Source organism: Lentzea sp. NPDC036949 (assembly GCF_055608075.1).
Window position 1 is genome coordinate 1 of sequence record NZ_JBVJRA010000011.1, and the last position, 56170, is coordinate 56170.

Here is a 56170-nt window from a genome sequence, read left to right on the forward strand (position 1 = left end):
ACGATCGCCTGGTACCACGGCATGAAACGCCTGCGCATCCGCCGGGAACGCCGCGACGACATCCACGAAGCCTTCCTCGGCCTCGCTACCTGCATTATCTGCTACCGCCACGTCCAACGATTCTGTTAGGACCTCTAAGTCGGCCCAGACCTGACGACGTCCGCGAAGACGCGCGCTTGACCGGACGTGCTCGAACTTGACACCAACGGATTCCGCTACCCGGTATGCCATCAGTGGCAGCTGCCGACTCGCTGACGCGACCGCCGATTCCGGCAACTAAGTCTGGACAACGCACTGCCCGACCGTCCGCACCTACTTGGCGAGCCGCACCTCTGAGGCCTGATCCACTGTCAAGTTCAAGCGGACAGGACAGAACTGTCCTGTCCGGGCGAAGACGGCGGTGTTCGGACCTGGTCAGCGGAGGTGGTGGCGGAGTTGGGAAGTACATGGCGGGTGCGTTCGAGGGGGGTGCTCGCCCGTCCGGGTGGTGCCGTCCCGGTATCCCAGACCGGACGGGATGATCGTCCAATGGCGTCGTGGGTCTTCCAGGTGGTGGTGCCGGGGTGGGGCATGACGGTCCGGGACCAACACGAAGACGACATCGGCGAGGCAGGCCCGCCGGGTGAGCAGCCACCCGTCGTCGAGGTGCGGAACACGGTGGTCGCGACCTCGGTTTCGAGCGCAGGGCAGGCCCACACGGTTACCGGCGGCGTCCACCACCTCACCCTGCTGTTCCGGGGCAGCCGATGCCGCGGCAGTTGCCCGCCGTTCCCTCGGGGTTCGTCGGACGCGCCGCCGAGCTTGACCAACTGACCGCGGCCCTGGCCCCCTCGGCAGAGGTGTTGGTGGTGTCGGCGATCGGCGGGGCCGGGGGCATCGGCAAGACCTGGCTCGCGCTGGCGTGGGCATATCGGCACCTGGAGCGGTTTCCCGACGGGCAGCTGTTCGTCGACCTGCACGGCTTCAGCCCCGCCGGCGAGCCGATGCAGCCGGCGGTGGCGGTGCGCGGGTTCCTCGACGCCCTGGACGTCGACCCGAACCGCATCCCCACCGACCTCCACGCCCAAGCCGCGCTCTACCGCAGTCTGGTGGCCAGGCGGCGGATGCTCACCGTGCTGGGCAACGCCGCCACCAGAGACCAGGTCACCCCCTGTTGCCCGGCTCGCCGACCTGCACCGTGCTGGTCACCGGCCGCCAGAAGCTGGCCTCGCTGATCGACCGGCACGGTGCCCGCCACCTGCCCCTCGGTGCCCTGACCCACGAGGAGGCCCGCGGCCTGCTGGCCGCCCGCCCGGGCGCCGACCGCGTCGTCGCCGAACCCGAGGCGGTGGACGAGCTGATCGGGCTGTGCGGGGCCACCCGCTGGCGTTGTCGATCACCGCGCGCACCGCCGGGCCCACCGTGCTGTCCTGGTCCCTGCGCTGGCTCACCGAACGGGCTGGAGAACGCCTCGCTGCTGCAACGGCGGCCGGGCGGCCGCTACGCCATGCACGACCTGATCCGCCGCTACGCCAGGGACACCGCCCACACCACCCTGCCCGAGCACGTGCGGGAAGCGGCTCCAGAAGCCGCGTGGAGCCCGGATCCGGGTGGGCCGGTGGAACACGGCGTGATCCGACGGGTGGGCGTTGATCGATTCAACGCCCACCCGCCGCCTCGGCAACGAAGTGGTCGCTCCACGGCGAGCGCGCTTGCCACCGGCGGAGGTCGGGGGTGCACTGTCACGCATGAGCGAACCGCACGGTCCGCAGTCGAAATCCACCTTCGGTCAGACGCTCCTGCGCCACCGGACGGCAGCCGGACTGTCGCAAGCGGCGCTGGCCCTGGCTTCGGGCATGAGCGTTCGGGCACTGAGGGACCTGGAGCACGGAAGGGCGGCCGCCGCGCAGGAGCGTTCGACCGAACTGCTGGCGGACGCCCTCGGACTGACCGGTGACGAGCGGGTGTCCTTCGTGGTGCTGGCGACGCAGAAGCGCCGTCGCTCCGCGCACGGGGAGAACAGGGCGATGCTGTACGCGTTGCCCGTCACGCCGAACGTGGTGGGCAGAGAGGACGAGCTCCGCAGCCTGTCCACGATGGCCGATGCGGGCGGCGTCGTGGTGATCGCCGGCCCGCCGGGCGTGGGCAAGACCACGTTGGCGGTCGCGGCCGCGGACTACCTGATGTCCCGGTTCTCGGACGGCACCCTTGCCCTGGACCTGCGTGGCGTCGGCAACCAGCCGATGAGCTCCAGCGTCGCTCTTGAACGCGTGCTGACGTCGCTGGGGGTGCCGCCGGGCCGCATACCCCCGACGCAAGGCGAACGCAGCTCGCTCTTCCACACCTTGTTGCGGGATCGAAGCGTGCTGCTGATCCTGGACAACGCGATGGACGAAGCTCAGGTCAAGCCGTTGCTGGCCAGCGGCGAGCACAGTTTGACCATCGTGACCTGCCGTCGTGCCCTGGCGGGCCTGGAGTCGGCGCACCGGCTGCCGATCGACATGCTGACCACGGCGAACGCGGTGGACCTGCTCGCGTCGATCGTGGGCGATGACGTGGTCCGATCCGAACCGGAGGCAGCGGATGAGCTCGTCTCCCTCTGCGGGAACCTGCCGCTGGCCGTGCGGATCGTGGGCAACCGACTGGCCACCCGGCGGTTCTCGTCGATCGCCTACCTGGTCGGACAGATGCGGGACCAGCGGAAGAGGCTGAACTCGTTGTCGGTGGGCGATCTGCACGTGCGGGCGGCTTTCGCGACGTCGCTCCAGTGGCTGGGAGAAGGTGAGCGCTCCGCTTTCCGGCGTCTCGCCATCATTCCCGGCGCTCACTTCGACGACGACCTCGCCGCGGTCGCGACCGGCACACCGGCGGACGAGATCGGCGCGGTGCTGGACTCGCTGGTCGAGATGTCGCTGATCAACGTCATCGGCGATCCCGTTCGACTTCAGTTCCACGACCTGGTCCGGCTGTTCGCGTACGAGTGCTGGCTCGACGAGGAACCGGAGGAGGAGCGAGACCGGCTCCGCGACGAGCTGTACGCCCATGTCCTCAGCCTGGGCACCGCCGCCGGCCGGCTCTTCCTCCCGACCGTGCGGGAGATCTCGGAAGACTGTCCGTTCCGGTCGCAGCGGGAGGCGGAGGACTGGCTGGAGGAGAACGTCACGACGTGGTCCGAAGTGTGCAGGGAAGCCGTGCAGCTGGGCTGGCACGAACAGGTGTACGACTTCGTCTGGTCGTTGCACACCTACATGCCCGGCCGGGAGTACGGGTACGGCTGGAACAAGATCTTCGAGTGCGGACTCCAGGCGGCGCAAGCGCTCCGGGACCGCGTCAAAGAAGCCGAGATGCTCGCACTGATGGGCTGGACGCTGCACGCGTCCGCCGGTGAAAGCGACCGCGCGCTCAACGTGCTCCACGAAGCACTGGCTCTCTCCCGGGAGATCGACCACCGGAGGATGGTCCTGGCGTCGCATTCAGCACTGGGGCTCACCTCGGCAGCGCTGGGGCGGCCGGCCGAAGCCGTCGAACACAGCAGACAGGCCTACCTGGTGTCGAAGGACCTCGGTTTCTTCGAGGAGCGCCTGTGGGCGACGCTGTCGTTCGGCACGTCGCTTCTGGCGGCGGGTGAGTTCCAGGAGGCTCTGGAGCTGCACAGCGCGTTGCTCGTCGAAACGAGGGATCGCAGTGATCAGACGAACCACGGCCTCGTGTCGAAGATGGAAGCGCACCTGCTCGCGCTGACGGGTGACTCCTTCGCCGGGCTGAACCGCTGGGAAGAGGCGGCGGAGTCCTACCGCGCGGCGCGGTCACAGCCGGGCATCGACCAGGCCCGCTACCGGAGTGAGGCAGAACTGGCGCTCAGCGAGGGCGTCGCGTGGCGCAACGTGGGCGACGTCGACCGCGCACGCAGGTGCTTGACGTTTGCCCACGCCCGGTTGGACGGACCGGTCAACCAGTCGATGCGAGAACGCGTCGAAGCGGAGTTGGCGCTCCTGCCCGAGTGACCTCGACGCGCGGCTCACACCGCGGCGCGGCGGAGGCCGCCGATCGGTTCGTCACCTGGCGCGCACATCCTGGTCCCTCGAAACGGAGTCCCTGGGAAGACGGGTGCCGGGGCCCGTCCTCAAGGCTGGTTGCTCTGACGTGCTTTGACCTTGTGTCGTGGCGTGATCTGCCGGAGCGGTACGGGCCGTGGAAGACGGTGTGCAACCGGTTCTGGCGGTGCTTGCGCAACGGCATCCTGACGATGCCGGTGTCGAAGGTGCGGGTGATCGCGGAGGCGGTCGACGAGCTGGACCGGGAGGTCTCGGTCGGCTCCAGCATCGTGCGCGCCCATCAGCACACGGCCGGTGCCCGCCGCCGCACGCCTGCGCGCACAGGGGGCGAGCGGGTCGTGTGGCGGGCAGACCGAACCAGATGATCATGCTATCGGCCGGTCACGCGGCGGCCCGTCGACCAAGATCCACCACGCCCTCACCCTGCGCCGCCGCCTCGGCGACGCCTGCGAGGTCGCGAACACCCTCGACCACGTGGGCCAGCCCCACACCGTCCTCGGCCGGTAGGGGCAGGCCCGCACGGTGTGGCGGGAGGCACTGGAGCTGTACCGGGACCAAGGCCGTCACGCCGACGCCGACCGCGTCCGACAACAGCTCGACGACCTCGACACCCACGATGCCGCTCCGCCGTCCCAGAGCGCCGAAACCGCCAACCAGGTCCGGACAACGGCAGGGATGGATGTCCAGGTCCACCTGGCGGGCTGCAGGTCGGCGAGCTGATGCTCCGCCAGGTTCGTGCGGATCGGCCGGCGAACCCGGCCGAGACCCCGGCCCGTGTCCTGTTCGACGCCGGTTCTGGACAGTTTCCCGGGAACCCGCAGGTCGCCCTCCAGTGCCGCACCGGTTCCGGCCGCGCCGGTGTGAGACTGCCCGCGAACGTGACGAGGTGAAGGAGTTCGGCGTGTCCGCTGACGTCCCGGAAGGACCGGTTCCCGACCCCGGCGAGCGGGGCAACCCGGTGCTCGGCCTGCTCGACAAGGCCATCGGCCTGCAGGCACCGCTGGTGCGCAAGAACATCGCCAGGGCCCGCCAGCGAAACCCGGAGGCCACCCCGGCGGAGGTGGTCCGCACCCTGGAACGGATGTACGTCAGCGCCCTCGCCGGAACCGGTGCCGCGGTCGGGGGTGCCGCCGCCGCTCCCGCCGTGGGGACCGGGGTCGCGATCGCGCTGTCGGCGGGGGAGGCGTTCTCGTCGCTGGAGCTGAGCGCCCTGTTCGTGCTCTCCGTCGCGGAGGTGCACGGGGTGCGCGTCGAGGAGGTCGAACGGCGCCGGACGCTCGTGCTGGGGGTCCTGCTCGGCGAGTCCGGGTCGAAGACGATCGGCAAGGTCGCCGAGCGCACCGGTCAGCACTGGGCGCGCCAGCTCGTCGGCAAGGTGCCGGCGGCGACGCTGCTGCGGATCAACAAGGTGCTGGGCAAGAACTTCGTCACCAAGTACGGCACGAAGCAGGGGATCATCGTGCTCGGCCGGGCGGCGCCGTTCGGCATCGGCGCGGTGATCGGCGGCGGTGCCAACGCCGCCGTCGCCGCACTGGCCGTGCGAGCCGCGCGGCGGGCCTTCGGGCCGGCGCCCGAGGCGTGGCCGGAGGGGGAGGACGGAACGGAGGTCCTGGAGGGCACCGTGGTCGAACCGGACGCGGAGACCGGGTGAGCGCCGTCCGGGGACGGCTCAGGCGGAGGTGACCTCTTCCGCGGGCTCCTCCGCGGCACGGGCCAGGCGGCGCTTGATCACGACGGTGCCCACCACGCCGGCCACCACGGCAATGGCCAGGCCCGCGTACGAGAAGCCCTTCAGCCACTTCTCGGCCACCACGCCGAGGTAGTACACGGCCGCCGTGGTGCCGCCGGCCCAGACGACGCCGCCGAGGGCGTTGGCGACGAGGAACTTCCCGTAGGGCATGTGCATGGAACCGGCCAGCGGGCCGGCGAGAATGCGCAGCAGTGCCACGAAACGACCGAAGAACACCGCCCAGGCACCGCGTTTGTGGAACACGCGGCGGGCGTGGGTGAGCTGTGCCTCGCCGAAGTGCTTGGGGAACTTGCGGCCCATCCACGCGAACAGGCGCGGACCGCCGCGACGGCCGATGAGGTAGCCGAAGTTGTCGCCGATGATGGCGCCCGCGCTCGCCCACACGCCGATCCACAGGGGGCTCAGCTCGTCGTGCTGCGAGGCCAGCAGGGACGCGGTGACCAGCACGATCTCGCCGGGGAGCGGGATGCCGAGCGACTCGAAGCCGATCACGAGGCCCACGATGGCGTACACGAGCAGAGGAGGGATGGCTTCGAGCCACTGTTCGACCGGCACCTCGCAACTCTATCCCCGGTGCCGGAACGGGGCTGCCTCCGCGACATCGCCGCAATCGGCATCTGAGCTGTTCGTCCGTTTCAACATTCGCCGCTTTCCGTGCGGCCTGCCGCTGAACCGCAGGAGGTGCGAGGCCGTAGGCCCAGGCAGGAGGTGAGGACCGTGCGCGTCCTTGGGGTCCTGCTCGCGGTGCTGGTGCTCGCGGGCTGCGCGCAGCCGCCGCCCGCGCCGGAGAAGTTCCAGTTCACGGCCACGACGCTGGAGGGCGCCGAGTTCCGCGGCGACAAGCTCGTCGGGAACCCCGCGGTGCTGTGGTTCTGGACGCCGTGGTGCCCGTCCTGCAACGCCGAGGCGCCGACCGTCGCGAAGGTCGCGGGCAAGCACCACGAGGTGCAGTTCGTCGGTGTCGCGGCCGAGGACCGGCTCGACGCGATGAAGGAGTTCGTGTCCGGCCACCGGCTCGACGGGTTCCCGCACCTCGCCGACCTCGACGGGGCGGTGTGGAAGCGGTTCGGGGTGACCGCGCAGCCCACCTTCGCGTTCGTCCGCGGTGACGGGTCCGTCGAGCTCCTCATCGGCGCGCCCACCGAGGAGCAGCTCGACGAGCGCGTCGCGGCCCTCACGCCGTGACCACCCCGTCCGGGGCGTCGAGCGGGGATCATGGGCTCACCCTGTCGAATCGGGCCGCCCGCGTTCGTGTGGAGGGCGAGAGGAGTCCACCATGACGCAGCAGTACCTGCTCAGCATCTACCAGCCCGACGGTGAGGTCCCGCCCCCCGAGGTGCTTCAGCCGATCATGCGGGACCTCGGCGCGCTCAACGAGGAGATGAAGGCGCGCGGGGCGTGGGTGTTCGCCGCCGGCCTGCACCCGCCGACGACCGCGACCGTGCTGCGGGCGAAGGACGGTGACGTGCTGCTGACCGACGGGCCGTTCGCCGAGGGCAGGGAGCACATCGGCGGGTTCACCGTCATCAGGGCCGCCGACCTGGACGAGGCGCTGGAGTGGGGGCGCCGGCTCGCCACCGTGCTGAGCCCGCTGGCGGTCGAGGTGCGGCCCGTCGCGTCCGGATGATCGAGGAGGTCTTCCGCGCGGAGTACGGCCGCGCCGTGTCCGTCCTGACCCGGTTCCTCGGCGACCTCGACCTCGCTGAGGAGGCGGTGCAGGACGCCTTCGCGACGGCCGCCGCGCGCTGGCCGGTCGACGGCGTGCCGCCCGCACCGGCCGGCTGGATCATCACCACGGCCCGCAACCGCGCCGTCGACCGGCTGCGCCGCGAGGCCAAGGGCCGGGAGAAGCAGTCGGCGCTGGTGCCGCGCGAACCGGAGGTGGAGGACGTGGGTGCCGTGCCCGACGACCGGTTGCGGCTGATCTTCACCTGCTGCCACCCGTCGCTCGCCCTGCCGGCGCGGGTGGCGCTGACGCTGAAGCTGCTCGGCGGGTTGTCGACCGGTGAGATCGCCAGGGCGTTCCTGGTGCCGGAAACCACGATGGCGCAGCGGATCGTGCGCGCGAAGGGCAAGATCCGCGCCGCCCGCATCCCCTACCGGGTGCCGCGCGACGCCGACCTGCCCGAACGGCTCGCGGCCGTGCTCGCCGTCCTCTACCTCGTCTTCACCGAGGGGTACCTCGGCGAAGGAGCGCTGGCCGACGAGGCGGTCCGGCTCTGCCGGGTGCTGGCTTCGCTGATGCCGGACGAGCCGGAGGCGCAGGGCCTGCTCGCGTTGATGCTGCTGGTCCGGTCACGGCGCGCGGCCAGGCTGGCGGACGGCAGGCTGGTGCTGCTGGCCGACCAGGACCGGTCCCGCTGGGACGCGGACATGGTCAACGAGGGGCAGGACCTCGTGCGCCGGTGCCTGCGCCGGAACCGGCCGGGCCCGTACCAGGTCCAGGCCGCCATCAACGCCGTGCACAGCGACCCGCCGACCGACTGGACCCAGGTCGTGGCCCTCTACGACCAGCTGATGGCACTCGCACCGAGCCCGGTGGTGGCGCTGAACCGCGCGGTGGCGGTCGCCGAGGTCGCCGGCCCGGCGGAAGGGCTGCGGCTGGTCGACGAGCTGGGGCTGGAGCGGTACCACCTGTTCCACGCGGTGCGCGCGGACCTGCTCGGCCGCCTGGGCGCCGACCCGCGTCCCGCGCTGGAGGCCGCGCTCGACCTGGCCGTGCACCCGGCCGAACGCGACCTCCTGCGCTCACGCCTGCTTGCGGCGGCGGACCAGCAGGAGCGCGCCGACCACCACGACCAGCCCGAGCACGACCCACACCCAGGCGGGCAGCCCGTCTGAGCCCTGCTCGGCCGAGGCCGCCGGGGGAGCGGTCGACGCCGCCGCGGCCGACGTGGTGGTCGTGACCGGTGCCGAGGTCGTGACCGCGACGACGTTCAACGTGAACGCGACCGTGCCCCGGACGACGTCGCCGTCGTCGGCCTGCGCCGCCCACGTGAGGGTGTGCGCCCCGGACTTCGCCGCGGCCGGGTCGACCGTCGCGGTGATGGTGCTGCCGACCGCGGCCGCCCGCGTGACCGGCCACGTTGCGCCGTCCGGTCCGGTGATGACGACCGCGTCGCCCTCCGGCAGGCTCACGGTGTCGCTGAAGACGAGCTCCACCTGCTTGGGCGCGGCGTCGAGCGTGGCGCCCGCCGCCGGGGTGCTGCTCTTGAGTTCGGCGTGGGCCGACGCGGGTCCGGCGGTGCCCGTCGCGGCGAGCAGGACCAGCACGAACGCGATGAGGTAACGGATCACGTGCGCAGAGTAGTGGTGGGAACGGTCCCGGCGGCACCCTCGAAGATCGGGTGCAAGTCACTGGTTTGGTCGCCGATGCACTTGGGTAACCCGCGCAGAACTGATCAACGTGACCCTTGGGGAGCGGTTTGGCGCACGACCAGGCAGCACGAGCGGACGACGTGTCGCACCTGCCGCTGGGCAGGCAGCGGCCCTCGCTCGCGACCGTTCGGCGCTGGGTGCGGCTGGAGCTCATGGGCGAGGACCAGAACTGCGTCGGTGACGTGCTGCTGGTCGTGAACGAGCTGGTGAGCAACGCCTACCGGTACACCTCCGAGCCGTCGTTCCTGCGGGTCGTCCTCTCACCGGGCAAGATCCGGGTCGAGATCACCCACGACGCGCAGGCCCGGCCGCCGTTGCGGAAGGTCAGCCGGCCGCAGCGGGGCTACGGCCTGGTGCTGGTGGCCCGGTTGTCCGACCGGTGGGGTGTGGACAGGGCGCACGGCGGCACCGTCGTGTGGGCCGACCTCCCGAGGGAAGAGAAGTGAGTTCGGTTCGGTGGGTTTCGATCGTCGCGCCTTTGGGTACGGATCCCGCTGCCTTGAAGCAACAGGGCGCGGGGAGAGGCTGATGGGTGTCATCGGACGGTCCAGCGAGCACGTGGACCTCGTCCTGCCGGAGGGGATGATGCCGCTCGCCGACGTGCGCGCGCAGGTCCGTCGCCTCCTTCTGGGGATGCATGAGAACGTGGTGGTCGACGTGATGGTCGTGGCCACCGAGCTCGTCAGCAACGCCTACCACCACGCAGCGCCACCGCGCCGGGTCCGGGTCATGTCCCTGCCCGAGCGCGAGGTCGTGCGGGTGGAGGTCGAGGACGGCACGCCCGGCCGCTTCCCGCAGCTGGGGCGGATGGGGTTCCTCGGGCGGCGGCAACGCGGTTTGTTGCTGGTCAACGGGCTGGCGCAGGTGTGGGGGCACAACCGGTTCCCCGAGTTCAAGACGGTGTGGGCGGACATCACGACCGTGCGCTGACGAGGGTCACGCCGTCGACCTGCGCACCACGTGGTCGGTGCGCGGCAGGTGCATCGTCAGGTGCGCCCGGTCGCTGCGCAGCACCACCCAGGACCGTTCGACGGCGCGGCCGTGGACGTCGTGCGCCATCCACGCGACCGACAGCAGCGGTGTCGCCGGCCGCACGCCGAGCAGACCGGCGACGCGCGGGGTCGCGAGAGCGGTCGTGCACCACGGGTGCAGGTCGCCGAACCGGACGCGGTAGTGGTCGGCGAGGAACCGCCGCAGCGGCACCTCGTGGTCGTAGCGCTCGGCGAGACCGGGGTACTGGGAGGCGCGCAGGAACGTCGACCGCACCCCGATCGGCTCGTCCCCGCGCACCAGCACCGCCTCGACGTTGACCACGTCCTGCGCGCCGATCGTGCGCACCGCCACCGACTCGCGCGCCGCCAGGTCGTTGACCAGCGCGTCGAGGCTCACCCGGTGCAACGGCCTGCGCGGCGCCACCTCCGTGCCCTGCCGGCCGGCCCTGCGGATGAGCCGGCCCTCCAGCACCAGTTCGTCCAGCGCCTTGCGGATCGTGGTGCGCGACATGCCGTAGAGCTCCGCCAGCTCGCGCTCCGGCGGGAACGGTGTGCCGTCCGGCAGCTCGGCGAGCAGGTCGACCAACTGGGTCTTGGCCTGGTAGTAGCGCGGCGTGAAGGGCACACCCGGACGCTATTTCCGTGCGATAACCAGCGGCTCATCGCAGTTCGCGGACGTCGGGCACCGAGCCGATCCGCTCGTACTCGCGCACCGCCGCGGCCCGGTCGCCGCGCAGGAACGCCTCCGCCGCGTCCCGCCACCGCGACCACGAGACCCCGGCGAGGCTTTCCGGCCCGTGCCCGGTGGCGGCCAGCACGAGCGGCAGACCGGCGCCGATGGGCCCGGTGATCTGGTGGCCGGGCAGCACGGTGAGCAGCTCGTCCACCCACTCGCCGGCGGGCCGGCCGTCGAGCAGCGCGAGCCGTGCGGCCAGCACGAGCGGGTGCTGCAGCTCGCCGGGGTGGTTCTTGCGGCGGGCCAGGTCGAGCGCGTGGGCGGCGTCGGCGCGGGCACCGGGCAGGTCGCCGGTCAGCAACCGGATTCGCGCGCGGATCGCGTGGTAGAACGGCTCAGTCGGCCCGGCCGCGATCGACTCGCCGAGGTTCGCGAGCGCCGCCTCGTGGTCGCCGTCCCAGAACAGCTCGACGTACCGCGACGACTCCAGCCAGGCCAGGGTGTGCCGGTCGCCGTGGCGCAACGCCGCCGCCCGTGCCTCCGCGCGCACGGCACGTCGTGCGCGCGCATCGCCGAGCATCGCGTACGCGGTGCCCATGGTGAACAGGCACAGGCTCGCGGAGACACCGGCCGCCTGCCGTTCGGCCACGGCCTGGCGCATGTCGTCGATCCCCGCCGCGTCCCCCTTCTTCACCCGCGACAACCCCAGCGTCTCCCACGCGATGGCGCGCTCGGTGCCGGTGGCCCCGGTCAACGCCGCCCGTGCCGCGGTGATCGCCTCGTCGGTGCGGCCCACCAGCGTGAGCGCGTGCGCGGCCTGGGCCAGCACGGCGCACACCCGTTCACCGGGCTCAGCCGCGGCCAGGAGCTCCAGCGCCCGGTCCAGGTGCCGCACGGCCTCGCGGTGCTCGCCGCGGTTCCAGCACGCCTGCCACGCCGCCCTGGACGCGTCCGCGGCACCGGCGAGGTCGCCGGCGGCCACGTGCAGCTCGACCGCCTCGGCGAGCTCCGCCGTGCCGGCGCCGTCCCCGGACAGGCTGGTTCCCAGCAACGTCAGCAGTTCCGCGCGGTCGCCGTGGCCCGGCGGGCAGACGGCGAGCGCGGCCTCGAAGCACCGCGTCGCCGTGGCGCGGGCCGCGAGCGCCGCCGCCTTGCGACCGGTCTCGGTCAACGCCTCCCGCGCGTGCCGGCCGAGGATGTCGCACGGCCGCCCGGAGGCCTCGGCCAGCCACACCGCCTCCTGGAAGTGGTGCGCCAGCAGCGGAACGTGCTCCAGCGGCAGTGCGCGCACCCACTCCGCGGCGCGGTAGTGCTTCATCGCCTTGGACCCGCGCGGCACCCGGTCGTAGGCGACGTCGCGCACCAGCACGTGGCTGAACGCGTACTCGGCCTCGCCCACGACGTTGCTGACCGGCAGCCGGTGCAGGAAATCCCGCTGCCGCAACACCTCCAGCGACCGCGTGACCTCCTCTGCAGCGCGTTCGGCGACCGCGGCGACAGCGCCCGGCCACACCGTCGCACCGAGCACCGCCGCGTCCTGCAGCACGACCTTCTCCAACGGCGGCAACGAGTCCAGCCGCGCGCCGATCACCGTCTGCACCGTGTCCGGCAACGCGTCCCCGGCGCCGTCGCGCAGCATCCGCACGTACTCCCCGGCGAACAGCGGGTTGCCCGCCGACCGGTGCAGCAGCTCGTCCAGGTCCGCCGTCACGTCGTGCCGGGTCATCAGCACCTTCAGCAGCAGCGTGGTGTCCTCTTCGGACAGTGGGGCCAGCGTCGTGACGCCGCCCCAGGACGGGCGACGGGCCAGCAGCTCCGGCCGGGCCGTCACGAGCACCAGCAGCGGCACGTCGTCGGCGGTGTCGGCCAGGCCGTGCAGGAAGTCCAGCAGCAGGTCGTCGGCCCGGTGCGCGTCCTCCACGACCACCACGAGCGGGTCGGCCGCGAGCTGTTCGACCAGCCTGCGCCACGCCATCAGCACATCGCTGCCCTGCGGGCCGACACCGAGCAACGCCGACAGTTGCGCGACGAGCCACGGTTCGGAGCTGATCGCCCTGATCTTCGCGGTGACCGCCGCCCCCGAGTCGGTGTCGTAGACGCCGGCGTGGGCGCGCAGGACCTCCGCGAGCGGTGCCAGCGGGTCGTTGTGGCTGACCGGCGGCGTGCGGCCGGTCAGCGCGGGGCGCCCCGCCGTGAACTCGCGCACCAGCCGCGACTTGCCCGCACCGGGTTCGCCGACCAGCGTCACGAGCCGGGGCCGCCGGGTCCGCGTCACCTCGTCGAACGCCTCGCACAACCGCGCGAGCTCGGCCGACCGCCCGACGAACGGCGCGTCGTCGCCCGCGGGGGTGAGCGCCCGGTCGGTGGCGGGACAGGTCCGCACCTCGCCCGCCGCGGCCAGGGCGACCAGCCGGAGCCCCGCGTCGAGCAACGTGCCGCTGACCTCCAGCCGGTCGCCCGACGTCACCAGCGCGGGACCGGTGCACACGGCAGCGGCCGCGGGGTGGCGTCCGACGACCTCGAACGCCGCGCGCACCGCCCGTGCCGCGTCGTCCTCACTCCCGGCGGGTGCGCCGAAGGTGGCGCAGAGGGTCGACCCGAGCGTCGTCACCACGACCCCGCCGAGGGCCTCGACCAGGTCGCGGACGTCGGCGCCGCGGACCTCCAGCTGTTCGTCGGCCGCCTCGTCGGTGCCGAGCTCCAGCCGGGTCACCAGGACGCTGACCTTCTTGCGCTCCAGCACGACCGGCGCCGGGGCCGGGATCAGCGCGAGCGCCGGGTCCTGCGTGAGGACCGCCTGCTCCAGCGCCACCAGGTCGGGTCCCGGGTCGATGCCGAGCTCCGCGGCGAACCGGTCGCGGGCCCGGCGGAACACGGCGAGCGCGTCGGCCTGGCGGCCGGAGCGGTAGAGGGCCAGCATCAGCAGGCCGTGCACCCGTTCCCGCAGCGGGTGGTCGCGCACCAGCGCCTCGAGCTCCGCGACCACCTCGCGGTGCCGCCCGCACGCGATCTCCGCGTCGATCCGGTCCTCCACCGCGACCTCGCGCAGCTGGGCGATCTCCACCAGCGCGGGCCAGGTGACGCCGTCCGCCACCAGGTCGGCGAGCACCGGCCCGCGCCACAGCGCCAGCGCGTCGCGCAGCAGCGTCGCAGCGCGTTCCGGTGTCGCGGCGGTGGCGGCGCCGCCCAGCAGGGCGCGGAACCGGTGCAGGTCGACGCGGTCCGGTTCCGCGCGCAGCAGGTAGCCGGGCTTGCGGGTGACGAGGTCCAGGCCCGCCTTGCGCAACGCCGACACGGCGTTCAGCACGATCCCGCGCGCCGTCGGCGGGGGGTCGTCCGGCCACAGCGCCCCGGTCAGCTCGCTGACCGACACGACCCGGCCGACGTTGAGCAGCAGGAAGCCGAGCACCGCCCGGCGGGTGAACCCGCCCAGCGGAAGCTCCCTGCCGTCGACGCGGACCAGCAGTGGTCCGAGGACGGCGAACTCGACAGCCATTGGACCAGACCATACCGCCGCCGTCAGCCCACGAGGCGGACTCCCGGGTGGCGCACGCGGTCGAACAGCGTGGTGGCGCGGTGTTTCAGGTGCAGGTCGAAGAACGCGGCCACGTGGTCGCGCTGCGCCTTCAGCGAGTCCCGGGGATCGATCGTGCCGATCAGGTCGGCCCTGCGCTCCGCCGTGACCGCCCCGACCTGCGGAACCGCCCACTGCAGGTCGCTGAACCCGAGGTGCGCGCCGTCGTCGAGGTGCACGTCCCGCTTCCAGCCGCGCTGGTTCGGCCAGAAGTCCGCCCACGACCGGGTCAGGCTCGTGTCGACGTGCGAGAGCTCGCGCTCGCGCAGGTCACCGCCGAAGAGCAGGAACGGCCGGTCGACGCCCCTCGTGACGATCTCGCCCGGCGCGTACGGGCCCGACCCGCTGTGCTCCATGGCGCCGTCGATGTTGATGCCCGCGTCGAACCTGCGGTCGCGCACCATCGTCTCGCCGGCCGTGTAGCCGCCGTAGGAGTGCCCGGCGATCCCGACCCGGCCGAGGTCCGCGCCCCGGTGCAGGCCGGGCAGCCGGCTGAGCACGAACCGCATGTCCGCGACCCGTGCGTCGATCGCCTTCCTCATGGTCTCCGGCCGGGCGTCACCGACCTCGCTCGGCACCAGGCGGCCGTCCGGGAACTCGACGACCAGCGACTCGTGCGTGTGCGAGACCGTGACGACGACGTACCCGCGGCTGGCCAGGTCCTCCGCGGCACCCGCGTAGAACTCGCGCGGCGACTGCAGTCCCGGCGAGAACAGCACCACCGGGAACCGGCCGGGGAGCGCGGGCGCCCGCGTCCTGGCCTGCCGCAGCGTGCCGGCCCAGTCGACCGTGCACGCCGGGACGTCGAGGTAGCCGGGGCTGGAGAGCACCGGGTCGGCCGCCGCGGCGACGGCGGGGGACAGGAACGGCGCCCGCTCGCCCTTCGCGCGGGCCGGGTAGGTGACCGTGACCATGAGCTCCCTGCGCTGGTCCGGGTGCCACGGATCAGCGCGGGTGTCGGTGAGGTGGGCGTCGAACACGCCCACCGGGAACGGGCCGGTGACCTGCGGTGTCACCAGGGTCGATGCGGCCAGGACGGCCGCGAGCAGCAGTTGCACAGTTGATCTACCCCCTTCGAGCGGCAGCCTTGCAGCCGCCCGCTGAGAGGGCGCTGAGACATCTGTCGGGACCTCGTGGCCGCCGTGCTCCGGCGGCCGGTGGCAACGGGCCGCACCGGCACGGGCGGTGGCGGCGTCGGCCGAGGTGCTGCTGACGGACGAACCGTTGTCCAACTTGGACGCACGACTGCGGCTGGAAGCCAGGACGTTCCTCAAGAAGCTGCACCGCGAACGGATCGCCGTGATGGACCGTCTCCGGTGTGGTGTCCGCGCTACGACAGGGAGACCGGCCTGCTGCGCCAGGACGCCGGCCGCCGATGCGCGCACCACCGGCTCGTTCGGCGCCCAGACCGGCTGCCGTGTCCGGCCAGCGGGTCGCTCAGCTTCGTCGAACCTCCACCTTGACCGGTCCGCGAACCGGCCATAGCGTACTGGAAAGCGCTTTCCGAGCTAGGAGGCCTCGTGGACACGGTTTCGGCGGACCGCAGGCGGGGTGGGGTGGTCGAGCGGGCCTGGCGCCCGGTCGCGCTCATCGCGGCCTTCGTGCTCCTCTGGCAGCTCGTCACCGCCGCGGAACTGGTCGAGCCCTACCTCGTGCCTTCACCGGGCAGAACGGCCGAGGTGCTGGTCGACAGGTGGTCCTACCTGTGGCCGCACACGCTGACCACGACCTGGGAGACGCTCGCCGGCTTCGTCATCGCCGCGGTCGTCGGCGTGCTGGTCGCCGTGGCGATGGTGTACTCGCGGACCGTCGAGAACACGGTCTACCCGGTGCTGCTGTTCGCGCAGGTCATCCCGAAGATCGCGATCGCGCCGCTGTTCGTGGTGTGGCTCGGTTTCGGCTTCGGGCCCAAGGTGGTCGTGGCCGTGCTGATGGCGTTCTTCCCGGTGGTGATCTCGATGGTCACCGGCCTGAAGTCCGTCGACACCGAGATGCTGGAGCTCGCCGCGACCATGGGCGGCGGGCCGCTCAAGACGTTCGCGAAGATCCGCTTCCCGGCGGCGCTGCCGCACCTGTTCGCCGGGCTGAAGGTCGCGATCACGCTCGCCGTCACCGGCGCGGTGGTCGGCGAGTTCGTCGGCGCCAACGAGGGTCTCGGCTACGTGATCCTGCAGGCCAACGGCAACATGGACACCCCGATGCTCTTCGCGGGGCTGATCGTGATGTCGGTCGTCGGCGTGCTGCTGTTCGCCCTGCTCGACCTCGCCGAGAGGCTGGTGCTGCCGTGGCACGCCAGCCGGCGCGGTTCCACCGTCACCACAACCCTTCTCGCGAAAGGCTGACCGATGAGGAAAGTGCTCGCAGGCCTACTTCCCGCGGTGCTGCTGGTGGCCGGCTGCGGCGGTGGCGGCGACTCCGCCGCCGGTGGTGGCGCGGAGGAGGTCACGCTGACCCTCAACTGGTACCCCTACGGCGAGCACGCGCCGTTCTACTACGGGCTCCAGCAGGGGATCTTCGAGAAGCACGGCATCAAGCTGAAGATCCAGGCGGGCCAGGGATCCGGCAAGACCGTGCAGGCCACCGGCGCCGGGCAGACCGACTTCGGCTGGGCGGACACCTCGGCGCTCGCCACCGCCGTCGAGAACGGCGTGCCGGCCAGGAGCATCGGCGTGTACCTGCAGACCACGCCCGCCTCGGTGCAGTTCTTCACGGAGAAGAACATCAGCGGGCCGGCCGACCTCAGGGGCAGGTCCGTCGCGACGACCGCCGGTGACGCGCTGACCAAGACGTTCCCCGCGTTCCTCCAGCGGAACGGCATGCAGGAGTCCGACGTCTCCATCCAGAACATCGACCCCGCTGGCAAGATGGCCGCGGTCATCTCCGGCCGCACCGACGTGCTGCTCGGGTTCGCCTCCGACCAGGGTCCGACGATCAGGGAGAAGGCCGGCAAGGACGTGTCCTACCTGCGGTTCTCCGACTTCGGCCTGAACTACTTCAGCAACGGCCTGATCACGTCGAAGTCGGTGCTGGCCAAGGATTCCGACCTGGTGCGCAGGATGGTCCAGGCCACCCAGGAGGCGTGGACCGCCGCGGAGAAGGACCCGCAGGCCGCCGCCGACTCGATGAAGGGCGCCGCCGAGCAGCTGCCGTCGCCGACGGTCGTGCTGGAGCAGTTCAAGACCACGCTGACGTTGCTGCACACCGACGCCACGAAGGGCAAGGCTCCGGGCGTCAACACCGCGGAGGACTGGAAGAAGACCATCGACACCTTCCAGCAGACCGGCATCATCGGCAAGGCGTCGGAACCCTCGGCGTACTGGGAGGAAAGCGTGGCACCGAAGGGATGAGCACCACCTTGAACGCCACGAGCGCCATCGCGATCAACGCCGTGTCCGTGCGCTTCCGCTCGAAGCGCGCGGAGACCACCGCGGTCGACCAGGTCTCGCTCGACGTGGCACCGGGCGAGTTCGTGTCCATCGCCGGCCCGTCCGGCTGCGGCAAGTCGACGCTGCTGAAGCTCGTCTCGGGGCTGCTGCGGCCGTCGTCGGGCTCGGTGCGGCTGCTGGGGGAGGAGGTGCGCGGGCCCCGGCACGACATCGGGTTCGTGTTCCAGCGGGCCGCGCTGCTGGAGTGGCGGTCCGCGCGCAGGAACATCCTGTTGCAGGCCGAGATGCGCGGCATGGGTTCGGCGCAGGCCGGTCGCCGGGCCGACGAGCTGATCGAGATGACCGGTCTCACCGGCTTCGAGAACGCCCTCCCGCACGAGCTGTCCGGCGGCATGCAGCAGCGCGTGGCGTTGTGCCGCGCTCTGCTGCACCAGCCGCGCGTGCTGCTGATGGACGAACCGTTCGGTGCGCTGGACGCGTTGACCCGCGAGCAGATGAACGTGGAGCTGCACCGGGTGTGGCGCGAGACCGGCACGACGGTGCTGCTGGTGACGCACTCGATCGCCGAGGCGGTGTACCTGGCGAACCGGGTGGTCGTGCTGACGCGGCGGCCCGCGCTGGTGCGGGAGGTGGTCGAGGTCGGCCTGCCCGCCGAACGGGACTACGCGGCCACGATGGCCCGGCCGGAGTTCGCATCGGCGACAGCGCACATCCGGGAGCTGCTGGGAGCTGTGACGGGACACGACTGAACCGAGCCGGTCCGAAGGAGGGTTGTACCGGCATTATTAGCTGGGTACATTCCGGAGGCACTGCTTGGAAAGCGCTTTCCGCGCCGTGCTGGCACGGCCTGGCCCACAGGGTGGTGGGGATGTACCGACGCTTGTTCCGGCTGGCCGCACCGATGATCCTGCTGTCATCGCTCCTCGTCCCGACCGCGTCCGCCCAGGACGCCCCGATCGCCGACCCGCTGCCGACGCCCGGCCAGTCCGGGATCGGCCTGGAGCTCACCGAGGTCGCGCGGCTGCCCGCGTCGCAACCGGTGCCGCCGCCGACGGACTCGCGGTTGCAGCGCTACAACCGGATCAACTACCTCGGCGAGGTGCCGGACGGGTCCGGCCGGTTGTTCGTGCCGGACATGAACGGCACGCTGTACCTGCTCGACGGCGGCACCCGGCACGCCTACCTGGACCTGGCCGCCGCGGTCGGACCCGACTTCCACAACCACCGCGGCCTGGGCAGCGGGTTCGGGTTCGCCGCGTTCCACCCGGACTTCCGGCGCACCGGCAGGTTCTTCACCGTGCACACCGAGACCGGGTCCGCGCTCACCGGCAAGAAGCCCGACCTGCCGTCCTCCGGCGAGACGCAGGTCCACGGCGTGGTCACCGAGTGGACCGCGGCGGACCCGAGCGCCGACGTCTTCTCCGGCACCCGCCGCGAGGTCCTGCGGGTCGGCTACGCCTCGTTCATCCACGGCTTCCAGGAGATCGGCTTCAACCCGACCGCACGCCCGCGGGACGAGGACTTCGGGTTGCTCTACCTGGCCTCCGGTGACGGCGGGATCGGCTTCACCACGGCGGTGCCGCAGGACCTCTCGCTGCCGCAGGGCAAGATCCTGCGCATCGACCCCGCCGGCACCGACGGCGCGAACGGCCGCTACGGCATCCCGCGCTCGAACCCGTTCGTGGGCAAGGCGGGCGCGCTGGGCGAGATCTACGCCTACGGCATGCGCGACCCGTACCGCTTCAGCTGGGACGCGGGCGGCACGCACAAGATGTTCATGGGCCACATCGGCGAAAAAGCCGTCGACGCCGTCTACGAGGTCCGCAAGGGCGCGAACCTCGGCTGGAGCGAACGCGAGGCGCAGTGGGTGTTCCGCCGCGGCGACCCGTCGTGCGGCGTGTTCCCGCTGCCCGCTGACGACGCGCGGTTCGGCTACACCTACCCGGTCACCGGGTTCGACCACAACCGGTCCTCCACCACGCGCCCGTGCGCGGACAGCGGCAACGCGTTGATGGGCGGGTTCGTCTACCGCGGCGCGAAGATCCCCTCGTTGCGCGGCAAGTACGTCTACGGCGAAGGCGTGAAGGGCCTGCTGTTCACCGCCGACGAACGCGCGTTGAGCGCAGGGCGGCCGTTCGCCGAGTCGCGCGAGCTGGCGGTGTACTCCGGCGGGCAGCGGACCACGTTGCAGGCGCTGGCCGGTGACCCCCGCGTCGACCTGCGGTTCGGGCAGGACGCGGCCGGTGAGCTGTACGTGCTGGCCAAGGCGAACGGCAAGGTCTGGAAGGTGACCGGCGCGCGCACGTTCGCCGCCTGCTCCACCGGCCACGACCTCGTCGCCGGCGCCACCTCGGAGCACTCGTGGGCACCGGTGACGCCGTCGCTGTGGCAGTTCCCCGGCCGCGAGGTCGTGCTGGCGCAGGCCGGCACGGCGCGACCCGGTCCGCGGCGGCCGTTCGAGTACGCGGTGCTGAGCAGGGGACCGGAGTTCGGCTCGGTGCAGGTCGACGCCTCCGTGCGGCTGGACACGCCGGTGGCGGAGCCGAACCGGGACGTGATCATCGTGTTCGGGTACCGCTCGGACACGGAGTTCTACTACGCACACCTGTCGTCGGACAACAGGACCTACCCGCACAACGGGATCTTCGTGGTGAACAACGCCGACCGGGTGCGCCTGGACCACCAGTGGGACGCCGTGCGTTCGGTCGGCGCGGCCCCGGCGGTCACCGACACGGCGTGGCACCGCGTCCGCGTCCGGCACTGCGCCGGCTCGGGGGAGATCGCGGTGTACCTGGACGGGTCGCGGTACCCGCTGATGACCGCTGTGGACCGGACGTTCACGTCCGGCCGGGTCGGGTTCGGCTCCTTCGACAACGTCGGCCGGCTGCGCGACCTCCTGGTGCGCGGTCAGGGGGTGCGGTGATGCGGCTGCTCACCCTGGTGGTGGCGGCGGTGTTCGCGGCCGGTCTCGCCGCACCCGCCTCGTCCGCTGCGCCGTCCGTGCTGCCCGCGCTGGCGCCGAACCTGGTGGCGCACTACGACTTCGAGCACCCGGTACCTGGGAACGCTGCCCTGGAACAGGACCGCGGCCGTTCGGGCACCGCGCTGTCGCTGGTCAACGGCGGCGCGGACATGCGGGTGCGCGACGGGGCGTACCGCGGCTCGCGCACCTCGGTGCAGCTCAAGCAGGTCAACCCCGCGACCGCCGGCAACGACGACTGGAAGGCAGGCCTCTACAGCGCGTCCGGCGTGCCGTCGCTGCGGGCGTTCAACGGCGCCCGCGAGGCGTCGATCCTGGGCTGGGTGAAGATGACGGGCCAGAACCCGGCCCCGAACTCGAACACCCCCGACCCGGACGACCTCTACGACGCCATCGGTCTCGCCGGTGTGCTGTCCGGTGACTCGAACGGCCACGCGGTGCGCGCGTTGCTGGAGCTCATCAGCGTGGACGGCTCCCTGAAGCTGGTCGCACTGGCCCGCCGGCTCGACGGCGGTGCCTCGCAGACGTTCGCGGCGTCGGCGGACTGGCGGGAGCTGCTGCCCGTGGGCGAATGGGTGTTCCTGGCGGCGACGTTCGACTTCGACACCGGCGAGATGGCGTTGTACCGCAACGGGAAGTCGCTGGCCGGTCGGTACGTGACGGCCGGCGACCCGTGGCGGCTGGAGGGCGAACCCGAACCGGACGTCGCGTCGGCCACCGACCCGCGCGGCCTCAAGGTCGGCGGCAGCTACCCGCAGAACGACCGGGAGGGCAACGCCTGCGCCTGCCGGATGGACGGCCTGATGTTCCTGGACCGGGCCGCGCGACCGGGGGAGGTGGCCCTGCAGCACCGCCGAATGGTGCGCTAGGGCCTGTGTCGAGGCCCGGCTGTCGTGAACACGGACCTCGACACAGGCCTTAAGCCTCCAGCAGGGCGGTGGCCGCCACGAACGCGGCCGCCGCCATCGGCCCGTCACCGGCCGCCAGCACGCGGTACTCCCGGACCGCGGCCGGCTGGTCGCCGAGCAGCTGGTAGCACTGTGCGACCAGGAACCGGGTCTCGTCGGCGGCCTGCTCCCAGCTCGCGTCCTCGGTCTTGAGGTGGTCGAGCCACGCCACGGCCTTGAGCCCGGCGTCGACGGCGTCCTCGTAGCGGCGTGCGGCGTAGTTCGCGTGCGTCAGGTGGAACCACTGCTCGACGGTGGCGTTGTTGCGGCGCTGGGCCTGTCCCACGGCCTCGTTGAGGTCGTCGACGGCGAGCTCCGGCATGCCGGCGTTGATCGTGCGCAGCGCCCGCAGGTAGCTCAGGTGGCCGGCGACGCGGGGGTGCTCCGGTGCCGTGCGCGTGATGTCCTCCGGCAGCAGGTACAGCGCCTCCAGGGCCTTCTCCGGCACGTCGTTGCGCACGAACGTCTCGTAGGCCTCCACCGGCGGCTGGCCGGTGAGCTGTGCTTCGAGGGCCTGCAGCGTGCCCAGGGCGAGCGGGTCGTGGGCGTGGCGCTTGCCCCGCTCGACGGCGGCCAGCGCCTGTTCGTGCTCGTTCTGGCCCGCCAGCACGTACGCGAGCCAGTACTCGCCCCACGCCTGGCCGTCGCCCACCTCGTGGAGCCGCTCGACGGCGTCCCTCACCGCGGCGACCCCGCCCTCGACGTCGCCCTCGTGCACGACCCACAGGCCGATCCAGCAGCGGGTGAGCTCCGCGCGCCGGTGGTCGCCGTGCTCCTCGTACGTGCGGGCGGCCCGGCGCAGGACCGTGCCGGTCTCGGGGCTCTGGAAGAACTTCGCGGTGAGCTCGTCGCGCTGGGCGCGCAGCGGTTCCGGCAGGTCGTCGCCCACCAGGGACAGGCACACGCGCGCCTCGTCGGGTTCGCAGCGCAGGTCGTGCAGCTCGGAGCGGCGCAGCAGCTCGGCGTCGCTCAGCCGCGGCGGTGGCGCGGGGAGCGGCGGGCGGCTGGTGGGGTACAGCGGCAGGAAGTCGACGAGCTGCTCTGCTTCGAGCTTGCGCCGGACGCGGTCGCCGCACGCCGTGGTGGCGTTGCGGCGGTCGAACCGCGCGGCCAGGTCCTGCGCGAGCGCGCGCAGGCGGCGTTCGGTGTCCATCCAGCCGAGCTGGCGGGTGAGCAGGGTGGCGGAGGCGGCGTACTCCATTGTGGCCAGTGGGCGTTTGCGCTCGCCCAGCTCCTCCACCGGTCCGAGCCAGATCGTGCCCTCGCTCAGGTTGCCGGTGAGCGCGCAGAACTGCGCCATCCCGCCGTGGTCCTCCAACCGCGAGTACTCGCCGGACATCCCGCGCGTGAGCCGCCGGAACGTGAGCGCCGCGTCCTCCCACCGGCCCGCACGGGCCAGCGGTAACAGCACCAGGTGCCGCACCCGCGTCGTCAGCTCGTCGGACACCCCTGGCTCGCGCAGGAACGGCTCAGCCAGCCGCAGCGCCTGCTCCTCGTCACCCAGCGCCAGCAGGTGGTCGATCCGGTGGGCGTCGAGCCACGGGTCCTCCGGTGCGGTCGCCGCGACCTGCCGCGCGAACGCCTCCCGCGCCCACGCCAGGTCGCCGACGTGCACCGCGATCCCGTGGTGCGCCCGGTAGACGTCGCCCAGCGGCAGGTCCCGCTGCCGGAACCGGTGCTCCAGGTCCGCCGCGCTCGCGTGGATCTCCGACAGCGCCCGCTCCGGGAAGTCCACCATGGCCTCGACCAGCCACGCGTACCACTCCAGCAGCTCGGCCTCGTCGTCGCGCTCGAACCGCCACGGCCGGTGCTCGTGCTCCTGCAGGCACTCCTCCAGCAGCGGGTACACGAGGTCCCAGCGCCCGTCCGTCTGGTGCGCGGCCGCCAACTCCCTGCGCGCCAGGAAGGTCACGCGCGGTGCGTCCGCGGCGTCCGCGCGCCGCACGACCTCCTCCAACGCCGCCGTGCGCTCGTCGCCGTGGTCACGGGCGACGACCTCGTTCAGGTCCACCCACAGCTCACGGCCCCCTGGAGTGATCACACCGCGAGCTTAGCCACCCCCGTGTGCGAGCAGTCGAAGATCAGCACGCCCTGGGCCGTGTGGCTCAGAGCGCCGCCACCCGTACCGCCCGTGCCATCGCCGCGAACCCCTTGTCACCGGGGTGCAGGTGGTCGCCCTCGTCGTACTCCGGCCTGATCCGCTGCGGGTCGGCCGGGTCGCGGACCACCGCGTCGAAGTCCACCACCGCGTCGAACTCGGCGCTGCCGCGGATGTGGGCGTTGACCGCCTGCCGCACCTGTTCGAGCTCGGGGGTGTAGCTGTACCAGCCCTTGAACGGCGTGATCGTCGCGCCCACCACGCGCAGACCGCGGTCGTGGGCGCGGGCGGCGATCTGCCGCAGGGCCGCGATGATCTTCTCCGGGTTCGTCTCGTGCGGGGTCTGCTGGATGTCGTTGATGCCCTCGAACACGATCACCGTGCGCACGCCGGATTGGGTCAGCACGTCGCGGTTCAGCCGGGCCAGGGCGTTCGGTCCGGCCGAGCCGCCGTCGAGGAGCAGGCGGTTGCCGCTGATGCCCGCGTTCACGATGCCGTAGCGGGTGTTGACGCGGTCGGCGAGCTGGTCGGGCCAGCGCAGGTTGGCGCCCCAGGTGGAGTTCGCACCGTCGGTGATGGAGTCGCCCAGTGCGACCACGCTGCCGCGCAACGTGGACGAGCGCACGTCGACGCCCGAGACGTAGTGCCAGGCGGTCGTGCGCTCGCGGTAGGCGGCGCCCGACTCGGCGGCGGTGTGGTTGCCCTCGCGGGTCAGGTACGAGTTCTGCATCGTGAGCTGGTGGTGGGTGACCGGGCCGCCCGCCGCCGGCGTGAAGACCGAGACCAGCAGGTCGGAGTCGGCGGGCACGGTCAGCGCCACGCCGTCGCTCACCACGTCGGCACCGGGCGGGGCGGTGATGGACGCCGCACCGCCCCACGTGAGGATGCGCATGGTGCCGGGCAGCGCGGACGGGGTGTCCGGTCCGGCCGCCAGCGCCACGGTGACCTGCCCGAACAGCACCGGTGTGCGCCCGTAGGCGTTGGACAGCCGCACGCGGATCTCACGACCGCCCGCGCTCACGTGGACGATGTTGCGGAACGAGTGGTTCGCGTAGCCGTTCTCCGTGCCGGGGACCGCGGAGGACGGTGCGGCGGCCCAGGTCCCGAACCACCGGGCGGGAGCAGCCTGCGCGGGAGAGGCCGCGGCCACGAACAACGCCACTGCCAGCAGAAAGCGCGTCATGCACTCGACCTTGGCAGCGCTCCTACACGCGCGGTATCCGCCGATCCGAGGGTTCGGGGCCCTAGGCTCGGGTCCGTGTGGAACGGAGCGGAGTACCAGGCCAGGTTCGACGAGCTCGCCGCGTCGGGAGTGGACGTGCACGGCGAAGCGACCTTCGTGCGGGCGTACGGGCCCACGTCCGTGCTGGACGCCGGGTGCGGCACCGGGCGGGTAGGGATAGAGCTGGCCCGGCACGGCATCGAGGTCGTCGGTGCCGATGTGGACGCGTCCATGCTGGCCACGGCGCGCGCCAAGGCCCCGGAGATCGACTGGGTCGAGTCCGATCTGGCCGCACTGGACCTCGGCCGGGTCTTCGACGTGGTGGTGATGGCGGGCAACGTGCCGCTGTTCACCCCGCCCGGCACGCAGGGCGCTCTGGTCGCGGGGGTCGCGCGGCACGTCGGCACCGTCCTCGTCGCGGGGTTCGGCCTCGACCGCGGGTACTCGGCCGACGAGTACGACCGGCACTGCGCGGACGCGGGCCTGGAGTTGGCCGAGCGCTACGCGACGTGGGACCGCGCCGAGTTCCGCGGCGGCGACTACGCGGTCTCGGTTCACCGCCGGGCCGGGTGAGGGCCGGAGGGACTTCGGGCGCGAAGTGGTCGCGGCCGCCGAGCCGGTGCTGCCCGAGCCGTACGACGCGGTGCTCGCGCGGCTTCCTGGGGACGAGGCCGAGCGGTGCCTGCTCGGTGTGCGCGCGTCCCGGTGCTGGTGCGCGTGGGTTTCCCGGTGCAACCGGACAGCGGGCTGCCCGAACGGGCCGCGGTGCGTTCTTCGGTTAGCACAAATCGGTGCGGCCGTCGAGATGTGCGCTGTGAATTTCCGAAACAACCGAAGGCTCGTTCATGTGATTCGGTTCACATTGTCAGCGAATCCAAATCGGTCAACCCGCTGTCAAGCGGCGCGGCAATTCGTGTCGTTCTCTCTGCTCGAACGGTGTTTGGCGTGCTCCTGACGGACCAGCCTTGCGCTGCTCCGTATGCTGAGATGCGCACGTGGACCTGGGTGTCGCCGTGGCCGGTTGACTGAGTACCCTGCTCGGCAACCGCAATGCATGATCATCTACGGTTGGTCGTGCTGTTCTCGCGGTGCTATCTTTCCGTCGCCAATTCAGGTGGTCGTGGAGCGTTGTGAAGCTGAAGAACGTGCCTGACACAAATTACAAGACAATTCGGTCCCGGCTCACCGGTGTTGTCGTTGTTCCCAGCATCGTGCTTCTGGTGATGTGGGTGCTGTTCTCGTCGTACACCGTGTTCGACGGTCTCTACCTGCGGCTGGTCGCCTCGGGTGTGCGGGACGCGTCGATTCCGGCGGTGCAGTCGTTCGCGTCCCTGCAGAAGGAACGCGAGCTCAGCATGACGAACCTGAGCCGGCCGGGTTCGGGTAGTTCCGCACTGCAGAAGCAGTGGCTGGAAACCGACTCCGACCTCAGCACGATGAAGACCGCGTTCACCGATCTCGCCGCCCAGGCGCCGCAGGAGGTCGTGGACAGCATCGGCAGGCTCAACGGGCTGCTGGACCAGCTGCCGCAGCAGCGGGCCGTGATCGAGGCGGGCACCGCGTCCAAGGCCGAGGTCTACCGCTTCTACAACAGCGTGCTCGACGCGGGCGCCTCGCTCTACAACACGCAGGCCCGCATCGTCCCCGACGCGCCCACGGTGCAGAGCGCCCTGGCCGCCGTGCAGTACTTCCAGGCCGCCGACTCGATGTCGCGCGCCGGGTCCGTCGCCGCCGGTGCGCTCACCGCCGGCCGGTTCACGCCCGAGGACCACCGCGAGTTCGTCTACCTCGTCGGCGCGTACCGCTCGTCGCTCAACGCGATCGAGCCCAACGCGCTGAAGGAGGTGCGCGACCACTACCAGCGCGTGATCACCAGCCCGTCCTGGCAGCAGCTGGGCGCGCTGGAGAACCGCCTGCTGCAGAACGCGGAACGGCCCATCGGCAACTCCGTCGGGGCCTCCGACTGGGAGACCGCCAGCCGCGCCGTGTCCACCGAGCTCACCACGATGGTGCAGGAGCAGTCCAACGGCGCCGTGAACGTCGCGCTGGAGAACGGCGAGAACAAGTTCAACACCGTCCTCATCGGCAGCCTCGTCGCCCTGCTCGCGGTCATCGCCGGCATCTTCGTCGCCGTCCGCATCTCCAACCGGCTGGTCAACAAGGCGTTGATCGTGCGCCTGACCAGCCTGAAGAGCGACTCGCTCAAGCTCGCCCACGAGCGCCTGCCCGACATCGTCGAGCGGCTGCGCGAGGGCAAGCACGTCGACGTCGCCGCCGAGGTCCCCTCGCTCGACTACGGCAACGACGAGATCGGCCAGGTGGCCGACGCGTTCAACGCCGCGCAGTACACCGCCGTCGCCGCGGCGGTCAAGGAGAGCCAGACCCGTGAGGGCGTCAACCGGGTCTTCCTCGACATCGCGCGCCGCAACCAGGGCCTGGTGCACCGCCAGCTGAAGATCCTGGACCGGCTGCAGCACGAGGAGGAGAACCCCGAGCAGCTCGACGCGTTCTTCCAGCTCGACCACCTCGCCACCCGCGCGCGCCGCAACGCGGAGAACCTGATCATCCTCACCGGCGAGCAGCCGGGCCGGCAGTGGCGCAAGCCCGTGCGCATGCTCGACGTGGTGCGCGCCGCCGTCGCGGAGACCGAGCAGTACGCGCGGGTCAAGGTGAACCCGGTGCCCGAGGTGGCGCTCACCGGTGCCGCCGTCGCCGACACGATCCACCTGATCGCCGAGCTCGTCGACAACGCCACCTCGTTCTCCCCGCCGCGCTCGCAGGTCGAGGTGCACACCAGCGAGGTGCCGCAGGGCATCGTCGTGGAGATCGAGGACCAGGGCCTGGGCATCAAGGCCGAGGACCGCGAGCTGCACAACCAGATGCTGGCCGCGCCGCCCGACTTCGAGGCGATGCGCCTGCGCGGTGAGTCGCGCCTGGGCCTGTTCGTCGTCGCACGCCTCGCCGCGCGCCGCGGCATCCGGGTCGAGCTGCGCGAGTGCTCCTCCGGCGGCACGATCGCGCTGGTGCTCATCCCGGCCGAGCTGCTCGCGGGCGACGCGGGCGCGGCCGACACCACGGACGTGCCGCAGCTTCCCCGGCCCTCCTACCGCCAGCAGGTGCAGCAGGTGCGCCCCGAGACCCACGTGCCGTCGCAGGCCCGCCCGCCGGCGGAGTCGGGGTCCGAGCTGGACCAGTTCTGGGCGGGCGCCTCGACCAAGGGCCACGTGCCGGTCACCGGCACCGACGGCACCGAGCTGTCCCGCGCGCACACCCGGCCGGAGAGCTGGCCCACCGACACCGACACCGCCGCGGGAGGTGGCGAAGTGCGCCAGGACGAACGGCCGCAGCTGCCGCGCCGGCAGCGGCAGCAGCACCTCGTGCCCCAGCTGGCGACCGACGACCTGCGTCCCGATCCCGACTTCACCGAGTTCGACGCCGAGGAACGGGCCGAACGCGCCCGTGACGGCCTGTCCGCGTTCCAGCGCGGCGCTCGTGACGCCAGGACCGCGGACCCCCACGACCTCGAACCGTGATGCGCACTGGGACTCCGGAAAGCGAAAGGCGATTTCCCATGGAAGAGATGACCGGCGGGCAGGCCAAGCTCAACTGGCTGCTGGACGACCTCGTGAGCAGAGTGGTCGGTGCTCGGCACGCGGTGGTGCTCTCCGCTGACGGTCTGCTGCTGGCCCGTTCGCCCGAGCTGTCGAAGGACGACTCAGACCACCTCTCCGCCATGGCGTCGGCGTTCCAGTCGCTCGCCCGCGGCACCGGCCGGCACTTCGGCGGCGGCCAGGTGCGCCAGACCATCGTGGAGATGGAGCGCGCGTACCTGTTCGTCACCGCGGCCGGGCAGGGCGCCTGCCTCGCCGTCGTCGGTGACGAGGACGCGGACATGGGCATGATCGCCTACGAGATGAACATGCTCGTGAAGCGCGTGGGCGGCTACCTGTCCACCGCGCCGCGCACCCCGTTGCCCAGCGCACTCGGGTTGTCATGACCGTCCACTCGGGAGACTGGTGGTACGACGAGGCGGCCGGCCCGCTCGTCCGGCCCTACGCGCTGGTCAGCGGCCGCACCCGGCCGGTGTGGGGCGATCTGCACCTCACGACCCAGGTGCGGTCGATCCGCACCTCGAACGACCCCGCCTCGCTCTCGGTGGAGCACACCGAGATCATGAAGCTGTGCCGCAAGCCGTTGTCCGTCGCGGAGGTCGCCGCGTACCTGCACGCACCGCTGGTCGTGGTGAAGGTGCTGCTGAGCGACCTGATCCAGCGCGGAGACGTCATCACCCGCGACCCGTCGCGGATGGCGACCGCGATGGACATGAACCTACTGCAGAAGGTGCTGGATGGTGTCCGTGCAATCTGACCAGCGCGACGACGACCTCGCCGTCCCCGTCGCCGTCAAGATCGTCGTCGCCGGCGGGTTCGGCGCGGGCAAGACCACGCTGGTCGGGTCGGTCAGCGAGATCACCCCGCTGCGCACCGAGGAGCTCCTCACCGCCGCGGGCGAGGAGATCGACGACATCGTCGGCGTCGAGGGCAAGAACACGACGACGGTCGCGCTGGACTTCGGCCGCATCACGATCAACACCGAGCTGGTGCTGTACCTGTTCGGCACACCGGGCCAGGACCGGTTCTGGTTCATGTGGGACGAGCTGGCCTCCGGTGCGATCGGTGCCGTGGTGCTGGTCGACACCCGCAGGCTGGAGACCGGGTTCGCGGCGATCGACTTCTTCGAACGCCGCCAGATCCCGTTCGTGGTCGCGGTGAACTGCTTCGACGGCAGCTACTCCTACACCGAGGCCGAGGTGCGCCACGCCCTCGACGTCGGTGACGCGGTGCCGTTGGTGCTGTGCGACGCCCGTGACCGCGAGTCGTCGAAGGCGGTGCTGGTGCGGGTGATCGAGCACGCGATGAGCCGCATCGGCGTGCCCGCCTGATCTTCGCGCAGGACCGGAAGGCCCCTCGGTGGTGACCCGAGGGGCCTTCTCGCGTCAGCGGACCTGGGCGAGGCGGGCGCGGAACGGGCGCAGGACGGCGGGTGCCTCGGTGAGGCGGTAGCCGGGCACCGACTCGGGGTCCTTGGCGATGCCGGCGAGCGTCTCGGCGACGTACTCCAGGTGGCTGCGGGTGTAGACGCGGCGCGGGATCGCGAGGCGCACCAGCTCGAACGGCGCCGGCGTCAGCAGCTCACCGGACTCGTCGATCTCACCGAGGTACAGCGACCCCAGCTCGGCGCACCGCACACCGCCCGCCAGGTACAGCTCCGAGGCCAGCGCGTGACCGGTGAACCGGTGCGACGGGATGTGCGGCAGCAACCGGCCCGCGTTGAGGTACACCGCGTGCACACCGGCGGGACGCACGCTCTCCACACCGGCCTGGCGCGCGCACTCGGCCAGGTACGCGGTGGCCTCGGCCCGCTCCTTGAGGTACGCCGGGTGCGTGACCTCCATCAGGCCCTGCGCGCACATGTCCAGGTCACGACCGGAAAGCCCGCCGTAGGTGCGAAAACCCTCGGTGGCGATCAGCAGCAGCTCGCACTGCTCGGCCAGGTCGGGGTCGGTGAGGGCGAGCATCCCTCCGATGTGGACGATGCCGTCCTTCTTCAGGCTCACCACGCACCCGTCGGCGAGCCGGAACGCGAGCTTCGCGACGTCGCGCGGGCTGTGGTCGCGGTACTTCTCCTCCCGCTGCGTCACCAGCCACGCGTTCTCGGCGAACCGGGCCGCGTCGAGGAAGAACGGCACCCCGAACCGGCGGCACAGCGCGCTGACGGCCTCCAGGTTCGCCATCGACACCGGCTGCCCGCCGCCGCCGTTGTTGGTGATCGTCATCAGCACCAGGCCGACGTCCTCCGGCCCGGACAGCACCGCCTCCAGCGCGACGAGGTCGATGTCGCCCTTGAACGGCGCGTCGCTGTCGAGGTCGGCCGCTGCCGGGCAGGGCAGGTCGCGCACCACGCCGCCGACGAGCTCCACGTTCGCGCGGGTGGTGTCGAAGTGGGTGTTGCCCACGGAGAGCTGGCCGGGCTTGAGCAGCGCGGAGAACAGGATCCGCTCGGCGGCACGGCCCTGGTGCACCGGGTAGATGTGCGGGAAGCCGGTCAGCTCCTCGGCCACCTCGCGGAACCGGAAGAACGACCGGGCGCCCGCGTAGGTCTCGTCACCGCGCATGCCCGCGGCCTGCTGCTCGGCCGAGAGCGCACCGGTGCCGGAGTCGCTCAGCAGGTCGATCGTGACGTCGTCGGCGGTGAGGTTGAACTGGTTGTACCCCGCCTCGGCGTAGCGGCGCTCGCGGTAGTCGCGGGTGGTGATGGGGATGGGCTCGACGACCTTGATGCGGTACGGCTCCACGACACTGCCTTCTTTCCTCGTACTGCGGCACTACGACGACATGGCTGTGGTTCGGGGAGGGGTCACGTCGTACGCCTCGGAGGACAGGTAGACCGTGACGCCGGGGCGCGGCCGGCCCAGGCGCAGCGAGACGTGGGCGATGAGACCGACACCGTCGCCCAACGGCCTGCGCACGATGCTCGTCAGCGCCAGCACGAACGGCGTCGGGTCGAGGCCGCACCTGGTCATGATCGCGAGGACCCGCTCGCACGCCTCCAGGTCGTCCTGCACGTAGTCGCGCACCGGGATGTAGACCGAGTAGCCGCCCGGCCGTTCGGTGTCGCCGGCGAGGAAGTTGTAGGCCGACATCAGCGGGCGCCGGGTGAACGGGCCGGTGCCGGCCCCGGCGATCGCGCAGACGTCCGCCAGCAGCCCCAGGTCCACCCCGGGCACCGCGGCCGCCGCGTGCGTGACGTCGGCGATCTCGGCGGAGTCGTGCGAGACGTAGGTCTTCACCCGCGCGCGGTGGTCGTCCATCAGGTCGAGGGCGAAGAACGAGAACCGGTCCAGGCCCTCACGGCGCAGGGCGTGCCGGGCGACGGCGGGGAAGGCGGGGCCGAGGCCGAGCCGGTCCAGCGCCGCGCTGACGAGCTCGGTGCCGCGTCCGGGGCCGCGCACGTCGGGGTTGAGGTAGACCTTGATCGCCGGTGCCGCGTGGGCCCCGACGATCAGCGAGTACCAGAACGAGAAGGCGCCCTGCGGGTCCTCCGGCAGGAAGAGGTCGCGGACCTGGTCGAGCTGGCGCAGGTCGAGGTCGTACCGGGCGGCGAGCTGGTCGAGCACGGCCAGCGCCGCGGTCAGGTTGGCCCGGCTGTCCGGCTGTTCGGCGAGCGACTCCACGATCATCCGCACCGCGGGTGGTTCGTTCCTGGCCAAAGCGACCGAGAATTCAACAGGTGTGTGGTCGTCGGCGACCGATGACGGCCACGACGGAACAGCGGACAACGGGCGCAGTGCGCCGGGTCCCAATGCGTCACCCAGCAACGCCGTCGAACTGCGCGCCGAATCCGCTAATCCGACAGCGCGCAACAGGCTCTGCAGTTGCCCAACGGCGAAATCGCGCAGGGTGAAGTCTGCCGTGCTCAAGACAGGGTCTCCTGATCGGCTGGGGAATCAGGTCAGGGCACAGTCCGGTCGGGGTGGAATGCGAAGTGAATTCTCTCAACTCACCACATGCCCAGGTCAAGGTCCAACGGGGTTGCGTGTGGCACTCTCCACTGTGATCAAAATTGCACTGCTCGGACTATTGACGTGAGCGCGAATGCAGTTCTCGAACAGTGTTCGGTTGCGCGAACTGGCGAATTGTGTTCGGAGTGCCGATGTGCTAGTGGTGAACGCGGTTTCGCAGAGTGAGTAGTTTGTGCTGCTAACTGGTTGTGTGGTAAAGCGCGCGAGAAACGCGAAACGGGGTGCCCGCGACCGCGGACACCCCGTTTCGGTATTCGAACCGGTACTACCTCGACTCGGCGCACCGCTCCCGGCCGGGACAGCTGCGCAGCAGCTTCACCGACGGCGCGAACGTGATCGTCGCGGGCGGCTGCACCGCGCCGCGCGGCCACTGCAGCGAGATCGCGATCGACGACGTGTTGTTGCTGTAGTCCTTCTCCAGCAACGCCCGGTCGGAGTTCGCGGCGTTGACCACGTCGTAGACACCCGACGGCACGTGCGTGAGGTCGAGCCACTGGAAGTCGACCCGGTGCTTGTAGTCGTCGCCGGAGCCGACGGAGATCCCGAACAGGACGTCCTGCGCGGCCGGGTTGTGGTGCTCGCACATGTGCCCGTTGAGCCGGGCCGCCAGCTGGCCCTCCGGCGTGGCCGGGTCGAGCGGGCGCCGCGGCAGGTCGTCCACGACGTCGTAGCGGTCGCCGATGCAGAAGCCGTTCTTGCGGTCGGTCACGACCACGCCGCCGTCGGGCCTGCGCAGCTGGAAGTACTCGAAGTTGAGCAGGTGCCAGTGCTGGTGCGACTCAGCCGGTTCGTAGTAGGCGCTCGAGGTGGTCTCGCGCCGCGCCTCGGCGTACGTGCGCGCGATCGAACCATCCACACCGGACTGGATCGACTGGCGCACCTTCATAGTCGGCACGTCGGTGCTGTCGCGGTGCGCGTGCAGCAGCAGGGGACCGTCGCCGACGTTGTCGATGGACGTGGTGAACCGCAGGCGCACCGCCTCGATCCGGCCGCCCTCGCGAGCGCACTTGCCGCGCGGCTTCGAGGCGTCCTCGACCAGGCACACGTCCCAGTCGCGGCACGTGTCCGGGTTGCCGGCGAACCCGCCGGGGCACCCGATCGGCGCCTGCCGCAGGTCGGGCAGCAGCGGCGCGGAGTCGGCGTGGACCTGCTGGGAGGAAACGAGGGTGGCTGCGGTGACCGTGAGAGCGGTGATCACCGCGCCGATTCTGCTGACCATGCGTCGATCTCCTGGGGCGTGGGCCTCCTGGCGGCGCGCAGGAGGCGGTCGGTCACCGAGTTCGCGAGCTCGACGCTCGAGTTCCAGCTGGTGACGTTCGGGTAGACGTGGGCGGTTGTGGCGAGCAGCAGCCGGGTGCCGGGCACCTCGACGGCCGGCCGGTCGGTCAGGTAGCCCAGCGGGTACACCGGTTCCACGAACGGCGCCTTGAACGTGCGCACCTCGTCGACGTCCGCCGGCGACAGGCCGGGGTGCAGGGCCAGCAGCTGCTCCGTCCACCGCCGTGCGATCGAGGTCTCGTCCTCGCGGTACAGCGCGGAGTCGCGGTCGGTGTAGCGCATGACGTACACGAGGTGGCGGCCGTCGTAGGGTTCGGTGCCCGCCAGCGCGGACATCTCGATCACGCCGTCGAAGTCGGTGCCCGAGCGCAGCACCGGCGCCCAGTAGTGCCCCGACAACGGCTTGCGCAGGAAGAACAACGTGTTCACGACGCCCTGGTAGCGCAACCGCACGTCGGGCAGCCGCCGGGCCAGCTCCTCGTCGGCGATACCGCGCAACGCGGGCAGCGGAACGGTGGAGACCGCGTGGTCCGCCACCAGCGACTCGCCGTCGGCCAGCGTCACGACCACCCGCTCGCCCCTGGTCTCCACGCGGGCCACGGGAGCCGAGGTGCGCACGACACCGCCACCGTCCTCAATGGACCCGCGCAGCGCGTCGACCACGTTCTTGTAGCCACCGGCCGGGTAGCCGCGCACCGAGTCGTTGCTCTCCCGGCCCAGGCGCTGCCACAGGTACAGCGCGGGCACGTCGCCGAACGCCGAACCGAACTTGGCGCCGAACAGCGGGGCGAGCAGCGTGCTCCACACGGCGTCGCCGTACAACCCCCGCAGCCAGTCCTCGGTGCGCAGGCGGTCGAGGTCCTTGCCCTTGCCCAACCGCCGCAGCAGCAGCGAGACCACGCCGAAGCGCACCCGGTCCGGCAGGCTCAGCGCCCGGAACCGCAGCAGGTCCAGCGCGGAGTTGAACGGGTGGTGCGCGCCCTCGACGACCATGCCCATGGTGGTGCGCCGCCAGCCGATGCTCTCGCGCAGGCCCACGTCGTCCAACAGGCCGAGCAACGCGTCGTCGGTCGGCATCACGCAGTGGTAGAAGCGTTCCACCCACCGGCCCCGCGACGGGAAGAACGTGCCGAGCCCGCCGAGCTGGTCGCTGCTCTCGAGCACCGTCACCGGCAGGCCGGCCCGCACGAGCCGGTGTGCGGTGGCGAGGCCGCAGATGCCTCCGCCGATCACGACGACGTTGCGCACTGGCGTCGCCATCAGAGCTTCCGGTACGGCACGGGCGCGAGGCGGTCACGCGTGAGCAGCAACAGGTACTGGGTCAGCGTCCGGCCGAGCCGGAGCTTGCTGGCGCCGGGCTTGCGGTCGTAGCGCAGCCGGAACGGGATCTCGCTGACCACCGGCCCGCAGTGGCGCAGCTTCAGCAGCAGCTCGACCATGCAGGCGAACCCGCGTTCCTCGACCAGCCGCTCGCCCCAGTGCGCGGCGGCCCGGCGCAGCAGGCTCACCCGGTAGGCGCGGAAGCCGCTGGTGAAGTCCTGGATGCCGTCGAAGTGCAGCACCCGGCCGAACACGACGCGCGCGCCGCGGGACAGGAACCGGCGGAAGCGCGGTGCGGTCGAGTCGTCGCCGCCGTCGACGAAGCGCGAGCAGATCACCACGTCCGCGCCGGCCGCGATCTCCCCGAGCAGCGGGGAGATCAGTCGCGGGTCGTGCGTGTCGTCGGCGTCCATCACGACCAGGACGTCGTCCGCCGCGGCCGCGTCGAGCACCGCACGCAGCCCGGACTGGACGGCCTGGCCGAGGCCGAGGTTCACCGGGTGGCGCACCAGCCGGACGTCCAGGCCGCGGACGCCCGCCACGCAGTCGCCGGTGCCGTCGGAGGAACCGTCGTCGACCACCCACACCGTGATCCGGTCGGACAGCTCGACGCCGGCGATGCGCCGCAGCAGCGCCGGGAGTGCGACCGCCTCGTTGTAGGCGGGGAGCACGACGTGCACGTCGCCGCACGGCCGGGCGTCGTTCTGCGCGGCTTGGGCCGTCTGCACGGACTGCCGGACGGGCTGCTGCACGACCTGCACGGTCGTCGTCGCGTGCCCGGCCGATTGCCGGACGCCGTTTTCGCCGACTTTCACTCAATGCCCCCACTTCGGTGGCTCGCGGTTGGTGCCATGAATTATTGACACGACGTGCTAAAGCTTTTGAGACGCCCCTGGCGTAGACCAGGGCAGTAGTACGCCGAAAGCTCACCAATTGCATTCGCTCAGCACACCGAAGAGGGAAATTTGATACCCGAAGAGCTGAACTTAAGCCCCTCGTTAACTCTTTCGTGTCGCTGTGCCGTCCACTCTCCATCGATCGGATGATCTTCCATGAGGCGACTCTCGGCGGTGGCCGTTCCCGCCGCACCACCGCAGGCGGACGAGGTCCGGCCGGCTGACCGCGGAAGGCCGCCCCTGGGGCGGGCCGCAACGCCCCGCCGCCGCTCGCGGGACCTGCTCAGCCGGGTGAACGCGGTGGCCGTGCTGCTCGTGCTGGCCGACAGCACGGCACTGGCGGCGGTGTGCGTGCACCGCGGCGTCGACTGGCGCTGGACCGCCGCCATCGCGGCGACCGTGCTGGGCATCAGGGCGGGCTGGCGGCTCTACCGCAGGCGGCTGTGGCTGTCGTGGCTGCAGGACCTGCCCCGCTCCGCCGCGAGCACGGCACTGGCCTTCGCGCTGCTCACCTGCGCCGGTCTGCTCGGGGCCGCACCGGCGGCCGACGTCAGCGCCGCGCAGTGGGCGATGATGACGTACGCGCTGGTCATCGAGCCGGTGCGGTGGTGCGTGTTCGCGTTCGGCCGGTGGTGCCGGCGGCGGTTCGACCGCTGCGACCGCACGATCATCGTCGGCGCGGGCTCGGTCGGCGTGAACCTCGCCAGGACCATGCTGGAGCACCCCCAGTTCGGCCTGCGCCCGGTCGCGTTCGCCGACGCGGGTCCCGACCCCGACCAGCAGCGACCGCCGCTGGAGGTGATCGACGGCGACCTCGCGGAGGCCGTCGTGCGGCTGCGGGCGGGCACGGTCGTGCTCGCGTTCTCGCACACCCGCGAGTCCCGCCTGGTCGAGGCAGCCATCACCGCCCACCGGCTGGGCTGCTCCACGCTCGTGGTGCCGCGGATGTACGAGCTGCACCCCGACGGTCCCGGCATCGAGCGGCTGCGCAGCTACCCGCTGATGCGGCTGGGCACGTCCCCGACCAGGCGCCCGACCTGGTGGGTCAAGCGCGTCCTCGACCTCGTGCTGGCCGCGGTGGCGCTCGTCGTGCTGTCCCCGGTGATCGGCCTGTGCGCGCTGGCCGTGCTGGTCGAAAGCGGTCGCCCGCTGTTCTTCCGGCAGGTCAGGGTGGGGATGGACGACCGGACGTTCGTCCTCTACAAGATCCGCAGCGTCCGCCAGTCCGGTGAGGACGACTCCCAGGTCCGCTGGTCGGTCGAGGGCGACTCCCGGGTCGGGCCGGTCGGCCGGTTCCTGCGCCGCACCTCGCTCGACGAGCTGCCCCAGCTGTGGAACGTCCTGCGCGGCGACATGTGCGTCGTGGGGCCGCGCCCGGAGCGTCCCGGTTTCGTTCGCGAGTTCTCCGCCATTCACGAGCTATATTGGGCGCGCCACCGCGTCCCGACCGGTCTCACCGGTCTTGCCCAGGTTCACGGGTTGAGGGGTGACACCTCGATCGCCGACAGGTCTCGATACGACAACTACTACATCGCGAATTGGTCGCTGTGGCTCGACCTGAGGATTCTACTGATGACGGCGGGTGAGTTGTGTTGCCGGAAAAATCGCTGATGCGCCGATTCACCGCACTTGTGCTGGTGCTGTTCTCGACGGCCTGTTCGGTGACCGCGGCGAGCGACCCGATCACGACCGGCCCGCCGCCGAAACCGGTCGCGCCGTGCGCCTGGTGGTACGGCATCGGCGACTCGCCGGCCGCCTGGGAGATCCGCGAGGCGGCCAAGCACTACGACGTCGTGGTGCTCAACGCGTGGGAGACCTCGGCCATGCGCCGCCTCCACGACCTCAACCCGAAGATCAAGGTGCTGGTCTACAAGGACTTCGCCAGCACCCGCAACTACCCCGGCGCGGTGGAGGGCGACCGCGACTCCAAGTACCTGCCCACCGGCATCGGGTACTACGCCGCCCAGCAGCAGCACCCCGCGTGGTTCGCGGTCGACACGGCGGGCAAGCGCATCGAGTGGGCCGGGTACCCCAAGCACTGGCAGATGGCGGTGTGGAACAGGGAGTACCAGCAGGCCTGGGTGAACGCGGTCGTCGCCGAGGTGACCCGCGAAGGCTGGGACGGCGTGCTGGCCGACAACGACTTCAGCTCGCTGCGGTACTACTCGCCCGCGGTGATCGCGGGCACGGCCGACACCGCGGCCACTGACCGGTTGCTGCGCGAGGGCCTGGACGGTCTGCTCGACCTCGCCGGCACCGCGCTGGAGAAGTCGGGGAAGATGCTGGTGCCCAACGTCTCGGAGTCGCAGCTGACGCCCGGCCGCTGGTCGGCGCACTCCCGGTACGCCGGTGCGATGGAGGAGAACTTCGGCCTGCGCGGCGACAACGGCGCCGGCGAGCTGATCACGTTCAAGGGCAACCAGTTCAAGGAGCAGCGCGCCCAGGCCGCGCTCGGCGAGTCGTGGCTGCTGCTGATCACGCACACGAAGTCGGACCAGGAGGAACGCGTCGGGTACGCCTCGGCCGCGTTGCTCGCGAGCCCGCACACGTGCTGGACGCAGGCCGATCCCAGCTACAAGAGCCCGTACTGGTCGATCTACCAGGACGCGCGGCTGGGGGAGGCGGTCGAAGCGGCGAACCGGTTGCCCAGCGGGGCGTGGACCCGCCGGTTCAGCAACGGCTGGGTGGCGGTGAACCCGACCAAGGCCGCGGTGCGGATGACCCCGCCGCAGGGCCTCGCGACGCTGCGGGGCGAGCCGGTGCCGCCGGAGATCGACCTGCCTCCGGCGGACGCGGCGGTCTACGTCAACGCGCAGAAGCGGTGAGCCCGCGGTAGAGCTCCAGGTGGCGGCGGGCGCACACCTCGGCGGTGAACCGCTCGCGCGCCCTGGCGGCCAGGGCCTGGCCGGTGCGGCCGGGCTCCGGGTCGGCGAACAGCTCGGTGAGCCGCTGCTGCAACGCGGTCACGTCACCGGGACGGGGGCACTCGATGGCGGGGATGCCCAGCATGTCCGCCACACCACCGGTGTCCGTGGCCACCACCGGCTTGCCCGCGGCCATCGCCTCGGCGACGACGAGCGGCTGCTGCTCCATCGTGGACGGCAGCACCAGCGCGTCGTGCTCGCGCAGCAGGTCGGGGACGTCCGTGCGGAAACCGAGGAACCGCACCCGGTCCTGCAACCCCCGCCGGGTCACCCGGCCCTCCGCCTGGGTCCGTTGTGGACCGTCGCCGACGACCGTGAGCGTGGCGTCGGCGGGCATGGTGGTCTCCAGCGCGTCGAGCAGGGTCAGCAGCCCCTTGCGCTCCACCAGCAGCCCCACGAAGATCAGCCTGCGCACCGGTGCCGTCGGCGGGTGCGCCTCACCGACGTCGACGCAGTTGTCGATGTGGGTCATGCGGTGCGGTGGCACGTACAGGCGTTCGCGCAGGAACCGGCCCATCTCCCTGGCCGGCACCACCGTCCGGTGCACGACCCGCGCGACCGCGGCGTCACCGGCGAGCACGGCGCGGGTGTAGTGCGACGGCGGCGTCGAGCCCCGCACGCACCGGAACCACGACTCGTCCACGTCGTCGGGCACCCCGTGGTAGGTGTGCACGATCTTGGTGCCCGCCGTCGCGAGGCCCGCGCTCACCAGCCCGGACCGCCGGTCCTGCGCGTGCACCACGTCCGGCCGCCACGCCTTGATCGCGGCGCGCGCCTGCCGTGCGGCGCGCACGTCCCCCTTGCTGGGGACCAGGATCTCCTCGAAGTGCGGGTCGACCAGCTCGGCGCCGCGCCGCGGTCGCGGTCCGAACACCCTGACCTCCGCGTCACCGGACCCGGCGAGCGCGGCGGCCAGCCGGACCGTCACGTCCACCGGGCCACCGCTGTCCTGTGTGAGCAGGTAGGCGATCCGTGTCATCCTCGTCCTCTCCCGGACAGCAGCTTCTCGGTGAGCGTCACGATCCGGTCGGTCATGCGCTCGCGGTCGAACAGGTTCTCGGCGCGGACCCGGCCGCGTTTCCCCTCCGCGGCGGCGAGCTCGCGGTCGGTGAGGCGCAGGGCAATCGCGTGCGCCAGTGCGTCCACGTCCCCGGCGGGCACGACCTCCCCGGCGTCGCCGAGGCTCTGCCGCACACCCTCGACGTCGAACGCGACGACGGAACGCCCGCAGGCCATGGCCTCCAGCGGCACCAGGGCCATGCCCTCGGCACGGGAGGGCAGTACGACGACGTCGGCCTCGGTGTAGAAGTCGGCGACCACGGCGCGGTGGCCGTGCCAGTGCACCGACGGGTGGTGGTGCGCGGCCCGCAGACCGGCGGCCATCGGGCCGTCGCCGACGAGCAGCAACCGGGCGTCCGGAACGGACCGCAGCACCTCCGGCCAGGCCCGCAGCAGCAGGTCCTGCCCCTTCTGGTGGGCGATGCGCCCGACGCACACGGCGGTCGGGACGTCGTGGTCGTGGTGGCGCGGGTGCAGCCGCCGCGTGTCGACGCCGTTGCACACGACCTCGGCCGGTGCGGTGACCCCGGCGGCACGACCGGCGGCGAGCTCGTCGTCGCTGACGCAGACGAGGAGGTCCGTCCAGCGCGACGCCAGCCCCTCCCAGCGGCGGCACGCGGTGCGCAGCAGCCCGCCGGCGACCTGGAAGGACCACAGGTGCGGCTGGAACAGCGTGGGGACGCGGCCGCGCAGCACCAGCCTGGCCAGCCCGGCCTTGGAGCTGTGCAGGTGGACGGCGTCCGGCCGGAGCCGGTCGAGCGTGCGGCGCAGGGACACCAGCTCCCGCGCGGTACCGGGACCCGGCAGTCGCGTCGCCTGCCACGAGTGGACCGGGATGCCGTGTGCGTGGGCTTGGTCGGCCAGCCAACCGGCTGGGGGACAGGCGATCCCGACGTCCCAGCCGCGGTCGCGCTGGGCGCGGGCGAGCTCCAGCACCACGGCGGCGACCCCGGCCTCGACCGGCTGCGTCACGTGGACGACCTTCACGTGCGCTCCTTGAGTCCGATGAGGACGGTGCGGGTCAACGGCAGCACCACCGCGCAGTAGCCGGCGAGCAGCGCGGTGGCGGTGGCGGCGAGGCCCGCGACGCTCGCCGGGGCCGGCAGGACGGTGCTGAGCGCGAAGCTCACGAGCGCGCCGGCGACGACCGCGGCGGCCGTGCGGGCCAGCCGGGGGAGCGGGGCCGCGAGGCCGTTGCGGTGCAGCACCAGCCACGTCGCGGGGACCAGCAGCCACACCGTGGCGACCTGGGTGACGGCGACGGCCTGCGGGCCGTGCGGGGTGGTGAAGACCAGCGCGGTCACCAGCGTGCCGAGGTGGGCGGCTTCGAGGGCGAGGTACTGGCGGGCGTGCCCGGCGGCCCTGACCACCTGGTACCAGACGTGCAGCAGGCCGAGGCCGAGGCCGTAGCCGCAGAGCAGGACGAGGATCGCGGCGGCGTCCGCCCACTGCGCACCGAGCAGCGTGATCGCGTCGGCGCTCAGGGCGACCACGACGTAGAGGCCGCCGGTGACCACCAGCGTCGCCGTCGTGAACCGGTGCAGCTCCTCCGGCAGCTCACCGGACCGTCCACTCCGGACCTTCGCGGCGCAGATCGGGAACAGCACCCCGCCGAGCACGACCGCGACCACGATGTAGGGCACCCAGGCGATCCGGAACGCGAGCGAGTACCCGCCGACCGCCTCCTGGCCGAGCACGTGCCCGATCGCGAGGTAGTCGACGTTGACGAGCAGCACGGCGATCAGCGCGCCGGGCCCCACGACCGCCAGCCAGCCCGCGGCCTCCCGTGCCGCCGCGCCGTCCCAGACCGGCCGGATGCGGGCACCGGCGACGGCCGCGAGGACGGGTTGCGCGACGGCGGTGCACAGCAGGCCGAGGACGAACGCGCTCGGCCCGGTGCCCCGTGCCGCCAGCGCGACCGTCACCGCGGCACCCAGCAGCATGCTCCCCGCGTCCGGCAGCATGCGACGGCGGAAGTCGAGGTCGCGGTGCATCAACGCCATCTGCACACCGCCCGCCGCCGTGAACGGCAGCGTGAGCGCCGCGAGCCGCAGCATCCCGGCCGCCTCCGGAGCGCCGAGCGCACGGGCGATCGGGTCGGCCGCGGCGACGACGGTGACGGCGAGGACGGTCCCGGCCGCGACGCTCATCGTCAGCACCGTGCCCGCGGTCAGGAGCGGGTCGCGTCCGGTGCGGCTGATGATGTCGTAGACGCCCATCGACTGGACCACCTGACCGACGTTGACGACCGACACGACCAGCGCGACCGCACCCAGCTCCGCCTCGCTGAAGAACAGTGCCAGCGCCAGCGTGACGACGACCTGGCTGCTCTTGCTCACCAGGTTGACCGCGAAGAGCCACAGCGAGCCCCGCACCGCCACGTCGGTCATGCCGCGCGCCGGGTGTGCCTGACCGCGAACACCGCGAGCACCAGCCACGCGGCCACCACCGCGACCCCGTCGAGCGTGACGGCGGCCCGTGCCCCGAGCGCGGCCCTGACCGCGGTGTCGACGAAGTGCAGGTGCGCGAACGGCACGGCGAGCAGCAGCGCCGCCGCCCCTGCCCACCGCCAGTGCGCCTCCTGCCTGCGCCGCCAGCACACGACCGCGAGCGCGACGAGCGCGGGAACCGCGATGAGCACGTCACCGGGCTGGTGCACCAGTGCGACGACGGTCCCCAGGCACGTCAGCACGTCCGCTGCCGCACCCCCGTCCGCGCGCCGGTCGAGCCTGCGCGCCAGCACCGCCGTGACGGCGAGGACCCCGCAGAGCGCGACCAGCTCCGCCGCCGGCGGCAGCCAGCCCGTGGTGCGGAAGAACACCGCCGGCAGGTCGATCCGTTGCGCCGTCACGGAGTCGACGGCGCCGTACCCGGTGCTGCCGGCCCACGCGAGGTTGCGCTGGATGATGTCGAGGAACCCGCCGAGCCCGTCCCGCAGCACGAGGAGCGTGGCGACCGGAAGGCTGGCGGCGGCGGCGACCGCGGTACCGGTGAGCGCGACCCTCCTGTCCCCGCGCACGAACACCAGCAGTGCCAGCGGCAACCCGAACTGCGGCTTCAACCAGGCCAGCGCGAGCGCCGCCGCGGCCCAGCACGGGTGGGAGCGGCGCAGCAGCAACACCCCGGCCGCGCCGACGGCGATCAGCGGGTTGACCTGCCCGACGTACATCTGCGCCTTGCCGACCTGGCTCGTGACCAGCAGCGTGGCGACCACCGCGGTGCCCGCGACCAGCGGGAGCCTGGCGTGACCGGCGGCCATGACGGCGAGGCCGACCAGCAGCACCAGGCACGCCAGCGCGAACGCCACCGCGCCGACCCGGTAGTCCGGCAACGCGAACGGCAGGTGCAGCACCAGGTGGTACGGCTGGTAGAGGTTGAAGTTCTGCCGCACCGGCCAGTGCGCGAACATCACCGCCGGGTCGTACGGGTTGCCGCCGGCGAGGAACTCCCGGATCGGGAAGTAGAGCGCGTCGCGGAAGTCCTGCATGCGCTCTTCGGGCAGGTTCGCCTCGGTGGGGAGGGGGACCTCCCAGGCGGGCCTGAGTGCGCGGACGGCGCTCGCTGTGCCGGCCAGTGCGACCAGGGCGACGAGGACGGTCCTGGCGAGGCCGGACCGGTTGGTGGTGGTGATCACTGGGGCACCGCCGTGGTGGAAGGGGTGTCGAACCGGCCCGCTCGCGCACCGGGACCGGGAGGCTCGTCCGGGTTCTCCGGTGCGTGCACGGGCAGCTTCGTCGGGTCCGCGCCGCGACCACCGGCTGCCGGAACGGCCGGTGCGCGGCCCGGACGCAGAACCGTCATCACGCCAGCACCACCGCCACCACCACGGCCGACGCCGGCAGCACCGCCAGCGCCGTCGCGAGGTCGTCGCGGCGCATCCGGTCGTTCGCCGCCACCGCGATCACCGCCGTGCCGTCGGCGGGCTCGGAGGCCTTGTCCGGCAACGCCCGCGCCAGCTCCTCGGCGCGCGCGGTCAGGTCAGGGCCCACCGGCACCACCCGCACCGGCCGTGCGGCCGCCACGCACAGCGCCGTCAGACGTTCGGTCAAACCAGCCTCGCCGTCGTGCGCGACCACCACCGGGTGCCGCACGCCGGCGGTGCTGAGCACCTGCCGCACCACGCTCCCGGTTCCGCGCAACCGCCGCACCGCGGCCGCGGCGGCACCCGCGACCACCGCGGCGACCAGCGCCAGGCCCGTGGCCAGCCGCAGGTCCGGGGTGACCGCCGTCGTCTCCGGGCGCGGGTCCACCAGCCGGAAGCGGGCGGCGGGGGCCAGCAGGTCCGCGTCGACCACGGCCTGCGCGACCGCCGACACCGCCTTCGCCGCCTGCTCCGGGGACGCCGCGCGCACCGAGACGCGAACGACGCCGGAGGCGGGCACCAGCTCGACGGCGATCGCGCCGGCCAGGCGGTCGGCGGGCAGACCGGCCGTGCGCGCCGCGGCGTCCAGCACGGAGGGGCTGCGGACCAGCTGCACGACGGCGGGGGTGGCCAGGGAGGTGACCTCGCCGAACTGCGCGCTGTCCGGAGTGGACGGTGTGGCGAGCAGGGCGAGCCTGCCCTCGCTCTCGCCGTCGCGCAGGGCGACGGCGAGGAACACGAGTGCGCCGACCACGACCGCGGCCAGCACGCCTTCAACAACAGCTCGGGGAACCCTCATCTTCTTCGTGCCTCCAGCACGGTGCGAAGCAGCTCGTCGTAGGACTTCATCAACGCGTGCGCGTCACCGGACCCGTCGCGCGCGGTGGCGACCTCGCGGGCGAGGGGGGAGTGCAGCAGGTCGCGCAGCGCCTTCGCGGTCGCGGCCGGGCTGCGGCGTGGCACCAGGACCCCGCCACCGCCGGACAGCACCTCCCGCACACCGTCCACATCGGACGCCACCACCGGCCGGCCCGCGGCCAGCGACTCGAGCAGCGCGATCGGCATGCCCTCCCAGTCGCTGGTCAGCACGGTGACGTCGGCGGCTTCGAGCAGGTCGCGCACGTCGGTGCGGGTGCCGAGGAACCGCACCCGGCCGCCGACGCGCTCCGCGTGCTCCTCCAGCTCGGCGCGCAGGCTGCCGTCACCGGCCAGCCACAGCTCCGCCGCGCCGCCCACCGACGCCCACGCGTCGAGCAGCACGTCGTGGCGCTTCTGCGGCTCCAGCCGGGCCGGGCACAGGGCGACCGGCACGTCCGGCGCGGTGCCCAGCGCGGCACGCACGGTGGCGCGGTCGTGGACTGGTGCCGACGGGAACACCGCGTTCGGGACCACCTCGGAGGCGAGTCCGGCCGCGCGCAACCGGTCCGCCGACGCCGCCGCCACCGCGACGACCCGGTCCGACACCCGCCGCAGCACCCGCACGGCACCGGCGACGTCCGCCTCGGCCACGCCGTGGAACACCGTCACCACCGGCGTCCGCGGCGCACCGAGCCGGGCCACCAGGCTCGCGGACACGTTGTGCGCCAGCACGACCTCCGGCCGGAACCGCCGCACCGCCGCCGAGACCGCCCACGCCGCCCGCACCACGCCCAGGGCCGACCGGCGTGCCAGTGGCACGTCGAACACCAGCACACCGGCGTCGCGCAGCGCCGCCACCCGGAACCCGCCCGCGGTCGCGACCGCCGACTCCCAGCCGACGTCCGGTCCGGCCGCCGCCATCCCGGCCACGAGCGCCTCCGCGCCGCCCGCGCCCATCTCGCTGATCACGTGGAGAACGCGCATCGACCCTCCCGAGCCCGTTGTTGCAGCGCCACCGCGATCGCCACCAGCGACCACAGCGGCAGGTAGTACTGCTCGGACAGGAAGACCGACGCGACCAGCACCGCGATCAGCGCCGCCTGCACCGCCACGACCTGCCGCCGGTCCGCGCCGAGCCGCACCGCGCGTTCCGCCGCGACGAACCCGGCGGCGATCACCGCGATGAGCAACGCGAACCCGGGCAGGCCCAGCTCGGCCGCCACTTCGAGGAAGAGGTTGTGCGCCACCGGTGTCTGCTCGTCGATCTCCGCGTTGTGCGACGCGGCCGCGTAGTGCTGGCGGAACCCGCCGGGTCCGACGCCGAGCACCGGCTCGTCGGCGAGCATCCGCGCCGCCGCCTGCCAGCGCAGCACCCGCGTGTCGGCGTTCGTGCCCGCGATGTGGCTCTTCTCCTGCAACGCCCGGTCCAGCTCGGCGTGCGCCACCTGCGCGAACACCAGCGCCGCCAGGCCGGTCACGGCAGCGGTGACCACGACCGCGCGCACCGGCAGCACCCGCCGCAGCACCAGCCATGCCAGCGCGCAGGCCAGTGCGATGCCGCCACCGCGGGAGAACGTCGCCAGCGCACCGGCCGCGAGCACCGCGCCCAGCACGAGCGGCACGAACCGGAACCGGCCCCCCGCCGGCAGCGCCACCAGCAACGGCAGCGCCGCCACGAGGAAGAACGCGAGGTCGTTGGGGTCCTCCAGCGGCCCGGTCGCCCGAAGCTCGCCGCCCACGACGCTGAGCAGCCCGCCGGCCGCCGCCACCACCGCACCGGCCACGACCGCGGCGAGCAGCTCCCTGACCGGCACCGCGCGCGCCGCGACGTCCGCGAGCACCACCGCGACCACCAGGAAAGGCGCCCACCGCACCAGGTACTCGAACGTGAACGGCTCCGCCGCGTGCACCGCCGACGTCGCCAGCAGCACCACCGCCAGCAACGCGAGCAGCAGGTGCAGCGGGTGCGGTGCGGGCAGCCGCCGGTCGCGCACCAGCGAGACCAGCCAGACGCCGATCAGCGCGGCGGGCACCACCTTGGCCGACTGGTCGTGCACCCGCAGCAGGTAGCCCTCCACCGGCGCGAGCGCCACCGTCCCGCACGCCAGGACCCGCAGCAGCACGGTCAGCATGCGACCGGGTCACGTTCCCGCAGCCCGGTCGCCGCGACGCGCGCGACGTGCTCACCCGTGCCGACCACGTCGAAGTGCTCGCGCAGCAACGCCAGCACCCAGTCGAGCAGGGCGACCTTCTCGCTGCCGGGCACCGCCATGCCGGGGAAGAACTCCATGCCCGGCGCCTCGGCGGCGGTCAGCACGTCGGTCGGGTGCAGCAGCAACGACGGGGACACACCGCGGGCACGGCACAACCGCAGCGCGGTGCGGAAGTAACCGCGCGCCAGCCGTGGCGAGAGCTGGTGCAGCTGCAACAGGTACGCGCCGTGGATCGGCACGCGCAGCAACGGCATCGTCGTCACCGGCAGCTCGACGAGCCCGTCGCGCCACCGGTAGGCCTTGTTCGGCGCCCTGACCCGGCCGAAGCCGCCGAACAGGTCGGCGCCGCCGTCGGTCGAGCCCGCCGTGCGGTTGTGGTACGCCCGCGCCAGCGGCCCGATCCACGTGGGCAGCACGCTCGCGTCGTAGTGGTAGCCGCGGCGGGCGAGCAGGTCGAGCAGCTGCGGCGTGACGCTGTAGCCGGGGCCGCGGAAGCCGACCGGGCGCGGTGCCCCGGCGGCCGTGATCGCGTCCTCCGCGCGCACGACCTCGGCCTCCAGTTCGGCGGGGGAGTAGCGGTGCAGCCAGGGTTCGTGCCGGAAGGAGTGGTTCGCGACCTCGTGTCCCGCCGCCGTGATCGCCGCGACCGCCGCGGCGCCGTCCTCGCGTTCCGCGTCCGCGCCGACCACGAACACGGTGGTGGTCAGGCGCTGCTCGCCGAAGACGTCCAGCAGCCGGGGCACCGCGGAGGGCAGGAAGCTGGGCCGCCGCTCCCAGCGCGGGTCGCCGTGGGTCTTGAGGTACGCCCAGAGGTTGTCGAGGTCCAGCGACACGCTGGCGACGGGCTTCACCGCTCGGCTCCGACCAGCGCGGGCGCCGGGCGGGCCGCGGACCCGAGCACCAGCACACCGCTGACGACCAGCAGCACGCCGAGCCCGACCCACCACTCCCGGCCCGGCGCGATCCGGTCGCCCATGAGCGCGAGCCCGGCGACGGAGCCGAGCACCACGGTCGTGGCGTCCATCGAGGCCACCGCGGACGTGGCCGAGCCGCGCTGCAACGCCGTCGCCAGGCACGCCTGCCCCACGAACGCCGCCAGCACCATCACCCACGTCAACGGGTGCAGCACCACGTCGAGCACCGGCTTGCCGGCCACGGTCCGCGCCGCCACCGCGACCACGGCGAACGCGAGCCCGGCCAGCACCGGCGTCGCGGCCTTCCACGTGCGGGCCAGCGGCAGCACCACCACCGTGAGCAGCCCGAGCACGACGACGCTGGGCAGCAGGGGGAGCTCGCGGGCCGTCGACGGCGCCGCCGCACCCGTGAGCAGCAGCAGGCCGCACGCCATGACCACCAGCACCGCGACCTCCACGGCCCTGATGCGCCACCGCAGCGCCAGCACGCCGATCACCGTCGCGAGCCCCACCGCGCACGACGACCCGGCCTGCACCAGGTACAGCGGCAGCTCCGCGCGGGCCAGGAACGCGAACAGGAACCCGCCCACCTGACCGGTGAACCCCAGCAGGTACAGGCGGTCGGAGGCGAGCCGCGCGAGCAGCCCGACGCCGGTGCCCTCGCGCTGGTCCGCCCTGCGCGCCGCGACGGTCTGGGCGACTATCCCCAGCCCGTACAGCACAGTCGACACCGCAAGGGCCAGATGACCGGACACGAAGGACTCTCCGTTGGTTTCGGCGAAGACGCGTTACGCCACTGAACGGGGGCCGACAATAGACACCCCTGTGCCGCAACACTTTCGAGCGATACGCCAAGCAACGCTTTCGGGTGAACGAGGCGAGTTCTTCAAGATCGATGAAGTACTTTGCCGCCGTGCGGGAAACGAACACCGTGACGATCGTGTGCGGCACCAGGCCAGAGCTGATCAAACTGGCACCACTGGTCGACCACCTCGGCAGCGCGTGCACCATGATCTACACCGGTCAGCACTACGACCGCTCGATGTACTCCCAGATCCGGCGGGACGTGCCGGAGCCGGGCGCCTTCCACGAGCTGTGCCTCGGCGGCCTGCGCCGCGGTGACCAGCTGGGCCGCGCGGTCTCCGCCGTCGACGAGGTGCTCGCCGGCCAGCGCCCCGCGGCCGTGGTGGTGCAGGGCGACACGACCTCCGCGCTGGCGGGTGCGTTGGCGGCCAACGCCTGCGACGTGCCGCTGGTGCACGTCGAGGCGGGCCTGCGCAGCTACGACCGCGCGATGCCCGAGGAGCACAACCGGGTGCTCATCGACCACCTCTCCGACCTGTGCTGCGCCCCGACCCCGTTGAACCGCCACAACCTGCTGGCCGAGGGCGTGGCCGACAGCCGGGTCGTCGTCACCGGCAACACCGTCGTCGAGGCCCTCGCCCACGCACTCCCGTCACCGGAGGAGGAGCGCACCGCGCTGGCCACCGCCGGTGTGACGCGCGACCGGTACGTCCTGGCCACGGTCCACCGCCCGGAGAACGTCGACGACGCCGCGAACCTGGAGACCGTCCTGCGCGAGCTGGGCCGCCTGCCGCTGCCGGTCGTCCTGCCCCTGCACCCGCGCACCGCGCAGCGCATCGGCGCGTTCGGCCTCGACGGCCTGCTGCCCGCGCTGCGCGTCGTGGAACCGCAGCCGTACCGCGCGTTCCTCGCCCTCGCCCAGGGCGCCGCGGTCGTCGTGTCGGACTCGGGCGGCATCCAGGAGGAGGTCAGCGTCCTCAAGCGACCCGTGGTCGTGGTGCGGCGCAGCACCGAGCGCCCGGAGATCGAGGGCACGTTCGGCACGCTCGTGCCGCCGGGTCCGCGCATCGGCACGTCGGTGCTGCGGTGGCTCGACGACGTGCCGGCCCACCGGGCGGCGCTGCGGGAGATCCCGTCACCGTACGGGACCGGGTCGCCGTCGGAGCGGATCGCGTTGGCGGTGCAGGAGATGCTGGGACACGAGCTCGGCGAGCCGGTGGCGGCGGGCATGCGCGGCTGAGGTGACGTCTTGAATCTGTCCTCTATTTGCCTTTTGTGACTTGATTTTGTCCAGTGCTGCTGTTGCACGGTGAAATTGTCGTGCAACGGTCGGCATTCCCGGCGTGCGGTCCTCATAACTTGTTCTCGGGCGGACAAAGCCCGGACGAGGGAGGACACATGATCGGAAAACTGCTGGGTTCGGCGTTGCTGGTGACGGCACTGCTCGGCGGCACGGCGGGCGTCGCGTCGGCGACCCCGGACGCGGGGGCGCTCGCCGCGCGCGGGTACGTCGACGAGGGCAACCTGCGCAAAGACCCCAACCTGGGCGCGGCACTCATCGTCACGATCCACGACCAGTGGGTGGACATCAACTGCTGGATCGACGGTGGTCCCAACGGTTTCGGGTCCAACCGGTGGTTCAAGGCGACCTACTGCGCGAACGTCGGCTACCTGAGCTCGGGCGTGGTGTCACACCAGCCGTCGGTGGGCCACTGCTGATCTCGCCGCTGCCGTGCCACCGGTGCGATCCGGCCGGTGGCACGGCGTCTTCCGGCGGATTCCCCCGAGTGGAACGCATTTTCCGTGCAACACTGCGGAAATGATCGGTAGGCGCACGCGACGAAGACAGGCGTGGCTCCTGCGGACGAACAGAATTCTCGGCCGCCGGGACGAGTTCCGATCCGCGAGGAGCTTCGCCAGGGCTTTCCGCGCCGACGGGAAAAGCGCGCTGTCGCCGTCGCAGATCACCCGGTGGGAGAAGGGCGAGTCCTTCGCCGACGGCACGGTCCTGCACCGGTACGAAGCTCTTCTGCAGGTTCCCGGTCGGATGCTCACCGTGGCGAACGAGGCAGCGCGCCGGTTCCTGAACGACGAGCAGCCGACCACCGAAGGTGGTGACCTGCCGGACGCGGCACTGCACGAGCTCCTCGACCGGGCGTGCGTCCCCGGCGCGATGGCGGGAACGGACTGGCGGGACCTGACCCGCGCGGTCGCCGCCCGGCCGGACCTGCTGCTGCACCCGCCACGCCTGTGGCCGCGATCGCCGAGAACCTGCTGGGAGAACTGGTGATCGCGGAGCAGACGGAGTGGCTCGTCCGCCAGGAGGCCATGAGCCGACTGCTCGAACACCGGGCGAGCGCACCGCACGCCCTCGACATCTGCACCGGCATGGCGGACGACCGGGCGACGCCGGTGTGCATCGAGCCGATCTCGTTGCTGGACAACAGCGTTCTTCCGAGCGCGAGCCGGTACGTGCTCGCCCAGCTGCGCGGCCCGGACGGCGTCCGGGCGTTGCACGGCGCGTTGCTCGCGGCCGTGGCCAAAGTGCGGCGCGGGCACTTCACGGTGACCGAGACCGCAGAGCTCCGGCACCTGGCCACCGCACTGCTGGCCGAGGGGCACGACCACCCGCTGGTCACCCCGATGGCCGTGGAGCTCGGCCACGTGCTGCGACTGCGCGGCACCCCCGAGCCCGTGGTGGACAACCGGGTCAGCGCCCACCTCGCGCTCACCGCCCAGGCCCGGTCGGCGGCCGCGGAGCCCGGCGTGGACGAGGTGCTGGCCGAGCTCGTCGGTGAGGCCATGTTCTGCCAGAACCCCGACGCACGGCTCTACGCCACCGCGTTGATCACCGCGACGCCCTATCGGGAACCGCTCGCCACCGCGGTCACCGACTGGCTCGCCGCAGGGGACCTGCGCGACGAGCTGCTGGTCGAACGGGGCTTGGGACTGCTCAACAAGCTGGGCGCGCCGACCCACCGCGTCCTGGTGCGCGCCCTGCTGCTCGACCCCGCGCTCTCGGCCCGCAACAGGCATGCCGCCGCATGGGCTTCCACGCACAGCCCCGGTCGGCTCGACGAGGGTGTGTGGCGGGCGATCGTCGCGACGCAGACGGCGCTGTTCCGGAACCGGCCGTCCCCGCTCGACGACGACATCCTGCGCGGTCTCGTGTACAGCATCGGCACGGACGCGCACCGGTGCCTGCTCCGCGAGATGCACGCCGACACCCGTGTTCCCGCACAGGCGCGCGCCTTGGCCGCGTGGTGGTTGCGGGTGGGGCCGGCAGGCGACTGCCGCACCGGCGGGTAGTGCCCGGTGGGGGTGAGCACGATGCGGACACCTGTCCGCCTGCCGAGAACCCGATGAGGCGCGGTGCCGCCGTGGGTAGTGTCCACCGGTGTGAACACGACTGCGCTGTGGCGGCCGACCGGACCCGAGGAGCTGGAGCTCGTCCGGGAGTCCGGCTGGCGCGCCTGGCCGCCGCGCCTGCCCGACCAGCCGATCTTCTACCCCGTGCTGAACGAGGAGTACGCGGTCAAGATCGCCCGCGAGTGGAACGTGCCGCACAGCGGGGTCGGGTACGTGACCCGGTTTCACGTCGAGACCGGCTTCCTGCGGCGGTACCCGGTGCAGCAGGCCGGTGGGCGCACGATCCTGGAGCTGTGGGTGCCCGCGGAGGAGCTGGCCGAGTTCAACGAGCACATCGTCGGCGAGATCGAAGTGGTGCACGAGTTCCGGTGATGGACTGATGGCGTGCGGCCACGCCGCACCGGCTGCGGCACGTGGTGCCCGCGCTGCACGCCTCGGCCACCCGCGAGAGCGCACCCTGACCCGGCGCGCGTACTGGTGGGACCAGCCGGTCGCCTCGCTCCACAGCGATGTGCTCAGTGATTCAGTGCTGACTGAAAGAAAGTCGGTCGACGTTGGTTCGGTCGTGGGCGATAGTGACCATTGGGTAATTGCTCCCGATCGGAACGAAACGGGCGCCCGTAAACGGGAACTCCGAAGTTCTTGAATTCCGACTTTTGTATTGTTTGCCGCGCCTTTCTGAAGCGGTTCACCTGCGGTTGTGCTCCCGTATTGGGGGTTAAGTCCGATTTTTGCGCCAAAACGAAAGACGTCTCAATGAGAGCGCGAACACACTCCACTTCCTCATTTCACTCGATCGGGTGAATTGTGGCGCGATGAACCTGAAACGGTCCCTTCCGGCTCTCCTGTCGCTGGTGCTCGCCACGTCGTTCTTCGCGGCGGGCCCGGCCGAGTCGGGGACACCGAGGCAGAGTCCCGTCAACGTCACGCCCGGCGCGATCCGGCTCGACCCGCACGCGCCCAAGCTCGACGTGACCTACGGGCACTCCGCGCTGGAGTTGAAGTACGTCCGCAAGGACGCGGACAAGGCGGACGGCTGTGCGGTCCGCGACCACGAGGAGACCGAGGAGGCGGGGGTCGAGCCGGGTGCCGGTCACGTCACCGTCGCCGGTACGAGGTACGACCTCGTGCAGTTCCACTTCCACACGCCGTCGGAGCACCAGTTCTCCGGCCGGCGCTACCCGCTGGAGATGCACCTGGTGCACCGCAGCGCCGAGGGCAGGCTGCTCGTCGTCGGCGTCCCGCTGCGGGCCGGTGGACGCTCGGCCGTCGACACCGTCCTGTCGGCGTTGTCGCCGGAGTGCGGTGAGCCGGTGGACATCTCACCGATCGACCTCAACCGGTTGCTCCCCGCGAGCCACCACACGCTGCACTACACCGGTTCGCTCACCACGGCGCCGTTCACCGAGGGCGTCGAGTGGTACCTCACGGCCGAGCAGACCGTGTCGGCCGCGTCGATCGCCCGGTTCCAGGCGCTGTTCCCGGCGGGTGACGCCCGTCCCGTGCAGCCGCTGAACGGCCGGACGCTCAACGAGGTGCCGCGCATCTGAACTCATCGCTGACGAGGCCGGCCCCCCGCGCAAGGGCCGGCCTTGTCGCGTGATGGGCTTCACCGGTTCAGAAGTCGCCTGCAATTGCCCGCGTATGCAACTATTGCTGACGCGGACAACCTACGACTTCAAGGACTGTGTGACATGCCTGTCGCTCTGCTCGCGCTCGCGATCAGCGCCTTCGCCATCGGCACCACCGAGTTCGTCATCATGGGGCTGCTGCCCGAGGTGGCGGGTGACCTGGGCGTCTCCATCCCCTCCGCGGGCCTGCTGATCTCCGGCTACGCGCTCGGCGTGGTGGTCGGCGCCCCGCTGCTGACCGTGCTGGGCGGCCGGTTGCCGCGCAAGAAGATGCTGCTGGGGCTGATGGTCCTGTTCATCGCGGGCAACCTGCTGTCCGCGGTGGCCGGGAGCTACGGCGCGCTGATGAGCGGCCGGGCGTTGGCGGCGCTGGCGCACGGCGCGTTCTTCGGCGTCGGCTCGGTGGTGGCCGCCGACCTCGTCGCACCGCACCGCAGGGCGAGCGCCATCGCGTTGATGTTCACCGGTCTGACCGTCGCGAACGTGCTGGGGGTGCCGCTGGGCACCGCGCTGGGGCAGGAGCTGGGCTGGCGCTCGACGTTCTGGGCGGTCACCGCGCTGGGCGTGGTCGGGCTGCTCGGCATCGCGTTCCTGGTGCCCCGGCAGCAGGCGCGGGCGGGTGACCTGCGCGGTGAGCTGGCCGTGTTCCGCAACCCGCAGGTCTGGCTGGCGCTGCTGATGACCGCGCTCGGGTTCGCGGGCGTGTTCGCGTCGTTCACCTACATCGCGCCGATGATGACGTCGGTGGCCGGGTTCTCCTCCGGTGCCGTGACGTGGCTGCTGGTGCTGTTCGGCGTCGGCCTGTTCGCGGGCAACCTGCTGGGCGGCCGGGCTGCGGACCGGTCGGTGCTGAAGAGCCTGGTGGTCATCCTGGTCGCGCTGGCCGCTGTGCTGACGGCGTTCGTGTTCACCGCGCACTCGCAGTGGGCCGCCGCGGTCACCATCGTGCTGTTCGGTGCCGCTGGGTTCGCCACCGTGCCGCCGCTGCAGATGCGGGTGATGCAGACCGCCGGGGGCGCGCCCGCGCTCGCGTCGGCGGCCAACATCGCCGCCTTCAACCTGGGCAACGCCGGTGGTGCGTGGCTCGGCGGTCTCGCGATCGAACGCGGGCTCGGCTACACCGCCCCGAACTGGATCGGCGCGCTGCTCGCCGTCGCCGGTCTCGCGGTCGCCGTCACCTCGATGGCGCTGGAGCGCCGCACCGTGAACGGGCGGTCGCTGGTCGGCGCCGGCGTGGCGTCCAGCCACGAATGAGCCTTCATCTCGTCTTCCCCGGGTGTGATCTCCCCTGCGGACAGAGACACCGGGCAGACGCGTTCGGTTGCGCGCAGCTGGCGGGCCGCGTGTGAGCAGAGGCACCGGCCCGAGGCTTCTGAAGCGCGTCAGAAGAACCGTAGGATGGTTCCTGCTGCTAACTAATTCGTCCTGCGTCAGCGCCGACCGGACACCTGATCAGGAGCGAATGTGAACACCACCCGCGCCATGACCGCGCTCGCGCTCGGCGGGTTCGGCATCGGCACCACCGAGTTCGCGACCATGGGGCTGCTGCCCCAGATCGCTGCCACGTTCGACATCCCCGACTACGAGGCCGGGCACGCCATCAGCCTGTACGCGGCCGGTGTCGTGGTCGGCGCACCGCTGATCGCGGTGCTCGGCGCCAAGCTGCCGCGCAAGGGCATGCTGATCGGCCTGATGCTCGCCGTGGCGCTGGGCAACGGCCTGTCCGTCGTCGCGCAGGACAAGACCATGCTGCTGCTCTCCCGCTTCGTCGCGGGACTGCCGCACGGCGCGTTCTTCGGCATCGCGGCGGTCGTCGCCGCGACGCTCGTGGCACCGGAACGCCGCGGCACGGCGGTGGCACGGGTGATGGTCGGGCTGACCGTGGCGAACCTGGTCGGTGTCCCGCTCGCCACCGCGGCGGGCCAGCAGATCGGCTGGCGCACCGCGTACCTGTCGGTCTCGGTGATCGGCGTGGTGACGGCGCTCGCGATCGCCGCGTGGGTGCCGCGGGTGCCGCTGGACGCGGACGCGTCGATGAAGGGCGAGGTCAGGGCGTTCCGCCGGCCGACGGTGTGGTTCGCGATCTTCACCGGCATGATCGGCTTCGGCGGCATGTTCGCCGTCTACTCCTACGTCGCGCCGCTGACCACCGAGGTCGCGGGTCTGCCCGCGGGCGTGGTGCCGTGGATGCTCGCGGTGTTCGGGCTGGGCATGACCCTGGGCGCGACCTTCGGCGGCCGGTTCGTGGACCGCTCGGCGATGGGGTCGGTGTTCGGCGGTCTGGTCGCGGTCTGCGTGATCCTCGTGCTGTTCGGCTTCACCGCGACGATGCCGGTGTTCCTGTTCGGGCTGCTGTTCCTGCTCGGGTTCGTGATCCAGGTCTTGGCCGCTGCCCTGCAGATCCGCCTGATGGACGCCTCACC

52 protein-coding genes and 1 pseudogene (1 of these 53 cut by a window edge) are annotated in these 56170 nt (G+C 71.9%); 30 read left to right on the plus strand and 23 right to left on the minus strand.

Features of this window, described 5'->3' with window-relative positions; translation table 11 throughout:
- Nucleotides 1–528: 528 nt before the first annotated feature.
- The 4 genes and pseudogenes from ACZ7CD_RS28040 to ACZ7CD_RS28055 all read left to right on the plus strand — a co-directional run bounded on the left by ACZ7CD_RS28040 (nt 529) and on the right by ACZ7CD_RS28055 (nt 4399).
- Nucleotides 529–813, plus strand: coding sequence for a hypothetical protein (locus ACZ7CD_RS28040; RefSeq protein ID WP_458433244.1), 285 nt, complete (start codon nt 529–531; stop codon nt 811–813).
- Nucleotides 720–1561 (plus strand): annotated as a pseudogene (locus tag ACZ7CD_RS28045) (tetratricopeptide repeat protein); the annotation flags it as partial. The gene ACZ7CD_RS28040 and the pseudogene ACZ7CD_RS28045, both read left to right, overlap by 94 nt.
- Before the next feature lie 166 nt (nt 1562–1727).
- Nucleotides 1728–3983 carry an ATP-binding protein gene (locus ACZ7CD_RS28050; RefSeq protein WP_360387461.1) on the plus strand — a complete coding sequence of 752 codons (2256 nt, stop codon included), beginning with the start codon at nt 1728–1730 and terminating at the stop codon, nt 3981–3983.
- Nucleotides 3984–4135: 152 nt separating this feature from the next.
- The gene (locus ACZ7CD_RS28055; protein ID WP_470380056.1) at nt 4136–4399 is read left to right on the plus strand and encodes a hypothetical protein; all 264 of its coding nucleotides are present in this window, start codon (nt 4136–4138) and stop codon (nt 4397–4399) included.
- A 16-nt stretch (nt 4400–4415) separates the two neighbouring features.
- Here ACZ7CD_RS28055 and ACZ7CD_RS28060 read toward each other — a convergent pair whose 3' ends face one another.
- The gene (locus tag ACZ7CD_RS28060) at nt 4416–4727 is read right to left on the minus strand and encodes a hypothetical protein (protein ID WP_470373373.1); all 312 of its coding nucleotides are present in this window, start codon (nt 4725–4727) and stop codon (nt 4416–4418) included.
- A gap of 208 nt (nt 4728–4935) precedes the next feature.
- On the opposite strand from ACZ7CD_RS28060, the gene ACZ7CD_RS28065 reads away from it, so the two are divergent.
- On the plus strand, nt 4936–5685 hold the full coding sequence (locus ACZ7CD_RS28065; protein ID WP_360387468.1) for a hypothetical protein: 750 nt from the start codon (nt 4936–4938) through the stop codon (nt 5683–5685).
- An 18-nt stretch (nt 5686–5703) separates the two neighbouring features.
- On the opposite strand, the gene ACZ7CD_RS28070 is transcribed toward ACZ7CD_RS28065, so the two are convergent.
- Nucleotides 5704–6339 carry a DedA family protein gene (locus ACZ7CD_RS28070; RefSeq protein WP_360387471.1) on the minus strand — a complete coding sequence of 212 codons (636 nt, stop codon included), beginning with the start codon at nt 6337–6339 and terminating at the stop codon, nt 5704–5706.
- Between the two features lie 162 nt (nt 6340–6501).
- Between ACZ7CD_RS28070 and ACZ7CD_RS28075 the strand changes: the two genes are divergently transcribed.
- The 3 genes from ACZ7CD_RS28075 (at nt 6502) to ACZ7CD_RS28085 (ending at nt 8625) form a co-directional block, all read left to right on the plus strand.
- Nucleotides 6502–6969, plus strand: coding sequence for a redoxin domain-containing protein (locus ACZ7CD_RS28075; RefSeq protein ID WP_360387474.1), 468 nt, complete (start codon nt 6502–6504; stop codon nt 6967–6969).
- A gap of 91 nt (nt 6970–7060) precedes the next feature.
- Complete coding sequence (locus ACZ7CD_RS28080) at nt 7061–7411, plus strand: YciI family protein (RefSeq protein ID WP_360387477.1); 351 nt, start codon at nt 7061–7063, stop codon at nt 7409–7411.
- Nucleotides 7408–8625 carry an RNA polymerase sigma factor gene (locus tag ACZ7CD_RS28085; protein WP_458433233.1) on the plus strand — a complete coding sequence of 406 codons (1218 nt, stop codon included), beginning with the start codon at nt 7408–7410 and terminating at the stop codon, nt 8623–8625. The genes ACZ7CD_RS28080 and ACZ7CD_RS28085 overlap by 4 nt, the downstream gene beginning before the upstream one ends.
- Here the strand turns inward: ACZ7CD_RS28085 and ACZ7CD_RS28090 are convergent.
- The gene (locus ACZ7CD_RS28090; protein WP_360387482.1) at nt 8533–9081 is read right to left on the minus strand and encodes a copper resistance CopC family protein; all 549 of its coding nucleotides are present in this window, start codon (nt 9079–9081) and stop codon (nt 8533–8535) included. The two genes, ACZ7CD_RS28085 and ACZ7CD_RS28090, sit on opposite strands and share 93 nt — an antisense overlap.
- Nucleotides 9082–9197: 116 nt before the next feature.
- Here ACZ7CD_RS28090 and ACZ7CD_RS28095 point away from each other — a divergent pair, with 116 nt between their 5' ends.
- Both ACZ7CD_RS28095 and ACZ7CD_RS28100 read left to right on the plus strand, forming a co-directional pair.
- Nucleotides 9198–9608 (plus strand): ATP-binding protein, encoded by a 411-nt coding sequence (locus ACZ7CD_RS28095; RefSeq protein ID WP_360387485.1) that lies wholly within the window; start codon nt 9198–9200, stop codon nt 9606–9608.
- Nucleotides 9609–9690: 82 nt separating this feature from the next.
- Entirely contained in the window at nt 9691–10092 is a 402-nt protein-coding gene (locus ACZ7CD_RS28100; protein WP_360387488.1) for an ATP-binding protein, read from the plus strand.
- A gap of 6 nt (nt 10093–10098) precedes the next feature.
- Here the strand turns inward: ACZ7CD_RS28100 and ACZ7CD_RS28105 are convergent, their stop codons facing one another.
- Genes ACZ7CD_RS28105 through ACZ7CD_RS28115 form a run of 3 tightly spaced genes read right to left on the minus strand, consistent with a single transcriptional unit; the run spans nt 10099 to nt 15462 of the window.
- Nucleotides 10099–10779 carry a GntR family transcriptional regulator gene (locus ACZ7CD_RS28105; RefSeq protein ID WP_360387491.1) on the minus strand — a complete coding sequence of 227 codons (681 nt, stop codon included), beginning with the start codon at nt 10777–10779 and terminating at the stop codon, nt 10099–10101.
- 34 nt (nt 10780–10813) lie between these two features.
- Entirely contained in the window at nt 10814–14326 is a 3513-nt protein-coding gene (locus ACZ7CD_RS28110; RefSeq protein ID WP_470380057.1) for a BTAD domain-containing putative transcriptional regulator, read from the minus strand.
- 23 nt (nt 14327–14349) lie between these two features.
- Nucleotides 14350–15462 carry an alpha/beta hydrolase family protein gene (locus ACZ7CD_RS28115; RefSeq protein WP_470380058.1) on the minus strand — a complete coding sequence of 371 codons (1113 nt, stop codon included), beginning with the start codon at nt 15460–15462 and terminating at the stop codon, nt 14350–14352.
- Between the two features lie 462 nt (nt 15463–15924).
- Here ACZ7CD_RS28115 and ACZ7CD_RS28120 point away from each other — a divergent pair, with 462 nt between their 5' ends.
- The 5 genes from ACZ7CD_RS28120 to ACZ7CD_RS28140 all read left to right on the plus strand — a co-directional run bounded on the left by ACZ7CD_RS28120 (nt 15925) and on the right by ACZ7CD_RS28140 (nt 21639).
- Nucleotides 15925–16746 (plus strand): ABC transporter permease, encoded by an 822-nt coding sequence (locus tag ACZ7CD_RS28120; protein ID WP_360387498.1) that lies wholly within the window; start codon nt 15925–15927, stop codon nt 16744–16746.
- Between the two features lie 3 nt (nt 16747–16749).
- A complete protein-coding gene (locus ACZ7CD_RS28125; RefSeq protein ID WP_360387501.1) occupies nt 16750–17751 on the plus strand; it encodes an ABC transporter substrate-binding protein in 1002 nt (333 codons plus the stop codon).
- Entirely contained in the window at nt 17748–18539 is a 792-nt protein-coding gene (locus ACZ7CD_RS28130) for an ABC transporter ATP-binding protein (protein WP_360387504.1), read from the plus strand. Before ACZ7CD_RS28125 ends, ACZ7CD_RS28130 begins: the two co-directional genes overlap by 4 nt.
- A gap of 119 nt (nt 18540–18658) precedes the next feature.
- Nucleotides 18659–20713, plus strand: a complete 2055-nt coding sequence (locus tag ACZ7CD_RS28135) for a PQQ-dependent sugar dehydrogenase (RefSeq protein WP_360387507.1) — start codon at nt 18659–18661, stop codon at nt 20711–20713.
- Nucleotides 20713–21639: a LamG-like jellyroll fold domain-containing protein gene (locus ACZ7CD_RS28140; protein WP_470380059.1), complete on the plus strand. Its 927-nt coding sequence runs from the start codon at nt 20713–20715 to the stop codon at nt 21637–21639. Before ACZ7CD_RS28135 ends, ACZ7CD_RS28140 begins: the two co-directional genes overlap by 1 nt.
- A 49-nt stretch (nt 21640–21688) precedes the next feature.
- Here the strand turns inward: ACZ7CD_RS28140 and ACZ7CD_RS28145 are convergent, their stop codons facing one another.
- Nucleotides 21689–23758 carry a hypothetical protein gene (locus ACZ7CD_RS28145; protein WP_360387512.1) on the minus strand — a complete coding sequence of 690 codons (2070 nt, stop codon included), beginning with the start codon at nt 23756–23758 and terminating at the stop codon, nt 21689–21691.
- Between the two features lie 64 nt (nt 23759–23822).
- A complete protein-coding gene (locus ACZ7CD_RS28150) occupies nt 23823–24998 on the minus strand; it encodes an SGNH/GDSL hydrolase family protein (protein WP_470380060.1) in 1176 nt (391 codons plus the stop codon).
- 75 nt (nt 24999–25073) lie between these two features.
- Here ACZ7CD_RS28150 and ACZ7CD_RS28155 point away from each other — a divergent pair, with 75 nt between their 5' ends.
- The 5 genes from ACZ7CD_RS28155 to ACZ7CD_RS28175 all read left to right on the plus strand — a co-directional run bounded on the left by ACZ7CD_RS28155 (nt 25074) and on the right by ACZ7CD_RS28175 (nt 29979).
- Nucleotides 25074–25610: a class I SAM-dependent DNA methyltransferase gene (locus tag ACZ7CD_RS28155; RefSeq protein WP_458433223.1), complete on the plus strand. Its 537-nt coding sequence runs from the start codon at nt 25074–25076 to the stop codon at nt 25608–25610.
- A gap of 650 nt (nt 25611–26260) precedes the next feature.
- Entirely contained in the window at nt 26261–28570 is a 2310-nt protein-coding gene (locus ACZ7CD_RS28160) for a sensor histidine kinase (protein ID WP_360388365.1), read from the plus strand.
- 38 nt (nt 28571–28608) lie between these two features.
- Nucleotides 28609–29034, plus strand: coding sequence for a roadblock/LC7 domain-containing protein (locus tag ACZ7CD_RS28165; protein ID WP_360387520.1), 426 nt, complete (start codon nt 28609–28611; stop codon nt 29032–29034).
- Entirely contained in the window at nt 29031–29405 is a 375-nt protein-coding gene (locus ACZ7CD_RS28170; RefSeq protein ID WP_360387523.1) for a DUF742 domain-containing protein, read from the plus strand. Before ACZ7CD_RS28165 ends, ACZ7CD_RS28170 begins: the two co-directional genes overlap by 4 nt.
- Nucleotides 29386–29979, plus strand: coding sequence for a GTP-binding protein (locus ACZ7CD_RS28175; RefSeq protein WP_360387526.1), 594 nt, complete (start codon nt 29386–29388; stop codon nt 29977–29979). Before ACZ7CD_RS28170 ends, ACZ7CD_RS28175 begins: the two co-directional genes overlap by 20 nt.
- A gap of 54 nt (nt 29980–30033) precedes the next feature.
- Here ACZ7CD_RS28175 and ACZ7CD_RS28180 read toward each other — a convergent pair whose 3' ends face one another.
- From ACZ7CD_RS28180 to ACZ7CD_RS28200, 5 genes are all read right to left on the minus strand, one after another.
- Entirely contained in the window at nt 30034–31392 is a 1359-nt protein-coding gene (locus ACZ7CD_RS28180; RefSeq protein WP_360387528.1) for a tryptophanase, read from the minus strand.
- Between the two features lie 30 nt (nt 31393–31422).
- Nucleotides 31423–32517: a tryptophan dimethylallyltransferase family protein gene (locus tag ACZ7CD_RS28185; RefSeq protein ID WP_470380061.1), complete on the minus strand. Its 1095-nt coding sequence runs from the start codon at nt 32515–32517 to the stop codon at nt 31423–31425.
- 367 nt (nt 32518–32884) lie between these two features.
- A complete protein-coding gene (locus ACZ7CD_RS28190; RefSeq protein ID WP_470368519.1) occupies nt 32885–33838 on the minus strand; it encodes a lysyl oxidase family protein in 954 nt (317 codons plus the stop codon).
- Nucleotides 33814–35157 (minus strand): FAD-dependent oxidoreductase, encoded by a 1344-nt coding sequence (locus ACZ7CD_RS28195; RefSeq protein WP_458433222.1) that lies wholly within the window; start codon nt 35155–35157, stop codon nt 33814–33816. Before ACZ7CD_RS28195 ends, ACZ7CD_RS28190 begins: the two co-directional genes overlap by 25 nt.
- Nucleotides 35157–36032 (minus strand): glycosyltransferase, encoded by an 876-nt coding sequence (locus ACZ7CD_RS28200; RefSeq protein ID WP_360387539.1) that lies wholly within the window; start codon nt 36030–36032, stop codon nt 35157–35159. The genes ACZ7CD_RS28195 and ACZ7CD_RS28200 overlap by 1 nt, the downstream gene beginning before the upstream one ends.
- Nucleotides 36033–36269: 237 nt before the next feature.
- Between ACZ7CD_RS28200 and ACZ7CD_RS28205 the strand changes: the two genes are divergently transcribed.
- Nucleotides 36270–37724, plus strand: coding sequence for a sugar transferase (locus ACZ7CD_RS28205; RefSeq protein WP_470368517.1), 1455 nt, complete (start codon nt 36270–36272; stop codon nt 37722–37724).
- On the plus strand, nt 37724–38938 hold the full coding sequence (locus tag ACZ7CD_RS28210) for a putative glycoside hydrolase family 15 protein (RefSeq protein WP_360387545.1): 1215 nt from the start codon (nt 37724–37726) through the stop codon (nt 38936–38938). Before ACZ7CD_RS28205 ends, ACZ7CD_RS28210 begins: the two co-directional genes overlap by 1 nt.
- On the opposite strand, the gene ACZ7CD_RS28215 is transcribed toward ACZ7CD_RS28210, so the two are convergent.
- The 10 genes from ACZ7CD_RS28215 to ACZ7CD_RS28260 are packed head-to-tail and all read right to left on the minus strand — an operon-like array spanning nt 38919 to nt 48698.
- Nucleotides 38919–40016: a glycosyltransferase family 4 protein gene (locus ACZ7CD_RS28215; RefSeq protein WP_470380062.1), complete on the minus strand. Its 1098-nt coding sequence runs from the start codon at nt 40014–40016 to the stop codon at nt 38919–38921. The two genes, ACZ7CD_RS28210 and ACZ7CD_RS28215, sit on opposite strands and share 20 nt — an antisense overlap.
- A complete protein-coding gene (locus ACZ7CD_RS28220; RefSeq protein ID WP_360387550.1) occupies nt 40013–41083 on the minus strand; it encodes a glycosyltransferase in 1071 nt (356 codons plus the stop codon). The genes ACZ7CD_RS28215 and ACZ7CD_RS28220 overlap by 4 nt, the downstream gene beginning before the upstream one ends.
- On the minus strand, nt 41080–42534 hold the full coding sequence (locus ACZ7CD_RS28225; protein ID WP_470380063.1) for an oligosaccharide flippase family protein: 1455 nt from the start codon (nt 42532–42534) through the stop codon (nt 41080–41082). The genes ACZ7CD_RS28220 and ACZ7CD_RS28225 overlap by 4 nt, the downstream gene beginning before the upstream one ends.
- Nucleotides 42483–43730 (minus strand): glycosyltransferase family 87 protein, encoded by a 1248-nt coding sequence (locus ACZ7CD_RS28230; RefSeq protein WP_458433219.1) that lies wholly within the window; start codon nt 43728–43730, stop codon nt 42483–42485. The genes ACZ7CD_RS28225 and ACZ7CD_RS28230 overlap by 52 nt, the downstream gene beginning before the upstream one ends.
- Entirely contained in the window at nt 43727–43897 is a 171-nt protein-coding gene (locus ACZ7CD_RS28235; protein ID WP_360387559.1) for a hypothetical protein, read from the minus strand. Before ACZ7CD_RS28235 ends, ACZ7CD_RS28230 begins: the two co-directional genes overlap by 4 nt.
- On the minus strand, nt 43897–44757 hold the full coding sequence (locus ACZ7CD_RS28240; protein ID WP_470368514.1) for a hypothetical protein: 861 nt from the start codon (nt 44755–44757) through the stop codon (nt 43897–43899). Before ACZ7CD_RS28240 ends, ACZ7CD_RS28235 begins: the two co-directional genes overlap by 1 nt.
- Nucleotides 44754–45800: a glycosyltransferase gene (locus ACZ7CD_RS28245; protein WP_470380064.1), complete on the minus strand. Its 1047-nt coding sequence runs from the start codon at nt 45798–45800 to the stop codon at nt 44754–44756. Before ACZ7CD_RS28245 ends, ACZ7CD_RS28240 begins: the two co-directional genes overlap by 4 nt.
- On the minus strand, nt 45782–46948 hold the full coding sequence (locus tag ACZ7CD_RS28250) for an O-antigen ligase family protein (RefSeq protein ID WP_458433214.1): 1167 nt from the start codon (nt 46946–46948) through the stop codon (nt 45782–45784). The genes ACZ7CD_RS28245 and ACZ7CD_RS28250 overlap by 19 nt, the downstream gene beginning before the upstream one ends.
- Complete coding sequence (locus tag ACZ7CD_RS28255; protein WP_470380065.1) at nt 46942–47880, minus strand: polysaccharide deacetylase family protein; 939 nt, start codon at nt 47878–47880, stop codon at nt 46942–46944. Before ACZ7CD_RS28255 ends, ACZ7CD_RS28250 begins: the two co-directional genes overlap by 7 nt.
- A complete protein-coding gene (locus ACZ7CD_RS28260; protein WP_360387574.1) occupies nt 47877–48698 on the minus strand; it encodes a hypothetical protein in 822 nt (273 codons plus the stop codon). Before ACZ7CD_RS28260 ends, ACZ7CD_RS28255 begins: the two co-directional genes overlap by 4 nt.
- Before the next feature lie 158 nt (nt 48699–48856).
- Between ACZ7CD_RS28260 and wecB the strand changes: the two genes are divergently transcribed.
- From wecB to ACZ7CD_RS28300, 8 genes are all read left to right on the plus strand, one after another.
- Nucleotides 48857–49987, plus strand: a complete 1131-nt coding sequence (gene wecB, locus ACZ7CD_RS28265) for a non-hydrolyzing UDP-N-acetylglucosamine 2-epimerase (RefSeq protein ID WP_470380066.1) — start codon at nt 48857–48859, stop codon at nt 49985–49987.
- A 158-nt stretch (nt 49988–50145) separates the two neighbouring features.
- Entirely contained in the window at nt 50146–50466 is a 321-nt protein-coding gene (locus tag ACZ7CD_RS28270; RefSeq protein ID WP_360387580.1) for a hypothetical protein, read from the plus strand.
- Nucleotides 50467–50566: 100 nt separating this feature from the next.
- Nucleotides 50567–51037, plus strand: a complete 471-nt coding sequence (locus tag ACZ7CD_RS28275) for a hypothetical protein (RefSeq protein ID WP_470380067.1) — start codon at nt 50567–50569, stop codon at nt 51035–51037.
- The gene (locus ACZ7CD_RS28280) at nt 50998–52056 is read left to right on the plus strand and encodes a hypothetical protein (protein ID WP_470380068.1); all 1059 of its coding nucleotides are present in this window, start codon (nt 50998–51000) and stop codon (nt 52054–52056) included. The genes ACZ7CD_RS28275 and ACZ7CD_RS28280 overlap by 40 nt, the downstream gene beginning before the upstream one ends.
- A gap of 90 nt (nt 52057–52146) precedes the next feature.
- Entirely contained in the window at nt 52147–52488 is a 342-nt protein-coding gene (locus tag ACZ7CD_RS28285) for a hypothetical protein (RefSeq protein ID WP_470380069.1), read from the plus strand.
- A gap of 443 nt (nt 52489–52931) precedes the next feature.
- Complete coding sequence (locus ACZ7CD_RS28290) at nt 52932–53666, plus strand: carbonic anhydrase family protein (RefSeq protein WP_470368509.1); 735 nt, start codon at nt 52932–52934, stop codon at nt 53664–53666.
- 144 nt (nt 53667–53810) lie between these two features.
- Nucleotides 53811–55001 carry an MFS transporter gene (locus ACZ7CD_RS28295; protein WP_470380070.1) on the plus strand — a complete coding sequence of 397 codons (1191 nt, stop codon included), beginning with the start codon at nt 53811–53813 and terminating at the stop codon, nt 54999–55001.
- Nucleotides 55002–55211: 210 nt separating this feature from the next.
- Nucleotides 55212–56170: the 5' portion of an MFS transporter gene (locus tag ACZ7CD_RS28300; protein WP_458433205.1), read on the plus strand. It continues 268 nt past the right edge of the window; 959 of the gene's 1227 nt are visible here — the first part of the coding sequence; it begins with the start codon at nt 55212–55214; its stop codon lies beyond the right edge, outside the window.

Coding starts and splice junctions, on each gene's coding strand:
- ACZ7CD_RS28040 (WP_458433244.1), top strand. CDS start 529: ATGGCGTCGTGGGTCTTCCAGGTGGTGGTGCCGGGGTGGGGCATGACG.
- ACZ7CD_RS28050 (WP_360387461.1), top strand. CDS start 1,728: ATGAGCGAACCGCACGGTCCGCAGTCGAAATCCACCTTCGGTCAGACG.
- ACZ7CD_RS28080 (WP_360387477.1), top strand. CDS start 7,061: ATGACGCAGCAGTACCTGCTCAGCATCTACCAGCCCGACGGTGAGGTC.
- ACZ7CD_RS28085 (WP_458433233.1), top strand. CDS start 7,408: ATGATCGAGGAGGTCTTCCGCGCGGAGTACGGCCGCGCCGTGTCCGTC.
- ACZ7CD_RS28100 (WP_360387488.1), top strand. CDS start 9,691: ATGGGTGTCATCGGACGGTCCAGCGAGCACGTGGACCTCGTCCTGCCG.
- ACZ7CD_RS28110 (WP_470380057.1), bottom strand. CDS start 14,326: ATGGCTGTCGAGTTCGCCGTCCTCGGACCACTGCTGGTCCGCGTCGAC.
- ACZ7CD_RS28125 (WP_360387501.1), top strand. CDS start 16,750: ATGAGGAAAGTGCTCGCAGGCCTACTTCCCGCGGTGCTGCTGGTGGCC.
- ACZ7CD_RS28130 (WP_360387504.1), top strand. CDS start 17,748: ATGAGCACCACCTTGAACGCCACGAGCGCCATCGCGATCAACGCCGTG.
- ACZ7CD_RS28135 (WP_360387507.1), top strand. CDS start 18,659: ATGTACCGACGCTTGTTCCGGCTGGCCGCACCGATGATCCTGCTGTCA.
- ACZ7CD_RS28140 (WP_470380059.1), top strand. CDS start 20,713: ATGCGGCTGCTCACCCTGGTGGTGGCGGCGGTGTTCGCGGCCGGTCTC.
- ACZ7CD_RS28150 (WP_470380060.1), bottom strand. CDS start 24,998: ATGACGCGCTTTCTGCTGGCAGTGGCGTTGTTCGTGGCCGCGGCCTCT.
- ACZ7CD_RS28160 (WP_360388365.1), top strand. CDS start 26,261: ATGTGGGTGCTGTTCTCGTCGTACACCGTGTTCGACGGTCTCTACCTG.
- ACZ7CD_RS28165 (WP_360387520.1), top strand. CDS start 28,609: ATGGAAGAGATGACCGGCGGGCAGGCCAAGCTCAACTGGCTGCTGGAC.
- ACZ7CD_RS28170 (WP_360387523.1), top strand. CDS start 29,031: ATGACCGTCCACTCGGGAGACTGGTGGTACGACGAGGCGGCCGGCCCG.
- ACZ7CD_RS28175 (WP_360387526.1), top strand. CDS start 29,386: ATGGTGTCCGTGCAATCTGACCAGCGCGACGACGACCTCGCCGTCCCC.
- ACZ7CD_RS28190 (WP_470368519.1), bottom strand. CDS start 33,838: ATGGTCAGCAGAATCGGCGCGGTGATCACCGCTCTCACGGTCACCGCA.
- ACZ7CD_RS28195 (WP_458433222.1), bottom strand. CDS start 35,157: ATGGCGACGCCAGTGCGCAACGTCGTCGTGATCGGCGGAGGCATCTGC.
- ACZ7CD_RS28205 (WP_470368517.1), top strand. CDS start 36,270: ATGAGGCGACTCTCGGCGGTGGCCGTTCCCGCCGCACCACCGCAGGCG.
- ACZ7CD_RS28210 (WP_360387545.1), top strand. CDS start 37,724: ATGCGCCGATTCACCGCACTTGTGCTGGTGCTGTTCTCGACGGCCTGT.
- ACZ7CD_RS28215 (WP_470380062.1), bottom strand. CDS start 40,016: ATGACACGGATCGCCTACCTGCTCACACAGGACAGCGGTGGCCCGGTG.
- ACZ7CD_RS28235 (WP_360387559.1), bottom strand. CDS start 43,897: ATGACGGTTCTGCGTCCGGGCCGCGCACCGGCCGTTCCGGCAGCCGGT.
- ACZ7CD_RS28240 (WP_470368514.1), bottom strand. CDS start 44,757: ATGAGGGTTCCCCGAGCTGTTGTTGAAGGCGTGCTGGCCGCGGTCGTG.
- ACZ7CD_RS28245 (WP_470380064.1), bottom strand. CDS start 45,800: ATGCGCGTTCTCCACGTGATCAGCGAGATGGGCGCGGGCGGCGCGGAG.
- ACZ7CD_RS28250 (WP_458433214.1), bottom strand. CDS start 46,948: ATGCTGACCGTGCTGCTGCGGGTCCTGGCGTGCGGGACGGTGGCGCTC.
- ACZ7CD_RS28270 (WP_360387580.1), top strand. CDS start 50,146: ATGATCGGAAAACTGCTGGGTTCGGCGTTGCTGGTGACGGCACTGCTC.
- ACZ7CD_RS28275 (WP_470380067.1), top strand. CDS start 50,567: ATGATCGGTAGGCGCACGCGACGAAGACAGGCGTGGCTCCTGCGGACG.
- ACZ7CD_RS28290 (WP_470368509.1), top strand. CDS start 52,932: ATGAACCTGAAACGGTCCCTTCCGGCTCTCCTGTCGCTGGTGCTCGCC.
- ACZ7CD_RS28295 (WP_470380070.1), top strand. CDS start 53,811: ATGCCTGTCGCTCTGCTCGCGCTCGCGATCAGCGCCTTCGCCATCGGC.